This is a genomic window from Natrinema sp. 74, assembly GCF_046097095.1.
In the GTDB taxonomy this organism is placed as follows: domain Archaea; phylum Halobacteriota; class Halobacteria; order Halobacteriales; family Natrialbaceae; genus Natrinema.
Genome location: NZ_CP175699.1, coordinates 634,388 through 692,058, shown reverse-complemented (window position 1 = coordinate 692,058; position 57,671 = coordinate 634,388). Strand labels below are relative to the sequence as shown.

Genomic DNA, 57,671 nt, shown 5'->3' with positions numbered 1-57,671 from the left:
GGGTACAGATACACCTCCGTGATATGGCCCCCGATCGTACCTACCTCCGCCGTCTCGTCCGAATCGGCGCGCCCGCGTCGGTCGAAGGAATGGGACGAGCGCTGTCGATGAACCTCCTGTTGGTCATCGTCGCGCTGTTTCCGGACACGGTGGTCGCCGCCTACGGAATCGGAACGCGCGTGTTCTCGGTCGTCTTCCTCCCGGCGATCGCGATCGCCCGCGGCGTCGAGACGATGACCGGCCAGAACGTGGGTGCCGACAAGCCGGACCGCGCAGAGCGGGCGGCAAAGCTCTCAGCGACGGTGCTCTTTATCATACTCTCCGTCGTGGGAGTCCTCGTCTGGTTCACCGCAGCCCCGATCGCCGGACTGTTCACGACGGATCCTGCTGTCGTCGAAATCACGTCTCAGTTCCTCCGCTACGTCGCATTGACGTTCGGGTTCATCGGCATCATGCGGGCCTACACGGGGAGTTTCCGCGGAGCCGGGAAAACGCTCATCGCGGCGGCGCTTTCCGTCCTGATGTTCGGCCTCATCCGCTTCCCGATCGCGTGGTTCGCCGCTGATCCGCTCGGTGAAACCGGCATTTGGCTGTCGTTTGCGGTCTCGAACGTCGTCGGTGCGGTAATCACCTACGCGTGGTATCAACGTGGGACGTGGCGAGAGGGCGACCTCACCGAAGGCAAAGTCGACCTCGATCGAACCACCGTCGACGCCTCTTCGGGGGGTGACTGAGCACGATGCGAGACGACCGATCCCTTGCGACCCGCCGAACGCAAATCGACGCCCGACTCGAGGCGGTGTTGCCAGCCACGGGCGAAGACGGGTTGGCGGTCGCTCGAGAAGTGATCGAAGAACCGGACGATCGGTGGTATGGCCTGCTCGTAACGGAGACGTGCGACTCGATGGCCGACACCGGCGATGTCGAGGCACCGCTCTCTGCGGCGGTCGCGATCGAGCTCCTTCGGGGGTATTTCCGCCTCCGAAGCGAGTTGCTCGTACAGCTCGCTGACGAGCGAGCACACTCGCTCACTCGCGATCCGACGACAGCGCTGTTGGCCGGGGATTATCTGTACTCGGCGGCGTACCGAAGTCTCGGCTCGAGCGCTCACACCGACCTCGCGGAGTGCTTCGAGACGGTCACGAGCGTGCTCACGACGATCACCGAAGCGTTCACCACGCTGTCGGTCGAGCCAGCGGCGACGTCACCCCCGCGCTCATTTTTCGACGAGACTGCGGGAAGTATCGGTGAGGGTGCTGCCGCGCTCGGTGCCGTGCTGGCCGGCGCGGACGGTGCTCAACGCGATACCGTGGCGCAGTTGGGACGGGGGTTCAGCACGGCGCGAGAGATCGATCAGTTTCTCGATCCTGAGAACGGAACGACCGAGGTCGTTTCCCCTATCGTGAACGAGCAGCGATTTCGTGAGCACGCCCGACAGAAACGGGACGATGCGCGTCAAGCGCTTCAAACGCTTTCGGCTCGCGTGGACGCGGAACCGCTTCGAACGCTCGTCGGCCCCGATGACTCGAAGACTGACCGAAACGATCCATCTCGCGAGAACGGCCAGTCGTGACGCTGAACGCCGTTCGCGTCGAATCGATGACCGAAATAAGTACTACCGTACATATCCTCTCTATTTCGGTGTGAAATCAGGAAAGAGTACGAACAATGGCTATCGAAACCAGTGACCGCGTGACATCGTACACGGAGCTACGAACGCAGATAACGGAAATACAGGCGCACGTCGGTATCGACGATACGAGTCGGCAGTACGCGATACTACTCGCTACGGAAATAGACACGCAAACGATTCCAATCCAATCAGCGACTCGAACGGCCGCCGCGTGTCTGCTCATGGCCTGCCGGTTCCGAGAGAACCCGGTACGCGCCACCGTGCTATCCGAGCGTACGTCGATCCAGAAACCGAAAATCCTCGGCGAGATGCAACGCCTCTCGAACGAACTCGATATCGCGATCCCCCTCGAGGAGGCGACGACGATCATCGAAGCGACGTGTCGAACCCTCGAGCTTCCGGAGGCCGCCGAAGAGCGAGCGATCTGCCTCGCCAAGTTCGACGAGACAGCTACTATCACGAGTGGCGTCTCCCCGTATACCTTCGCTGCGGCGGCCATCTACGTCGCCTGTTCGATCTCCGATATCGATCTCTCGCAGGAAGAGATCGCCTCGGAACTCGACGTCTCGACCGCGACGCTTCGCGATCGACGAGATGACCTGCTCGAAGCGACGGGAGGCCGGCTGTTCGAATGCCAGTTCCCGGACGTGACCAGCGACGCGGTTGACCTCGTCGAGTCGCTGCTCCGAGACGTTCGAACGGCCGACTGGGCCGCCAACAAGCGATTTCTGGGGCTGGTCGCCGGTGCGTGGATGTACGCGGCAAGACGGTACGATCTCGGTCTCACCGTCGCCGAGTTCGCATCGCATACCGGCATCAGCGAGGCGACTATTCGAGCGCGGTATGACGGGTACGTCGAGCATTTCGGTGCCATCTAGTGATCTTAAAGCGAGGGTACTGCGATCGCGCGGTGAGTTCGTCGGCACATCGACGTGGATTTGGGCGGAGCTAGTCTGACAGTCGGTCACTATCGATTGGCCCACGGGAGAAGACGTGCTGAGCAGTTAGTTGGACCTTGATTCTGCCAATATCCCGTGATACGCCGTCGGACGCACGGGGAGATATAAACCCCTCATGAGTTCATGCGATAACACGATAGTAGAACAACCCGCTTATAGTCCTCGTTGTACCACATCAAGTGCTATCTTCACTTTATAATATTAGAGGGAAGAAAGGACGATTCACGAACTCCTTTCAACCTATTCGACGGCAACAGACTACGGTAGAATACCGTCGTTCTCGCTCTCTCTAATCGGAATAATCGATGATCCCGTACAGTCGGACGTGCTGACCCGTTCAACTATAATTTCATACCGATTTCATATAGTGGTGCAGATAATACGGTCATCTGTCCGTCTACCGAATTCGAAGGAATAAATTTAGAATGAGTTCATTTGGCTACGCAACCAGTTCGAGTTCGATAACCGCCGATTCGATAACGGGGTGGGTTGTCGGTCCACGAATAATCGGCTCATCGTCGAATCACGCGGTATTGGTTTCCACAATAGATACTGACTGTTCCGCTACTGGTGCTGTCGGACGACCGGATCGTTCATGTAAATTTACACTGGTACTATCGTAATATATTGGATGAGAATCGGCTTCCCGAATTACGGAACGCTGCGGTTCCCCGGACGGGTTCGGACGGCTGACAGTGGCCAGCGGGATTTTAGAACCCGCTCGCAGAAGACGAACGATTGGAGGGGGTTCTCGACTCGATTCGCGAAACGCGCGTCCACCGCCCTCGCGCGAGCCGTCTCCGCGATACGAACTGCGACGATGGGTCGCTACCCGTTCGCTGAGGGCTTGAGTCGGTTCTCTTGAGAGCCGTCGCTGGATGGCATTCCCGTCTCTCACTCGAGTGGAGGTGTTCCGTATATCAGAACGGCGGTGACCTGAGTCAGTGCGAGTCGGCTCGAGTGAGGCGAACTGACGGAGGCAGCTACGGACAGGACCGGCCAAGCGGCTCGGGACCGTCCGAGACGGCTTTGCCGTCTCATGACGACGAGAGATCAAAGGGCGCTGCATCACGTAATCCTGGAAGTTATCGACCGTGTACGCTCTCACTTCCGACCACGTACCTCTCCGCTCGCCCGACGGGGATCGCGAGTCGAGACGCGCTATGCGTGGCGGTTGTGTGCCCTACGAGAAGACGGCGTCGCGTTCACGGGTCATATCGGCGGCCCGGCGAGCGCGATGTCGTTCCAGTTACTAGCGCGGGCACCCTATACGACGTCCTTCGAGTGCAGGTCGTCGATTTCGTCGGCGCTGTAGCCGATCGCTGCGAGGACGTCGTCGGTATGTTCGCCGAGCTCCGGCATTCGATCGGCGGTCGTCTCGAGGTCGGCGAACGAGATCGGGTTGTCGACGTACGGGATGGGACCGTCTTCGGTTTCGAGTTCCTGTACGAGATCGAGGTGTTCCGTCTGGGGGTGGTCTAGCACCTCGTCGAGCTGGTTGACGTCGCCCCACGGGATGGCGCTTTCGGAGAGCAGGTCGGCCCAGTGATCGCGGGGTTCGCTTTCGATAATCGATTCGATGTCGGACTCGAGTGTGGCTCGATTGGCGATCCTGCTTTCGTTCGTCTCGAAACGCTCGTCCGTGAGGAGGGCAGGGCGGTCGATGATATCGACGCAGAACTCCTTCCAGTGGGTCTCGCTGAGGATGGCGAAATTGACGTACTGGTCGTCGGCCGTCGCGTACGGGCCGTACGGCGTGATCAGGTGATGTCGCATTCCGATCCGTTCGGGGAGTTCGTCGTTGTGCCAGTACTTGTGGGGGAAATAGCCCAGCCATGAGAGCATCCCACCGAACATCGTCACGTCGATCTCGTCACCGTTTCCGGTCCGCTCGCGGTGGAACAGCGAGAGCAGCGTGGCGATCGTCCCGTAGGTCGCAGCGTTGATGTCGCAGATGCTGATCGGGATCTTCGCCGGCTCGTCGGGTGAGCCGTTCATCAGGATCGAGCCGGTCTCGCCCTGCATGACGAGGTCGTACGCCTTTCTGTCGCTGTACGGCCCGGTCCGCCCGTATCCGGAAATATTCAGATAAATCACGTCCTCGTTGTACTCCGAGACGGTCTCGTAATCGACGCCCAGCCGTTCGACGACACCCGGGGCATAGTTCTGGACGACTACGTCCGCCTCGGTGGCGAGTTCGGAGAAAATTTCCGAGCCCTCATCGGACTTGAGATCGAGCTCGATACTCAGTTTGTTTCGATCGACCCAGACGTGGGCCGACGAGTCCCCGTAGACGGCCGAGTCCCAGTGCCGGTTGACGTCGCCGACGCCGGGACGTTCGACCTTGATCACTTCTGCACCGAAATCGCCCAGCATTCGGGTACAGAGGGGAGCGCTGACACCGCTCTCGAGGCTGACAACGGTGATATCGTCTAGCGCGAGCATCGGTAATCGAGTGCCGGCGGCCACTCGTCCGTCGGGACGGTCCGTGTGAGCGCGTTCCTGCGGTCGAACATAGCTCCGCTTTCTCACCGGCGTACATATTCTTATCGGACGATATCACGTCTCGGCCCCCGCGGCCGCTATCGCCATAGCCCGCCAGTCGATCCGATGTCGGGGCACGGGCTGACATCCTCGAGTCTCTCGAGCGTACCCGAGCCGGTGTGCTAGCGCCCCGTGAACTCGGGCTCTCGCTCGTTTTTGAAGGCAGAGACGCCCTCGAGATAGTCGTCGGTCCTCGCAGTGGCTGCCATCGCCTCGGTCTCGGCGGCCAGCTGAGCCGGTAACTGTCGGGCGTACGTTTCGTCGAACAGGCGCGCGATGCGACCGAGCGCCTTCGTCGGCCCGTCCGCGATTCGGTCGGCGATCTCGGCGAGCCGATCGTCGAACTCGTCAGCGTCTGCGACCTCCGTCACGAGGCCGAGTTCGTCCGCCTCTGCCGGTGGGAGTTGCTCGTTGAGGAGGGCGATGCGCTTTGCCTCTTGTAGCCCGACGATCCGCGGCAAATAAAACGTCGAGGAGCCGTCGCCGGGCAGTCCGATGCCGGGATATCCATACTGGAGGTACGCGTCCTCGTGCATGACAGAGATGTCCCCCAGCAGCGCGAGGCTGAAGCCGGCACCGACGGCAGGGCCGTTGATCCCTGTTACGAGCGGTGTCTCTCCCCGTTTCAATTGTACGATGACGTCGTGGAGGGCCGACGCGCCACGGCGAATGTCCGCCGCAGCGGCTTCGTTCTCTTCGTCGAAGTCGGTGACGTTACCGCCGGCTGAGAACACGCCGTCAGATCCCTGTAGGACGATACAGCGCACGTCGTCGTCCTCGGCACAGTCGGTTGCGAGGTGCGTAAGTTCCGTCACTAGCGTGTCGTTGAGCGAGTTCATCGAACTCTCGCTCTCGATCGCTATCCAGGCGGTTCCGTCGTCGTGCCGAACGTCGAGGTTAGTGTAGTCGTCCATCATCTCACGTCTCTCCACCAAGGAACTTATCAGTTACGTTCAATTTGGGCGGTCGAAAACCCGTACCGGCTTTGTCTGGGGATCCCGCTACCGACCTCGCGGTAGCCGCTCGGTCGGCGCGGGTTCCGTCACACGATTCCGTTCGAACGGTACACTTTTCAGCGACGTTTGAGACGGTGTCCCTATGGTCGTAGCTATCGACGACATCGAGACCGTCGCGGTGATCGGGAGCGGACAGATGGGGCGTGGCATCGCCGCCGTCGCCGCGTTAGCGGGCTACGAGACGGTCGTCAACGATATCGACGAATCGCAACTCGAGGCGGCAAAAGAGCGCATCGAATGGTCGTACGAGAAGTCCGTCGAAAACGGGGCCGCGACCGAATCGGAGGCCGACGATGCGCTCGAGCGCCTCTCCTTTACTACCGAGCTCGAGGAAGCGGTCGGTGACGCGGACTTCGTCACCGAGGCGGCGGTCGAACAGCAGGCGGTCAAGGAGGACATCTTCGAGGATCTCGACGCAGCGGCTCCCGAGGACGCACTCCTCGCGACGAACACGTCCGGGCTCAACATCACTCGACTCGCGGAGACGACGGATCGCCCCGAACGGGTCGTCGGCACGCACTGGTTCAACCCGCCGATGCTGATGGACCTGGTCGAGGTGATCATGACCGAACACACGCCCGACGCCGTGGCCGACACCGCCGAGGCACTGATCGAATCGTTCGACAAAACGCCGATTCGGTGCAAGATCGATATCCCCTCGTTCATCGTCAACCGGCTGATGCGACCCTACGGTGAGGGGCCGGCGTGGATGGTCTACCGGGGCGAACACACCATCGAAGAGATCGACTCCGCGATGACGTACGCGGAAGGCTTCCCGATGGGACCGTTCGAACTCGCCGACTTCACGGGCGGTATCCAACTTCGCGTCGAAGGCGAGCAGGACCACCTCGAGGACGACCGGCCCATGTCCTACGACACGACGGTCTGTCCGCTCGTCCACCAGCTCTACGACAAGGGGCGGTACGGCCGGAAGGCCGATGCTGGCTACTACGACTACGACGAACGTGACGAGCCACAGATCCCGGTCGACGCGGGGCAGGGCTTTGACCCCCTACTCGTCTGGGCACCGATCGTCAACGAGGCCGCCAAGATGGTCGAGAACGATGTTGCCAGCGCCGAGGACATCGACACCGGCGCGCGCCTCGGCGGCAATTGGCCGGTCGGCCCCCTTGAGAAAGCAGACGAGGTCGGCGCTGACGTCGTCCTCGAGAAGCTGACCGAGGTCGCCAGCCGCCACGAGGACACGAACAAGCTCGCCGAGACGCTTCCCTGCGATCTCCTTGTCGAGAAGGCGAAGAACGACGAGACGTTCTACTGAGCGCTCTCGCTCGGCAGCGGCGTTAATCGCCCGAGTCAGCGTCTCCGTCGGACGTTTCCGCCGGTTGCGTACCCATTCCCTCGGGCCACCCCGGCGGCTTCGCCGCGGAGGGTTCAGCGTACTCGCGTTTTACTACCATCGGCGTGCGCTCCAAGCTCAACACGAGGTCGTCGTGTTGGTTGTACGCCCGCAGTTCCGTCTCGACGATCCCGACGTGATCGCGGGACTCGAGTTCGCGCTTCGAGAGGACCTCGCTCTCGGCGAAGATGGTGTCGCCGTGGAAGACAGGGTTGTGGTGGCGAATATCGTCGTACCCGAGGTTCGCGGTGGCGTTGACCGAGACATCGACGACGCTCATTCCGACGGCCGTCGAAATGACGACGAGCCCGTTGACGAGGCGCTCGCCGAACTCCGTCTGCTCGGCGTAGGCCTCGTTGAAGTGCATCGGGTTGAGGTTCATCGTCACGTTGGTCAGCCAGACGTTGTCCGTCTCGGTGATCGTGCGGCCGAAGGGGTGCTTGTAGATGTCGCCGACTTCGAAGTCCTCGTAGTAGCGGCCGTGCCAGCCCGCTACCAGTCGTTTGTCCGCCGCTGCGTCCGATTCGGTGGTGTCGTCAGTGTCGTTCGTCATCGGTGTGAATCGTTGGGGGTCGTTTTAGGACGGTTGGGAATCGTTTTAGTACGAGCGGGGCAGCCCGAGTACGTTCTCGCTGATGTAATTGAGGACGAGCTGTTGTGTGATCGGGACGATCCGCGTGAGCCGGGCCTCGCGGAAGTACCGTTCGACGTCGTATTCGCGAGCGACGCCAAACCCGCCATGGGTCTGGACCGCGGCGTCCGCCGCGGCGAAGGCCGCCTCCGCCGCCCGGTACTTCGCGGCGTTCGCCATCGCGCCGGTCTCCTTCTGGCTGGCGGTCTCGATCGTCTCAGCAGCACCGTACAAGAGGTGTTTCGCCGCCAGCGTCTCGGTGTAGGCCTCCGCGAGTGGGTGCTGGATGCTCTGGTTCGACCCGATCGCACTGCCGAAGACTTCCCGCTCGTTTGCGTACTCGATGCCGCGCTCGAGCGCGGCCTCGGCGAGCCCGACACACTCCGCTGCGATGGCCAGTCGCTCCTCGTTGAGGCCGTCCAAGACCTGATAGAACCCGCGCCCTTCTTCGCCAATGAGCCGGTCTGCGGGCAGTCGGAGGTCCGAGAACCACATCTCGTAGGAGTGGACGAAACCGCTGGCCGTCTTCGGAATCTGCTGGATCTCGAGTGCGCCCTGATCGTACGCGTCGTCGATGTCGACGAGGAACATCGAGATACCCGCCGTTCGTTTGTCGACGTTCTCGCGCGGCGTCGTCCGGGCCATCAAGACGAGGTAATCCGTCGCGTCGACTCGCGAAATCCAGATCTTCTGTCCGTTGATGACGTACTCATCGCCGTCCCGTTCGGCGCTGGTCTCGATCGACGTCGAATCGGAGCCTGCGTTTGGCTCCGTGAGGCCGAACGACTGGATGGCGACCTCGCCATCGGCGACTTTGGGCAACAGCTCCGATTTGAGGTCTTCGTCGGCGTACGTGACGAGCGGCGTGCTGTTGTAGATCCCGCCGTGAACCGCCTGCGCAGCGCTGAATCCGCCACCGTTCGCGGCGATCTCTTCCATCATGACGGCAACTTCCGACGTGGTCATGCCGGCACCGCCGTACTCTTCTGGAATCAGGATTCCCAGCCAGCCGTGATCGCTGAGCGTCTCGACGAATTCATGCGGATAGTCCTCGGCGTCGTCTCGTTTCCGCCAGTACTCCGCATCGAACTCCTGACAGATCTCCCGGATGCTGTCCCGGACGAGCGTCTGTTCGTCGGATAGCGGTATGCTATCCCGCCACGAGTGAACCATACCAATTCACGACCGAGCGAGACCATAAATCATGTGAAAGCGCAGACGGCCGGGGCGGGCTCGCAGCGTTCGTAAGCAACCGTCACTCTCCTGAAAGCGGAGCGGATGCGTCGTTCGACCATTCGGAACGCACGGCTCGAGCCGGCTGCAAGCGAGTTTCCGAAGTTCGTAGCTACCTTCGCCGCCAACGGAGGATACCAGACGAGGGCGGTGGGGCCGCGACCCGTTCTGCTATCCGGAACGCTTAATGCGGTAACTGCGATAGCGGTTCGCATGACCGAGTCCCACGATCGCGAGCGGGTGAAAACGACCGAAACCGCCTTTCGCATCGTCGAGTTGCTCACGGAACGAGACGGCATGCGGTTGTCCGACCTCGCTCGAGAGCTCGATCTCGCCAAGAGCACCGCTCACCGGCATTTATCGACCCTGACGGCGCTCGAGTACGTGACGAAGGAGGACAACGTGTATCGGACGGGATTGCGATTTCTCGAGATCGGTGAACAGACGCGGACGCGATCCGACGCGTATCAGTTGGCGGAAGAGAACGTAGCGGACTTAGCCGCCGAGACCGAAGAGCGGTCACAGTTCATTGTAGAGGAGCACGGTGAGGGAGTCTACATCTTCAGAGCAACCGGGGACCGGGCCGTTCACACGGACTCGGAAATCGGGAAGCGGATCCCGATCCACGCGACCGCGGCGGGGAAAGCGATCCTCGCCAGCCTTTCGGACGAGCGCATCGAGGAGATCATCGACCGACGGGGATTACCGTCGTTGACCGAGCACACGATCACCGACGAGGAACACCTCTGGACGGAGCTAGAGGAGGTCCGCGATCGAGGCTACAGCATCAACGACCAAGAGAACACGAACGGACTGCGAGCGATCGGCGTCCCCGTTCGATACGAAACCGGCGAGCCGCTCGGCGCGTTGAGCGTCTCCGGACCGACGCATCGGTTCCGGGGAACTCTGTTCGACGAGACGCTCCCGAAGCTCCTCCTCGGCACCGCGAACGAACTCGAGCTCAACATTCAGTACTCGTAACTCGACCCGGCCTGTTCCGGCTGTAGACGATTCGTTCCGTCGTTCTTCGTCCGCGCGTTCGATCGATGGATCGTGTCCACCTCGATCGCCAGTGTGTGAACCTCTCACGCCCAGAGGGGAAGGTATATGTGGCCGTCTCGCTCCTATGTGACCATGGCGACGGAATCCGCTACTATGCAGTGTTCGGACGTTGCGGCGTTCGTTTCCGCCCTGTCCTTCGAGGATATTCCCGATGACGCCGTCCGTCTCGTCGAGCGGGCGGCTCTCGATACGGTCGGTGTTACGCTCGCCGGCACCGGTACCGATACCGCGGCGCGAGCCGCCTCAGCGGTCGGGTTCGACGACGGTGACACGACCGTGCTGGGCAGTGACGGATCACGACCGCTCTCTGACGCGGTATTCGTGAACGCGACGGCCGGCCACTGTCTAGATTTCGACGATGTCGCGCTAGCAGCGATGGACGGCCACCCGAGCGTTCCGATGGTCGCACCGCTGTTGGCCGTCGGAGAGCGACGCTCGGTGACCGGTCGAGATCTCATTACCGCGTACGTCGCCGGGTTCGAGACGCAACGATACGTTTCACGGCCGATTAGCCCCACACATTACGAAGACGGCTGGCACGCGACGTCGACCGTCGGGACCTTCGGGGCTGCCGCGGCCGTCGCACGGTTACTCGAGCTCTCCGACGCGGAAGTCGCTCACGCGTTGAACGTCGCCGCTTCGATGCCCGCAGGACTCAAACGCAACTTCGGCTCGATGACGAAGCCGATTCACGTCGGTCAGGCCGCGCGATCGGGGACGACCGCAGCGCTGCTCGCCGCGGAGGGTGTCACCGCCGATGACGCCGCCATCAGCGGCGACCGCGGGTTCCACGACCTCTATAGTAGTACCGAGCCGGCCGTCGACCGCCTTCCCGACCTCGGTTCCGACTGGGCGCTGGTCGAGGACGGCATCGACGTCAAGAAATACCCGTGCTGTTACTACACGCACGCCGCGATCTACGGTGCGGCCGAACTCGCGGCGGAGCGAGATGTCGACCCGACGGAGATCGAAACGGTACACGTGACGGCATCGCAAGGCGCGGCCGACGCACTCCACCACACGGACCCCTCGACAGGGCTCGAGGCCAAGTTCTCGATGGAATACGTCGTCGCCCGCGCGCTCGTCCACGGTCGGGTCGGCTTGGCTGCGTTCGACGACGACCGAATCGACGACCCCGACGTACAGCGCGTCCGAGAGCGCGTCTCCTTCGAGACGGATCCGACCGTCGACTACGATTCGAACGCCGCACAGATCACTCTCACCACGTCGTCAGGTACGGAATACGAACGCGTTCGAGATCGTCCCCCGGGAACACACGCCGACCCGCTCACCGTCGATGAACTCCACGAAAAGTACCGCATGTGCGCCGACCGCGTACTGGACTCTGATACGACCGAAGCGACCCTCGAGATGCTCTCCGACCTTCGCACCGTCGAGGACACGACCGAACTGCTCGCGCACTTCTGATCGGTGTTGCTTCCTCTCGTCGGGCTCGATCGTACGTCGGTCGGTGAGGGATCGCGCCCCAGGATCGTCTCGGCGACCTTTGACGGCGAATCACCGCTTCGAACGACGATGCGACTGTCTCTCGCTCAGTCGGGAGATACCGTGCTAGTTGCTACAAACGATACGTAAGCGGAGACTGGTCGCGACGCGAGACACAAACGCCACGATCGAGGGCTTTTATGCGGGTTTGATGGCGTATCGCACCGCTCCGAACGCTACGTCGCCCGAACAACGACCGTCTCTGTCATAACCGTTGTTCTTGTGTAGTTGTCCAAGTGTAACGAAATAGCATTCTGAGAATGTGTTTATACATCGACAGTGACGGAGATAGACGCCAGACAGTTCGAAGCCGTCGGCAAGTCCGCGTCGACCGTCCGCTTCCGTACAGGGTTGCCGTCGGAGATGCACCTGAACCGATTTCCGTTTCCCGCTTATGCTTCCGTTAGAGCGGACCGAACGAGGGCATGTAGTTGCTCCCCCTGTCCCGTCGTTGCCGCCTATATCTCCGTGATAACGGCGTGGTCCCCCTCGATAGCTTGCGCGTCCTCGTCGAGCAGCGCCACGACGAGATACGGCACGTACGAGTGGAAATACTCCACGACCGCCGCGATCCGCTCGGAGTCGATCGCCTCGAGCGAGTCGAGTACCATGAACGGGACCGTCTCGTAGACGTCGTGGACGAGATAGCCCGCGAGCGCGAACACGAGGCCCGTCACTTCACGTTCGCTTTCACTTAGGTGATCGATCGTGTCCTCGTAGGCCGCGCCGTCATCGGTGCTGCGCACGATCTTAAGGTCGAACGACGATTTCGATACTTTTCGGCGTCCCTCGCGGACCTCGCGTTCCGTCCGATCGATCCAGATCCGATCGAGATTGTCGTAGCCGAGCGTTTCGCGGAGGTTCTCCATGTGCTCGTTGAACGCTTCAACCGCGTCCGCTTCGATCTGATCGATTCGCGTGCGTAGATCCGTCAGTTGATCGGTGGCGTCTTCGCGACGAGCGTTGAGGTCTTCCCGCTCGGTGAGCCGACTCTCGATCGTGTCGATCTCTTCTTCGAGTTCCTCTCGCTTTTGCTCTTTGCGCTCGAGTTTGAACTCGAGCTGGTTGACCTCTTTATGCTGCTCGAGGACATCGCTGTAATCCTCGGTCTCGAGGCTCTCGACGTCGGCCTCGAGGTCGTCGATCTCGTCGGTGAGTTCCTCGCGGTCGTCGGTGAGCTCCTCGACGCGGTCACTCCGGCGCTCGATCTCGTCTTCGGTCGACGTGAGGCGTTGCTGCGTCTGGCGATACTCGGTTTGGTTCTCGTTGATCGTCGAGACCGTCTCTCGCCGGTCGCTCAACTCGCCGTTGAGCTCGGATCGCTCCTCGAGTTTCTCCTGTCGAGTGCTCCGGAGTTGCTCGATGGTCGTTTCGATCTGTTCGCGTGCGACCGACGAGCCACACGTCCAGCAGGTGACCGTCTCGGAGTCTTCCAAAAGCTGGTCCGTTATCGGCCCCTCCTCGTTTCGCTCTTCGGCCGGCAGCATCGACTCCTGTTCGTCGAGGAGTTGCTGGTTGAACTGGATCGTACTCTGGAGTTGCGAGATCTCCTCGGAAAGCTCCGCCTTCTCGTCTTGCAGCGTTTCGATCTCGTCTTCGATCCGAGCGACATCGGTTTCGTCGCCCGTCGAGAGCGACTCGAGGCGCTCCCGGATGTCGCTTCGCTCTTCCTTTAGCGCCTCGATGCTCTCGCGTTCGGTCTCGATGCGGTCGCGAACGCGCTCGAGTTCGGAGCGCGTCTCGCGGAGTTCCTCGAGTTTCGTTTCGAGTTCGGACTGTTCCTCTCGGCGCTCCTCGACGTCGACGTTCGTCTCCTCGAGATCTGCCTGCGCCGTCTGTAGTTCGTCTCGGAGCGTCTCGATCTCGTCGGTGACTCGTGTCCGCTTTGCTTCGAGATCGGGGAGCCGTTGTTCGAGCTCTTCCAGTTCGTCGAGTTGCTCGTCGATCTGTCGCTTCCGTTGTTCGTACTGCTCGATCTCGGCCTTGATCGCGCTGGTGTCGACCGGCTGCATGATCAGTTCGCGGAGGTCGTCGCCGCGAGCGACGGCCTGGCGCGCCTCGTTGGACTCGAGCAAGAAGGCGAACAGATCCGCGAGTTCCGGGTCCTCGAGGTAGGGTTCGCCGTCGGTGGCGATCGTCCCGTTTCGGCGCTCGAGCGTCCGGCGGTAGGTCTCGTCGCCGAACTCGAGCGTTGCACGCCCTTCGTTTGCGTCCGCCTTGAGGCTGACCTGATCGCTTCCGAGCGCGGCCATGATTGCCTGCAGCAGCGATGTCCGGTTGGTCGCGTTTCGTCCGGAGAGCACCGTCACCCCTTCGTGGAAGGTGACCTCAGCGTCATCGATGCCGCCGATATTGGTCGCAGAAAGCGTCGCTTCCCGCGGAACCTCTTGGCTACTTGACTCTAATCCGCTTTCCATGGATATCCGTAGTCGCTCCTCTTACATAGGCGTTCTCATCTCATTTAAAGACTGCATCCCGTTTCCGCACCTACTCGATTACTAGAACCGACAGTTACTCCCCACCAACGTTCTCTTTCTGGCAGTCACAGGACCGGTTCTCGAGGAGATCTCTGACGGTGTACTCCCGGAAACAGTCCTCACAGGTCACCGTGACGGAGACGTTCACGGTGAACTCCCCGATGTCGAGGATATCCTTGCGCTCGAGTCGGTCGACAGTGTCCGTCGTGACCGCTGCGGTTCGATTCTGGAGCGCACCGAGTTTCTCTTCGCTCCGCTCGAGTCGTTCCTCGTCGCTCGGCGTCTCGACGGACGCCTCGAGACAGCCGGTTAGATGGTTATAGACCGTCTGGTGGGAGACGAAGTCCGACTCGACTTGTTCGACTGGGACGCCATCGCGTTGAAGTTCGTTCCGCGTCTGTACTCGCGTCCCGCTACTAACGTCGTCGTCAGTGAGGAGTCGGTACGTGTTTTCGATCTCTCCCTCCTTCGGTGGAATGTCCGCGTTCGTCAGCGCTTCTTCCAGAATTCGCTGATTCACGTACGTAGCGAGTTCGCGCGTACTCCGCTGTTCGTCACCGTCGCCGGTCCAGTACGCAACGAGGTCGTCGTCGAGGTCTACCAGTCCGTATCCCTCAGTAACGCGCCCGATCTTACACCCACACGGTGTTTCGGTGTCCGCAGAAGCGGTACGATCAGCCATTACGCCCTCTAGCAAGGGGTGAGTTAAAGGTGTTTCCATCAGAGGGGTTCCAGACAGCTCTAGATCATATCCTATTCTATGTGGATGTATTGATTGATAGTAATATCCACACTTCGGCTCGTATATCCCTTTCAAACATGCTCTTCTCCAAATATACGTAATAAACTCTCAATATACATCGCACTGTTCTCAGCCAGCATACGATTGTCGAACTGTGGATATCACCGGTGGCTCGTCTTTGCATATCCACCACGGACGGACCTCCGTCGCTTATCAGTGTACTGTAGAACGATCACGAGAGAAATCGTTGAGAACTGCCGGACGCCGAGCGGTGTTTACAGATGTATGCGTGTAACAATTTCGCTGGTGGTGAGAGAGCGACGAGTCGAGCGAACGTATTCAGTTACCGAATCGTACGCCTCACTCGCGCTCCTCGCGGTATTCGCTGTCCGCGCTCGGGCTCGTTGGGTGTCTGCCTGCATGATACGGGCGATGCATTATCCATCGGTCAGGCCGGTTAAGAAACACCCACTGAGTTTAGTATCGATATCGCAACCTTCTCATCACTTTTTAATAGAGTTTATACCACGAACGGATTCGGATAGGCCACCGCCTTGCTTGGCCGACCGAACCGGACAACCGGTGGATTTAGAAGTAGCCATGAGATCCGACCGACTCGAGCCGTGGGGACAAGGAAACCGGATTTTAGAACGCAATATGCATCTTCGACGCCTCTGATCCCGTTTCAGCAGTGGCGTTCGTTCGTTACCTCTCGCATACGAACGCCAATGGCCTCGCCCGACAGTCTATCGCAAATAGCGATGGAAGTACGATGTATAGCACTGCAGCAGCGATCAATGCCGGCATTTCGGGGGTTGCTCCATCGACGTTGACCTAGCCTCGCTACGGACGATCTCGAGTGTGATACGGGATCTCGTCTATTTGGAAGTCAATGTGATGATGGAATAGTCTGTTAGTTCACTTTTTGAATGGCTCGTCCTAACAACTTCTATCACGTTTTCCTATATTGTCATGCAGTATCACACACTTCCGGACGAGTCACTGTTTGCGAATCAACCTCGTCGGTGGCAAGCGGGGTGCCGTATTGCTATCACGGCCGAAAGCAGAGTTCTCAGCTCGATTTCCCCGCGCGAGCGCTATCGAACGTTCGAACCACGCTCGCGGCCTGCCTTCGGTCGACCCAGGGACGATCGTGGTCCAGAGCGTCGGCGCTATTTCAGTAGCCTTATACGACCCTCGGTGGCAACTCCAATATGTACGATCTCACAGGCTTCCAACGTGACCTGTTGTACACCATCGCCGGACAAGACGACCCCCACGGGCTCGCGATCAAAGAGGAACTCGAGGACTACTACGAGAAAGAGATCCATCACGGTCGCCTCTATCCGAACCTCGACGAAGTCGTCGATAAGGGACTCGTCGAAAAAGGCGAACTCGACCGTCGGACGAATTACTACACGATCACGGCGCGGGGCCGGCGTGAACTCGAGGCTCGCCGAGAGTGGGAAGACCAATACATCGACGACTTGGTCTCGGACGCAGAGTGACGGCAGGACGTGCTCGGTTTCGGCTACTACCGTAGCGCGGGGTTCGGCGTTCCCTCGTCGAACGACCCTACTCGAGAACGACACTGCCCGCGACCGACGAAACCGACACTGTTTTTTGAGCAGTAGGGCTGGGAACCGATCGACTCTGTTCGCTCTCGGTATCGGCTCCAAACGGTGAGTTCGGTGACGATGACGAACTTGTCCGGCCCGGGCGTTCGGCCCGCAGACTCGCGACTCGAGGAACCGGCGACCACGCTGTTGCGGCCTGGACTCGCGTGGCGCGTCTTCCGGCCGTTCGGCGACGGCGCGTCTCTAGTTGATCGGCTGGTGGATACGGTGCCGTTCGCGGGTAGGTGAGTCCCCGTTAGACCAGTCGAAGACGCGGGGAGTTTCGGAACCAGACTGGCGGTGGTGATACTGGCATTCGGCTTCAGCACCGCGTCGGACACCACGAAGTCGGCTCCCTCGGCAAGCTCGTGGCCTCAACCGTCACTCTTCAACCATGACGAACTCGCCCATATCGTCGACCGTTCCGACGGGCGGTGCGCCGATCATCAGCCAGCGCTGTTCCTCGCCGGTCTCGTTGACGAATTTTCGAGGGGTCTCTGCCGGGAGTCGAACGATCCCACCCTCGGGAACGTCGACGAGGTCGCCGTCGACGGTTACGTGCCCGGGGCCGTCGAGCAGGACGTACACCTCCTCTTGGGACTCGTGTTTGTGATACGGTCCCTCGTCGCCGGGCGGGATCGTACAGGTGTTGAGGCGCATCTCCTCGCACCCGAGCGTCTCGGTCAGTTTCCCGAATTCCATCTCCGACGTCGGGTCCGGGTTCGAGTCGTGAGCGACCGTTTCGACATTCACGAAGCCGTAATCTTCGGACATCGTCATCGCGTTCATGTTGTTCGCCTGACTACAAATACCTATCTCCGGGCACAGCGTCTCGGTTACGGAAAACCAGACGACTCTCAATGTCTGCCACCTACTGGGATGTCCCGTTCGTTTTGTTCCGACCGCGAATAGCGCTCATCCGACAGCAGGGCTTAGGACGGCCACGCACCGCCGTGCGAGGGTCGACAGCGCATCTGCATGATCGACGGGGTCGTACGAGACCTAATCGTTGTGCGAGGCGTGGAGTTTCGTTCTATCACGGAATGCCGTCTCGATTAAGCTTCGAGACCGAGCCAGTTCACAGGGACACCCTAAGATGGACGCGCAACCGGCCGACGCATCGTGAATCCGAGTCGAAAGTCTGGCGGTGGTCCCGCTACCCTCTCACCGAAGACTGACGCTGACGTAATCGGTTTCGGTGTACCCGTGTGGTTATCCGCATAGAGCACGAACCGATTACATCGATGCTTGGCTATGCTTGTATGAATCTCACACTGAGAGAGCACGAGCCGCCGCTGCGATGCAATCGCGGGATGCAAAAGAAAACCTGGGAATCTCGAGGTCTAGACTACGCATCCGAACTCGCTGTGCAGAACTTCGCCGACCTGTACGACATTCTGCGCTGGAACGTCGACCACGACATCTACTTCTATCGCTGTACGTCGGAGTTGGTACCGTGGAACTCCCAGTTCGAACTGACCGAACTGCCGGACTACGACGAGATCGCTCGCATCGCCGCCGATTGTGGTCGGCTCATTCGAGACAACGACGTGCGATTCACATTTCATCCGAGTCACTGGTGCAAACTCGCCAGCGAATCCGCCGATACCGTGGCGAACTCGATTCGCGATCTCGAAATTCACGGCTCGTGGCTCGACTTGCTCGGGCTCCCTCGAACGCCGTACTACAGCATCAACGTTCACATCGGCGCTCACTACAACGACAAGGAGGCGACGGCCGCTCGCTTCCGAGAAGCTGTGGACCGTCTCTCGCCCGCCGCCCGCAAGCGCTTAACCGTCGAGAACGACGACAAGGAGGGGCTCTGGAGCGTCCCCGAATTAACCGAGGCGGTCGCAGAGCCGCTCGAGGTGCCCGTCGTCTTCGATTACCACCACCACCAGTTCACGAGCCGAGGACTCACGTACAGAGAGGGCTTCGAACTGGCCGCGCAAACGTGGAACGACGTGCGACCAATTGCACACTACTCCGAGCCCGCGCAACTGTATGGGCAAGACGCACGTCCACAGGCACATGCTGAGTACGTCTCGTCAGTTCCCGACTGGCTTCTCGACGGTGCGGACGTGATGCTCGAGGCCAAGTCGAAGGAGCGAGCGTTGCTTCAGTACCGAGACGGAACGGAGCCGGCCGTCGGCACGTCGTAGCCGAGACCGACTCTTTCGAGATCGGTTCGCGGTGAGACCGGAGGAAGCGATCGTATAGGAGACGCTGTTCCTTCTTTGGGCGCTCTCTTACTCGAGATGCCCACTACTGTAGCGCCATAAACGGCTCGTTCCCCGGTCCGTTCGCTATGCTTCCCCGTTCGTGGTTTTTTGCAGTTCCAGACATTGCTTGTAGTTTCGCGAGCGCTTTGTTCGGCTTCCATGAACGTCTGTTACGATCCTAATTAGTGGCGATTCGACTCTGGTGGCAACTCCGCCGAACGCGTTACTCGGAGACTTGTCCCGGCCGGCGCGGGACCGAGGGCTCTCGTTGCGACTGTCCCGCCGATTCCGTCGACCCTGTGTCGAACGACGGTTCGTCGGCCGTGTCCATTCCCACGAATCCGCCGAGAGATCGCTCTCGAGACCGCACGATCATCGCGTCGCTGTAGATTCCGATTCTCGGACCAGGTGGTTGTCATCCAGCCTGTGAATGCTGAATGTTCGCGAAGCCTGCTCCCTGTCCGTGAGTCCGGTTCTGAGGATAGTAAGACGTACGCTACACAGACTGAAACGCACCGATCAGCATATTAATTAACGCGGACTACCGCTACCGAAATGTTGCCCGAGTCGATCACCGTTCATTTGATCGGAGATTCCACGATGGCAAGGAAATCGGCGAATGAACGTCCCGAAACGGGCTGGGGAACGCCGTTCTCCCGACGCTTCGATGCCTCGGTAACCGTGACAAACCACGCCAGAAACGGACGCAGTACCCGCACCTTCTTGGAGGAAGGACGCTGGGAGCCCGTGGTCCGTCGCTTAGCCGAGACCCACTACGTGTTCATCCAGTTCGGCCACAACGACGAGGTGCCCTCGAAAGAACAGCACACGACCGAAGAGCGGTTCGTCGCCAACCTCGAGAAATTCGCCGAAGAGGCGCGCGGGAACGGGGCACAGACGGTGCTGCTCACGCCCATTGCGCGCCGTCACTTCGACGAGGAGGGAGCGCCAACAGACACCCATCGGGTCTACTCGGAGTTGGTACGAGATGTGTCACGGGCACGTGACGTCCCGCTCATCGACGCGGACGAGCGGAGTCGGTCACTCCTGCGTGAACTAGGGCCGACGGAATCGAAAGCTCTCTATAACCATCTGCCGCCGGGTGACCATCCCAACTATCCCGAGGGTGTCGCCGATGACACGCACTTCAGCGAGTACGGGGCTCGCCGCATGGCCGAACTTGTACTCGATGGGATCGAGGAACTTGACCTTGAGCTAGCCGCCTACATCAGACAAGACGACCGGTGACCATCCGTCCGTATTACGGGTGCTGGTCCGCGAAGTCGACCCTCGAAGGCGCGTCGTTCCGGCGTTCTCGCTGGAACACTGTCATGTATCGTGCTCGCGTTTCAACGAGAGCGCCGTCCGATCGAACTCGCAGACCAGCGGTTCCTCGGCACCGTCGGACGAGTCCGACGAGGTTCCGTTCGCGTCGCTCACGGGGCGGTCGTTCACCTTGAACACCTCGACGTGCATGGTGACGATACCGCGCTCGCCGTCGCTGGTCTCGCGCTTGTCCGTCACGGTCGACTGAACTCGGATCGTATCGCCGTGGAAGACCGGGTTCGGATGCTCGACGTTGTCGTAAGAGAGGTTCGCGACGATCGTCCCGTCGGTGGTGTCGGGGATCGTGAGCCCGACGGCCAGACTCATCGTATAGAGACCGTTGACCAACCGCTCGCCGAACGCAGTGTCGTCGGCGAATTCGGCGTCCAAGTGTAGCGGCTGCTGGTTCATCGTCATGTCGCAGAACTGCTGGTTGTCGCGCTCGCTGATCGTCCGTCGCTTGTCGTGTTCGATGGTCTCGCCGACCTCGAACTCCTCGTAGTAGCGTCCTGTCATGGCTGGTGATTAGAGGATGGTCCCATGTTTCTTATCGGGTAGGTCCTTCTCGACGGTTTCGTAGAAGGCAAAGCGCTTCTCGAGTTCCTCCCGCAGATTGCTCGGCGGAACGATCTCGTCGATGACGACTTCGCTGGCCATCCGGTGGACGTCGATATCCTCCCGATACTCTTCCCGGAGTTCCCGTTCCACGCGTTCGCGCTCCTCGGGATCGTCGATCTCGGCGAGCTTGCGCGCGTAGACCGCGTTAATCGCCGCCTCCGGACCCATGATCGCGATCTCGCCGGAGGGGAGGCCGATGACGCTTTCCGGGTCGTAGGCCGGCCCCGACATCGCGTAGATGCCTGCGCCGTAGGCCTTCCTGACGACGACCGACTGCTTGGGGACCGTCGCCGAGGAGGTGGCGTAGATCATCTTCTTGCCCTGTTCGAGAATGCCCTCCCGCTCGACCTGCGAACCGGCCATGAAGCCGGGCGTGTCACAGAGGTAGAGCAGGGGAACGTTGTAGGCGTCACAGGTCCAGATGAACTGGGCCGCCTTCTCGGCCGCGTCGGGGAAGATCGCGCCGGCGCGGTGGGCGGGCTGGTTGGCGACGATACCGACCGGTCGGCCGTCAATCCGGGCGAAGGCGGTGACGATCTCCGTGCCGAACTCCGGCCGCACCTCGAGCGTCGACCCGGCGTCGACGATCCGGTCGATGATGTCGAACATGTCGTAGCCCTTGTTGGGCTCTTGAGGAACGATTGCGTCGATCTCTGCCGGGGAGTCGGCGGGCGCTCGCCCGTCCGTTCGTGGCGGCTTCTCATCGCTGTTGTTTGGCAGGTAGCCGATGAGCTTCGCGACGAGTTCCCGGGCGTGTTCTTCGTCCTCGGCGATCAGGTCTGCGCTGCCGGAATACCGCGCGTGTACGTCCGGGCCGCCGAGTTCCTGAAGGTCGATCTGCTCGCCGGTGACCATCTCGACCATTCGCGGGGAAGCGATGGCCATCGCGCTCATGTCTCGGACCATGACGGTGAAGTCGGCGAAGATCGGCGTGTAGGCCGCGCCGGCGATACAGGGGCCGTAGAGCACGCATATCTGAGGGACCCGCCCGGAGAGCATCGAGTGGTTGTAGTAGTACTTCCCGATGCCCTCGCGGTTCGCGAAGAAGCCGGTCTGTTGGTCGATCCGGCCGCCCGAGGAGTCCATCAGGTACAGCACGGGCTTGCCCGTCTTTAGGGCGCGTTGTTGCATCCGGAGGAACTTCTCGACGCCCTTCGCGGCCATGCTCCCACGCTTGACCGTGTAGTCGTTGGCCATAACGTGGACGTCCCGGCCCTCGAACTCGGCGGCCCCCGTAATGAGGCCGTCGGCCGGCAGCCGATCGTCAGTGTCCTCGTCGGCGTTCGCGCCGCTAGGATGCCAGTCGTCGAACGCCGCGAACGTCCCGTCCTCGAAGAGGAAGTCGTCGCCGAACCAGAGGTCGATCCGGTCGCGGACGAATAGCTTCCCCTCCTCTGGTAACTGTTCTTTGTACTTCTCCGGGCCGCCCTCGAGGATCTCGTCGATCTCCTCGAGCAGCGCCGCCTCGCGGGCCGTCGGGCCGAGGTCCGCGTCCGGTTCGGTCCCGGCAGTCGTATCGGGCCCGCCACCGGCCGTCGCGTCGGATTCGCCGTCGTAGGACGCGCTGCCGAGTTCATCACCACCGTCGTTAACGACGGTCACGTCGTCCCGGTACCGCGAGGCCATCGCCTCGGCGATCGCCCGCGCCTGTGCTTCGGTCGCGTCGTCTGAAATTTTCACTCGCATTGTTGGTATTATACTGAAACAAGGATATCGCCCGTGGCGACGGAGCCGCCTTTAGCGATCGGAAGTGATTCGACCGGTTCACCGGCGGCGACCACGTCGGTCTCCATCGTCTCGGCGACCGTTCTGACGCCGAATTCCTCGTGCGCCGCCGTCACGCACACTGCAATTTCGCCGCGGTTTGCGACGAGGCCGTTCTCGAACATCTCAGTAGGATTTTGGAAAGCCGAGCCGCTGGCTGATGTGGTTGTACGCCATCTGCTGAGAGACCGGGGCCAGGCGCGTGAGGTTGATCTCGCGCCACCAGCGCTCGATGTCGTACTCCGTGGCGTAGCCCCAGCCGCCGAAGGCCTGCATCGACTGCTTGACCGCTTCGATGCCGGCGCTGACGGCCGTCGCCTTCGCGACGTTGGTCTCGTAGCCACAGTCCTCGCCGCGGTCGTAGAGCCAGGCTGCCTTCTCGCGCATCAGCGCGGCCGCCTCCATCCGCGCGTAGGCCTTCGTGATGGGGAACGAGACGGCCTGGTGGCTCCCGATCGGGGAACCGAATACCTCGCGGTCGCTGGCGTACTCGACGGCGGTATCGGCGGCCAGTTTCCCGATCCCCGTTCCGGCCGCGGCGAAGCCGATGCGCTCGGGGTTTAGCATGTCGACGAGCGCCCACCAGCCCTCGTCTTCCTCGCCCAGTAGGTTCTCTTCGGGCACTCGAACGTCCTCGAGGAAGACCTCGCAGGACTTCGAGTAGTTGATGCCGTGTTTGGGAATGGGCGAGACGTCGATGCCGGGGTTGTCCATGTCGACGATGAACAGGCTGATGCCGTCGGTGCCGTGATCGACCTCCGCTAAGGGGGTCGTGCGGGTGACGATGATCATGTCGTCCGCCCGGTCCGAGAACGTGATCCACGCCTTCTGGCCGTTGAGGACGTACTCGTCGCCGTCCCGCTCGGCGCGCGTCGCGACGTTTAGCGTGTTCGTCCCGGCCTCCGGTTCGGTGATCCCGATGGAGAGGTTCCGCTCGCCGTTCGCGATGTCGGGGAGGTAGGTCTCCTTCTGGGCCTCGGTGCCGTTCTCGCGGATACCAACGGCGGCCATGCCCGCGGTGAGCACCAGATACCAGGTGCCGGCCATGCCACAGCCCTCGGCGCAGAGCGTCTCCATCGCCAGTCCCATCTCCTGCATCCCCATACCGGCCCCGTCGTACGTCTCAGGGACCAGCAGGCCGTGGAAGCCGGCCTCCGCCAGCTCGTCCCAGAATCCCTGGGCGAACTCGCCGTTCTCCTCTTTCTCTCGCCAGTACTCCGGTCCGTATTCGGCCGCGACCGACGCCGCGGTCGATCGGATCATCGCACGTTCGTCCGTGGACTCGAAATTCATCGTGTGGTGTGTCGGATCGGTGTTTGGAGCCGGGTCGTCTCGAGCGCCGTCGCTTACGGCGACGCCTCGGTCTCTGCTTCCGCCTCATCCTGAAGCTCCGTCCGGCGGATCTTTCCGGTGACCGTCTTCGGCAGTTCGTCCCGAAACTCGAGCTCACGGGGGTACTCGTGGGCCGACAGCTCGTCCCTGACGTGGTTCTTGATGTCCTCCTCGAGGTCGGCGGAGGGCGTCGCGCCCTCGCTGGGGACGATGTAGGCCTTCACGATGTTCCCCCGCTCCGCGTGCGGTTTGGGCACGACGGCCGCCTCGGTGACGGCCTCGTGTTCGCCCAGCGAACTCTCGACCTCGAACGGGCCGATCCGGTAGCCCGAAGAGAGGATGACGTCGTCGGCCCGCCCCTCGAACCAGACGTAGCCGTCCTCGTCCTTGTGCGCGAGGTCGCCCGAGAGGTACCACTCGCCCGCTGGACCGTCGACGAAACACGACGCGGTCTTCTCGGGCTCGTTCCAGTACCCGGCGAAAAAGCAGGGGTAGTCCCCCCGTTGGGCGATTTCCCCGGTCTCGCCGGGCTCGAGCACCTCGCCCGTGTCGGGGTCGACGATGTCGGCCTCGATTCCGGGGAGGGGCTTGCCCATCGATCCGGGTCGGACCGCCATCGTCGGGTAGTTGTTGATAATCATGTTGCCGGTCTCCGTCTGGCCGTACGTGTCGAGGATGGTGACGCCGAGTTCGGCCTCGCCCCACTCGACGACGCCGGCGCTGAGCGGCTCGCCGATCGACAGCGCGTGGCGCAGGTCGAGGTCGACGCCCTCCAGCACGTCCGCCTTCTCTCGGAGCATCCGGTAGGCCGTCGGGACCGAGAACAGGACGGTGATCGGGTAGTCGTCGAGCAAGTTGGCCCACTCTGCCGGGTCGAACTCGCCCTCGTAGGTGAACAGCGAGGCACCCCAGAACCAGGCCCCGAGCGTGTTGATCGCCCCCGTCAGCCAGCCCAGATCGCCGGTGCTCCAGTAGAGGTCGCCGGGCTGGAGGTCGACGGCGTACTTCTGGGTCGCGGCGACACCGGCCACCCACCGGTGCTTGTGTAGGACGCCCTTCGCCGGTCCGGTCGTCCCCGACGTGTAGTACAGCAGCGCGTCGTCCTCACCGCCGGTTTCGGCAGCGTCGTATGCCGTGTTCGCACCGTCGAGCGCCATCGTGAACGCAATATCGTCGACGGGCGCACCGCCGCCGCGGTCGACGGTGATAACGTGTTCGACCGACGGCGCATCCTCGAGCGCGTCATCGACGGTGTCGCGGTTGTCGGTCGTGGTCACGACGACCTTCGCGCCGCAGTCGTCGAGCCGGTAGGAGATGCCATCCGGGCCGAAGCGCTCGTTGACGCTGCCCCAGACGGCACCTCGCTTGAGCGTTCCGACCAGCGCCACGTAGTGCTCTGGAATCCGCGGCATGTACGAGAACACTCGATCCCCCTGTTCGACGCCCAACTCCTCGAGGACGTTCGCGAACTGGCTCGAGCGATCGGCAAGTTCCCAGAAGGGCAGTTTCGTGAGTTCCCCGTCGGTGTCGACCTGGTAGAGCGCGACCGTCTCGCGCTCGGTGGCGTGTCGGTCGGCGACCTCGTGTGCGATGTTGAGCTCCGTCGGTGCGTCCCAATCGGCCTCCGCGTAGATGTCGTCCCACGAGAACCCCCTCCGTTCGGCCTCGTAGTCGGACAGATTGTGACTTGATACCATACATGAGGTTGGATTCCGTTGCCATATATAACGGTAGCGGTAAATTCTGCGACAGAAGCAGACAGATATTGGATAGAACTGTGAACGAAAGTAGTGTTGTAGCTGCTAATGCGTACAGAAACGCTTCCGGTTTTGGTAGATATTTTTCTAGATATATCTGCTTCGGTATCTGTGCTGCCGTTTCTGTCTTTTAGCTACCGTCCCGACCGCCGTCTTCGGCCGTCGCATCGTGACGTGCGGTCTATAGTTCTCTGGCGGCGTCGCGGCCGATAACTCGCGGGTCTGTGGTACGGCCTGCCGACGAACGACCTCGTTCGTCACTCCTCGAGGTATGCTTACGCATGCCACGAAAAGAGCTACCCTCGACGATCCGGTCGCTGTACTCGTGACCGTATCCGAAGGTTCCGGGCTCGAAGAGACGGTCGTCGAAGTCGAGTTCGAGGTAACCGATCCCCAATACCCGCTCGTCGCGCTCTCCGCGGAGACGGGCTGCGAGGCGACACTCGTTCAGCTCCTCCCGCGAAGCGACGGGGAATACACGGTGTTTCAGCGGATCATCGGGGCACCGCCCGAGCGCATCCTCGAGTTCGCGCGCGGCTACGACGACTTCGAGGCGCGCGTCGTGAGTGCGACCGACGAGAGCGCCATCGTCGAGTTTCGAATCGGCAGTGACGGCGAGTTTTTCACGACCAACTTAACCGATGCCGGTGCGATCCCGACGCAACTGGAAAGCGCTGACGGTGTCGCACACATCGTCGCCGAAATCCCGTCGACGTATTCGGCATCCGATGTCATTTCTCACTTTCAAGACGCATATCCCTCGATGACGGTTCTCGCTCGCCGGCAACGGGCGTATCCCGTCTCGCTCTTCCAGCGTCAAGACCTCCGTGACGCGATCACCCGCCTCCTCACACCGCGTCAACACGAAGCTCTCATGCTCGCGTTTGCAAACGGCTACTACGACTGGCCCAGGGACCACTCAGGCGAGGAACTCGCGGCCGAACTCGGCGTCTCGTACGCGACGTTCTCGGAACACCTTCGAAAGGCCGAGCACAAGCTTCTCTCGCTGATTTTTACCGGCGAGTGACGCGTACCCTCGTTGCCTCGCTACTCGACTTAGCGGAGGAGACGTTGACCCACCGGTGCAGGGTCGATCCTGCTACTCCCGTGTTTCGCTCTCCTCTTCGACGCGCGCTGCGTGGTCCTCGAGGTCGGCCGCGATCGTTCGTGCTTGCTCGGGCGTCAACTCGAGTTCCTCCATATGAGCGGGCAGATGTTCTTCCGTCATGTTGTCCAGTTCGAACTGTAACCGGACGCAGTCGGGATCCGTCTTCTCCGTCGTTGCGTTGACGACCGCAACTGATTCCGTCTCGAAGTCGTGGCCCTTCGCGACGGCGTCGACGAGATCGAGCGTCGTGTACGCGTTGACCGTCATCAAGCGATCAGCCATGTGTCTTCGGAGGAAGCGAACGCACTTAGGCTACCCGAGTTCCTGACCGTGTCGTTCCGCCGGTGACGGCGGGAAGCGGGTAGAGATAAACCGACTTCCAGTGGCCGGTCTCAGTCGTCGGACGTGATCGGAGTGCCGTCAGCCCGTGCGGGTGCGGGGCTCGCGTCGAGGTCGTCGTCCTCGGCGTAGGGGTACCAGGTGCGCTTCGTGTTGTGCATATACGGATCCTCGTAGTCCGTCTCTTCGGGTTCGACCAGCGCGGCGAGTTCGTCGTCATCGCGCTCGCGGACGAACTCCCGGAAGCTCTCCTCGCCGTCGCGCTCGGCGGCGAAGTTCTCGAGTAAGTTCGCGATCGCTCCGGGGACTTCGTCCGCCGGAACGCGTTCGGTGACCCAGGAGGCGAACTGCGGGTGCTCTCCGAGTCCGCCACCGAGCCCGATGTCGAGTGCCTCGACCGGTTCCCCGTTTTTGCGCGTCTTCATCCCGCGCAGAGAGACGTCGGCAATCTGGGGCTGGGCACAGGAGGCCGTACAGCCAGAGAGGTGGATGTGGAAGTCCTCGACGCCGTCGGGAAGGTCGACGTTGGCTTTGAGCCACCGGGCGAATCGGACCTGCCGGTTTTTCGTCTCGACGATCGAGAGCGAACAGAATTCGGTCCCGGTACAGGCGATCGAACCGCGCTGGAACGGATGCGGATCGGGGCTGTACTCCTCGAAGACCGGTTCCTCGAGCAGGTCGTCGAGGTTCGTTTCGGAAACGTCCGTGAGGATAATGTTCTGTCGCTGCGTCAACCGCACTTCGCCGGATGCGTGAGCCTCGGCCGCGTCGGCGATCTCGTAGGCGTCGTCGATCCCGATTCGGCCGACGAGGACGTTCAGACCGACGTAGTAGTTCCCGTCGACCTGCTCGTGGACGCCGACGTGGTCGTGTTTCCCGTCGGCGTCGCCGGCGTTGTACGAGTACGACTCTCGGAGGTCGTCGCCGGCCGTCTCGAGTTCGAAGTCGACGTAGTCCTCTTGGAGGGTCTCGCGGACCGTGTCGGGGCCCCACTCGTCGACGAGGAACTTGATTCGCGCGTTGTAGCGGTCGTCGCGGTCGCCGTGGTCCCGGAACAGCGCGGAGAGCCCGCCCGCGACGTCGACGGCCTGCGTCGGCGTGACGAAGACGTCGATATTTCGTGCGAACCGCGGTTCGTTCCGCGAGAGCCCGCCTCCGACGCGAACGTTGTAGCCGGTCACCGTCTCCCCGTCGATCTCCTTTTCAGCGGGTTCAAACGAGAGGTCGTTGATATCGCCCTGCCCACAGCCCTCGTCACAGCCGGTCACCGACACCTTCCACTTCCGCGGCAGGTTCGAGTGCGCCTCGTTCTGCTTGAACGTGTCGTGGAGCTCGGTCGCGAGCGCACCGGCGTCGATGTGCTCGTGTTTGTCCTTGCCGGCGACCGGGCAGCCGACGATGTTCCGCCACGAATCGCCACAGGCCTGAACCGTCGAGAGGCCGGCGTCTTCGAGGCGATCGAAGATTTCGGGCACGTCCTCGAGTCGAATCCAGTGGAGTTGGATCGCTTGGCGGGTGGTCACGTCGATCCAGCCGTTGCCGAACTCGGGGTTGGCGGCGGGTCCGCGAGAGAATTCGTCCGCGATCTCGACGATCCGCCGGAACTGTCCCGGTTCGAGAACGCCGCCTGACGGCCCGATCCGCATCATGAAATACGACTCCTGGCCGGCCCGCTGGTGATACAGCCCGAACCATTTAAACCGCTCGAACCAGGCGTCCCGTTCGTCTTCGGGAATTGACTCCCATCCCTCCTCGGCGAAGCGTTCGATCTCGGCGCGAATATCCGTTCCGTAGAGTTCGTCCTTCCACTGCTCGACGTCGCTAGGCATTGGATCCGTTTTATGGCGGGCGTATATAAGCCTCCCCGTATCTCGTCAGTTCTCCCCGGTACTCGTCGGCACCGGCCACTGTTGCCACTATCGATCAGGTGGTCTCGCCGTCGGGCTCACTGCGCCATTGGACGCCGGCCGGGTCATACGGGCGGAACTCACCGTTAACGATGCGGCCGACGGGGAGCCGATCGATCGATTCTCGCGTGCCACACTCGAGACACTGGCCGACGGCGGACGCGACGACTACCGAGCCGTCGACGTCGACGTCAATAAACGCTTCTAAGAGGACGTAGGCGGGTTCGCAGTCACAGAACACGCCATGGGAGAGAGTCCAGACGTCGCTGACGCTCACCTGGCGGCTATCGTTGACGCTGATCCACGCGCCGTCGTCGAGCGTTCGCAGGGCGATCGGCATACGGCCGGTTTGCCTGCGATGGTCCTTCATCCATCGTCCCATGCAAACCTTACCGATGCAGCCGACGGTCCCCGTCGTCGGTGGCCGCCGATAATGTTGGTTTCTGAACACTTGGTCGACGGTTACCTGTCTTTGTAAGAGTGATAACTCTCATCCATCGGGCGGGTATACAACTCGACAACGTGGTCGTCTGGGTCCTTAAAGTACAGTGACTGGTAGGGCGCTTCAGCCTCATAATCTCGTTTTGTCACGGCGATATCTGCCTGTTCAAGGAATTCGTATGCAGTGTCAAATTCGTTCTCCTCAACGTAGAGGGCGAAATGGACGTGGTCGCCACCTTCATCATACAACGCGGAATCGGGCCAGTCAGTAACCGGCCGCGCTTTGCGTTTCTCGTCTTCACCGGAAAACTCGCGAGGTAGCCATAGGCCGAGACGAGTATTCCCCCCGACATAGATCCACGTTGCCCGAACCTCGTCTCCAGAGACCGATCCTGTAAATTGCCCATCAGTGTCCCCCCACTGGTCAACAATGGGGAATCCGAGCGTCTCTGACCAAAATGAAACAGCCCGATCCATGTCCGCAACTTCAAGGACGAGTTCAGAAACGCCCTGCACTGGGAGCGTCATGCTATTCCTCTACTACGGGCGTCATCGAAAGTTATGCGGTGTGACCCTCTCTGAGCGATATCTCTTTCACTGTAAGCGCAATCCCCCTTTCAGTCCTCGATTTGAATGCTATCCAACCCTACTCGTGAACGGAAACGGAGAGAGTGTAGCCAATCTGAGGACTTCTCTGCAACTAGTTGACTGCTAGCGCAACCTGTCTACTAGATTTACAGATCGATGGACGTATTCGGACGCCCTGCTATCAATTCGCCGATCGGGGGCATACTGTCGACGTACGGGCGTCGATTGCAATGAGCGGCTACCGCCAGTACTCTCTGACACCACGGCCGATACCTCCGTCGCCCGACTCCCTCGATAAGGTGGGTTGCCCCCTGAAAGTCCAGCAGCTGAATCATCGGGTGATCGACATCTCACGCGACCACTCCGACGATAATTGCCGTGAGAAGGAGGTTCGCGAACGAGATGACGAGCAGCCCTTTCCAGCCGATCGCGATGACTTGATCGATACGTAAGCGAGGAATCGACACTCGAGCCCATTGGGTGAACAGGAAGTAGGCCCACACCTTTGCGAAGAACCAGACGATGCCGGGAACGAACTCGAGCGTCGAGATCGGAGCAGTCGGCCCTCCGAGGAAGATCGTGGCGATGATCGCTCCGCCGAGAAATATATGGAGGAACTCTCCGAGATAGAGCAGTACGAAGAGGACGCCGGAATACTCCGTCATATACCCTGCTACGATCTCGGTCGGCGCCTCAGCGGTGTCGAACGGGTTCCGTCCGACTTCTGATAAACTGGTGACTAGAAACAGCACGAATGCAAGCGGATTGACGAACCCGTACCACGACGGGACCGTCACGTTAGCGACCGTGAGGAGTGGGTGGGTCTGAGCGGCAACGATCTCGCTCATTCGGAGCGTCCCGGTAAAGAGCACTACAGACACCCCCGTAACTACGAGGGGGATCTCGTAGGCGATGTTCATGGCCACGGCCCGCAGTGCCCCCATCATGGAATACTTGTTGTTTGAGGCGTAGCCACCCATCACGAGCGCGATCGACGCGATTGACGCCACGGCAAAGACGAATACGAGCCCGGTCTCCGGATCGGCGAGTTGGAGGCCGTTCCCTATTGGGATCACGGCGAATCCGAGGATCGCGACCGCGGGGAGGAGGATCGGCGCGAGGTCGAAAGCCGGCCGGTCGGCTCCCTTCGGAATTATAATCTCCTTCGAGAGGAATCGGATCGCGTCTGCGACGATGATAAGCAGGCCGTAGGGGCCGATGCGGTTCGGGCCGATTTTGCCCCAGAAGACCGCCGTGATCTTTCGCTTTGCCCACGGTCCAGCGATGGCCACCTGTACGAGGAGGATGTTCGCGATTAGCAACCCGCCGATGAGCGCCACGAGGAACTGCTCGACCGGCCCCGATGTCGGACCAAAGCCTAGCATCTCCGTGACGCCATTAACAAGCCCCATTGGTCATTTCTCCGCACCCAGAGGCGATGAACGTGCTGCCGGTGATCCACGGATAGTTATAGTCAGCGACAGCAAGACGGCGTCTCATCGCTAGTACATGCGCTACGTCACCGTCGTAGCCTATCCCGACGAAGAGAATCACCGTCGGTTTTTCGTCATTACGAGACGGCTTTGCCGTTCGGACGACCCTGGAGTACTCAGTCCGTCCCGCCTATAGAGACAGACACCCCTCTATCGATGTGTTCTGCTTGCCAAGGGGGAGGGAGAGATCGGTACCGACAGCGAAGACCTGCGGCACACCCTCGAACCGTAGAAAGCAGTAGAGAAAAGCATTAGGCAAGCACAATAGGAACGCACCGCCGATAGATAAGCCCTAGAGTAGTCACTGAAACGATTCACATACCGATCGCAACGCCATCCTGCGGTCAGGTGTGCAGTGACGTTCAGTGGCTACTATAGCTTACGTTACTTCTTCTAACTTTCTAGACTAGACACCCACACCCCTCTATCGATGTGTTCGATGTGTTTCGATCGAATTACTCGGCTCGCTTGATCGTTTATGATTCAATATCTCCCTCATGCGCGTCGCCGGCGAGCTCGCAGAGCGCGAAGGTAACGAAAACGTCCGCGAGGAACACGTTCGCGAGGCGCAGGACAAAGTGGAGAAGAATCGGGTTCTCGAAGTCGTCCGCGGCATTAGCACACAGAAGAAGCTCTGTCTCTATGCGACGGCGTCCGTCGCCGCCGAGACGGACACCGAATCCGCTCGTAGCACGACGGGATACCGAGTCTATCAGTTCCTCACGGACGCGATCGACGCCGAGCAGTACCATCAGGAAACCTACGTCAACAAGATGAAAGAGATGACGACGTACTCGCTCGTCGATTTCGAGCGCCGGAGCCACGGACCGAGTTCCGGAATGTTCCTCGAGTTCCAGTTCGGTGAGCGACCCAACACGATCCTCGAGACCCTTCGCGAAGATTCGCGTCTCAGTATGTCTCTCCAGACGAAGTCGCGACCGTCGTCAGAGCGCAGGTTCGAAACGAGAATTGAGGGCTGACCGATCCTCGTCGGGTCTCTGTTCGGTCATCGACACACCTTTATCGATGTGTGATCTGCCGTCACAGCGCTTTCAGGCAATCATTTACGGTGTCTCCGACTCCTTTATTGAATTGATCTGGTTCATCATCCGTTCGTACGATGCCGTCTGTCCGATCGGAACCGATGATCTCTGACGGGCGGCCGACCACACACCTCTATCGAAGTGTTCGCCGATGCGCGTTCGGCTTGCGTGGGTGGGGTCCACCACCAGTCTTAGTCATGTGTATATCCTACACATAGCTATGATGTCTGAGGAGAAAACCCGGGTTAATTTCAACGCCCCCGCTTCGCTCGTAGACCAAGCGGATGTAGTTGCTGACCTTCTCGATGTCTCTCGGACGCAACTCCTCATCGAGGCGCTTCAGGACGAAATTGAAGAACTCGCCACCGATGACGGATTCCGGCGGATGATCAGTGACGCATACTATTCCAGCGAGATTGACTTCGAGACCGTCGAATCGATCCTCGGTACAGAAGAAGCGATGCGGATGAAACTCTTGCGAGCCTCACTGAACCGCGATCCACCCGAACCACAAATCGAGAGCGAACTTCCACCACCAGCGGAATTTTACGACGGTGACGTTTCCGAGTGGACTCCTAACGACGACACAGACGGGACGGAGTCACGCACATAGCGATGGGTGAACAGGCCGCCATCGTCGTCGATACGAATGTTCTCCTCAATCTTGCAACACCGGTAGTTGACGGACGATCTCAGGCTCCGACTGGTGAAGACCCACTCAAAGCGGTGCTAACAGGATACGACGTCCACGTCCCGTCGAGTGTCCTTGGCGAAGTAAGTGAGGCACAGGGAAGCGACGATCTCCTTTCGGCAGCTGCGGATCTAGTTTTCCAAGCGTCGCATCATCTCACCACTCATGATGTCGCTGCCGAAATTGACGATTCACTCGCCTTCGGTCTTGATCGGGGTGAATCACACGGAATTTGGCTCACAAACGAGCTTTCCGCTGCGATGTTCGTCACGGACGAATTCAACACAACGAACTATCTCTTCGTTTCCTTGGCATTAGATGACCGAAACGTCTTATTCACGACCCTACATATTCTGTGCGTACTGGCCGATCGCGGACTATTCTCTCCCCAGTATGTAGACGCTGCATTGACGTATTATGTCGAGACGAAACAGTGGGATCGGCAGTACGTAGATCAACTACGAAACACCTATCTCACCGGGTGAACCGCTCGGGGTCAAGCCCCGTGGCATTCGCCTCGACAGCCTGTAAACCGGTCTTAATGGCACTGTTTAGTTGGGGCAGTTTGAGAAGTGAACAGATCGTTTAGTGAATCGGACTATAACGGTCGTAGATCTGCTCAGCGAGAGCTATGCGGCGGATCTAGCGCTTTCCGTAGCCGTCGAATCGCTGTAGGACTCGATCGACGACAAGGACGGTGCCACCGATAACGAACCAGAGGGCCGGGACGACCGCGAGCAACACGACCCAGTGAGGCACCGGCGTCGGGTTCCCCGGTGGAGCGCCGTGTAGCGGTCCTGCCTGTAGTCTCCCCGCGGTCACCGCGAGTATCCATAGGCTCACTCCGATATGGTTCGCTCGAGGATACGAGGACGCTTTACGCATGGTCGTCCGTATTACCGCTTCTCGCTCGTATCCCGGTTCTATAGACGTAGTAGCCGGCAATGATGAACAGGAGACTGACCGCGATCCAGTGGGGGTTGTATTCTCCACCGAACGACAGGGGCCGACCGCCCGACCCGACGGGCTGGTGGAGCCCGAAGAGCGCGTGATCGACGACGGCGTCGTACACGTTGAAGACCCCGAGGCCGATGAGGGCAGTGCCGGCCAGCGGCCGGACGGCAAGCGGAACGGCGGTCCGGCGTTCGGACTGCCAGAGGAGACCGGCTCCGACGCCCATGATCAGTAACATCCCGACCGAGAACAGGCCGTCAGCGAGGATGTTCGTCCGGAGGCCGTCCAGCGTGTTCATCGGGTAGATCCCGGAGACGAGGTGATGCCACTGGAGGATATGGTGTAACACGAGTACGTCGATCAGCCCGCTAAACCCGAATCCGAACACTCCCGCCGCCAGCAGGGCGCGTCGAGTCACTCTCGGACGAGTACGCGCCGCCGCCTGATCCATCATATTAATGGGGTTCGCGCCCAATACGGAAAGTTCCGAGTAACGACGTTCGTGAACGTGTTCGCCGCTGACCGGTCTCCGGACTACCCGCCGTCTGTTCGAAAGAGAAGACGAGACAGTAACGATCGACATTCCAAATCGTGATTTGACGAGTCCCGACCGGTAGCGATACGGGCAGTTCGGACGAGGTTCGGATATCAGATTCACCTACGTGCTACACTGGCAGTCTACGATTTGTTTCGCGCGCGACCGAATACGCCGCGTGATCGAGCGAGTCTCGAGGGGGACAGCGACGGTCCGGTATCTCGATAACGTATACGTATATCTCAGTAGGATAGCCCTGTGATCCACTGCACCAATATTGTGAGAATGGCCCAAAACTGTTAATACCGTCTCCGGACTACGGTCTCTCGAAGAGGAAGCCATGATCAACCCACGATCGTACAAAACCAGCAGGGAGAATCGATGATCGGTAGCGGAACTATTGCCACTGTCGTCGATGCGGCCGGGCTCATCGGAACGGTGTTCATCGAGGCGATTGCGCTATACGTCGGTTACGGTGCACTCGAGCAGTCGATCGGACGACGAATGGTCGACAGAATCAGGAGTGAGTGAGATGGAGGTATTCGGACTCAGCCTCGTGCTGATCGCGCTGTTCGTCGGGTTCGGCCTTCTCATCGGAATTCTGTTCGGATTCTTCGGGATGGGGGGTTCGTTCCTCGTTACACCCGCACTGCTCGTCATGGGATATCCGTCGAGAATCGCCGTTGGAAGTGGACTGGCGTTTGTGTTCGGGACGAGCGTTATTGGTGCGCTCCGCCACCGCGAACACGGACAGGTGGATTACAAGCTCGCGGCTATCATGACGGCGGCCATGACCATCGGTATTGAGGGCGGGAAGCACGTCGTCTTCTTCCTCGATGCGACCGGTCGGGCCGATCTCATCATCAGCGTTGCGTACGTCGGCCTCCTCGGCGTCGTCGGCCTATTCACTCTGCGTGACGCATGGACGAGCGACGACACTGCCGACGCGAATAGCCAAGGCCTCGCAGAACGGGTCCAATCACTTCGTGTTCCCCCGATGGTCACGCTGCGCGGCGACGTCCGTGTGTCCGCGACCCTCATCTTCGCCATCGGACTCGTCGTCGGCGTTCTGTCCGGATTCCTCGGCGTCGGTGGCGGATTCCTCCTGATGCCGGCGATGATGTACGGACTCGGCGTTCCCGCCGCCATCGCTGTGGGTACGGACATCCTCCAGATCACGATCTCCGGTGCGTTCGGTGCGTTCGTCTACGCCCAGTCCGGCGCAGTCGCGCTACCCGTCGTCGGGTCGTTGCTCTTCGGGAGCGCGCTCGGCGCTCGGATCGGTGCCAGTGCGACGCAACTCGTCGACGAGGGCGAGATCAAGGGGTACTTCGCGATGATGCTTCTCGCAGGGAGCGTCGCGGTTGCGACGAAGGAACTCGGCACTGCATACGGGATCGACGTGCTCAGTACAGTGAGTATCGCACTCATCATCGGTGCGACGATACTCGTCAGCGGCGCGGTCGTTCTCGCTGCCGTCTGTCGACTCCGTCGCGACAGTGCTGGTCCTCTCTGCCGGTTGACTACGACGTGATCGCCGAACCCGATTGCGCTGCGAACCCCTTCTCTTCAGACTCTGAACCGAGTATCCGTCGTCAGAAACGGAAGCGGTCGGTCAAGATTGTGTGACATCTGCACAAATCTTTTAACTGCGTGGCCCCTACCTGACGTTGATTCCAATGCCAGATTCGATGTCTGAACAACTTCAGCAAGATATGCAGTGTGAAGGTCTCCTCGAGTGTTTCCACGGTCTCAAACAACTCGACAAGGAGTGCTTTCAGGCCCTCGTCGACGCCGAAGAGCCGATGACCGTCGACGAGATCGCTGAGACCGTCGACCGAGAGCGCTCGACCGCATATCGGTCCGTCCAGCGGCTCTTACAGACCGGCTTCATTCAGAAAGACCAGATCAACTACGACCAGGGTGGCTACTATCACGTGTACTACCCGACCGATCCGTCCCAGATCGCAAACGACATGCAGCGGATGTTGAACGATTGGTACGCGAAGATGGGACAGCTCATCCAGGAATTCGAAACCAAATACGAACAGGCCGAGACGGCGACGACGCCGGTCGAAAGCTAACGTCGCACAGTACAACGTGTCTTCATCTCTTGCCGTGCTCGATTCGTCACTTTGACTCGTCTTTCGAAACAGAGTCACGAATTCGTGACTGGGTAGTAGCTGTTTTGCGAGCCGCGACGAACAGTCGTACTCGGACTCGAGTTCGGTCTCGGACGTGACCGATTGTCTTCACCGTGGCGAATCACGCAGATCTGTACTCCAACAGGTGAGGGACAGTCAGCGAACGTGCCTCAATGGATACAATATGTGTAGTAGGTCAAATAGTAGAAATAGGTGTGATGGGCATAATAGGCACAATAGATACAATAGGTTGAATAGCTTGGTCAGGACGAGTAGCTGCAATAGATCCAGGAGTTTGCTGAGGTGCAACAGGTCCGGTAGGCGATGTCGACTATGTCCGGTCGGAAGTTACGGTAGTTAGCGTAGTTGTACTGGGTGCAGTATCTACAATAGGTACCTTTCTCGCTTCACCTACTTTGCCTGCCCTGGCTATTGTGGGTATAGTAGCTATCCCACCTGTTCCAGCTATTCTACCTATTGCACCTCCTCCACCTATTGGTCCTGCAAAAGGTAGAATTAAGGTCGAGCACCAAAATACATTCTCCAGCGGCTGAAATAGGATATATCGGAACAATAGGTCCCTATTTCAATTCACCACACAGAGAGCATTCATCTATGAACGACACAACGACCGAGCCACGCGCCGTCAGCGTGGTCATCCTGAAAGGTGGCGTCGGCAAATCAACGACTTCGATGAATCTCGCGCGCCAACTCGCCGAGCGCGGCCGAACTCTCTTCGCCGACCTCGATCCGAACGGACACGCGACGAACGGGCTCGGCTTTGAGGCCGCATATCACGGCGACGTCAACCTCGGCGATGTCATTCTCGAGGGCGACGCGACGCCACACGATTTGATTCGATCGACGGAACACGGGTTCGATCTCCTGCCGTCGTCGAACACGCTCGAGGATGTAGAAAAGGATCTCGCGGGCGCGATGCAAGGATCGGCACGGATCAAATCGAAAATCGTCGACCCGCTGTTGGGAAGCGAGTACGATTTCGTCGTGTTCGACTGCCCGGCGTACCCGGGGATGCTCAACAATAATGCGCTCGTCGCGACGGGGAACGTCGTCATCCCGATCGAACCCGGCTCGAGTGCGATCGGCGGCTACAAGCGAACGATGGAACGACTCATCGAACCGGCCCGGGAGTACATCGATGTTGACGTTCTTGCTGTCGTGCCGAACAAACTCTCCGATCGGATCGACCAACAGACCGAGGATCGAGAGCTCCTCGAAAATCTAAACACTGCGACCTACGAGGTCAATCCCGGACAACCATTGCAGGAGGCGGTGCCGGACTTCGCCCGGATCACGGCCGAGGAGTTCGAGGCGATCGACGCCGGCGAAACGGAGCCGCCGAAGCCGGGTATCCGCCACCGGTCGGCGCTGTCGCGATCGCTGCAGGAGAATCAGCCGCTACAGGAGTACGCTCCGGAGAACGACCAGATTGCCTATTACGAGGAACTCGCCGGGATCGTGGCCGCCGGAGGGATCGAGCGATGAGCAATCCGTTCGACGACCTCAAAGACGATGACGAGACGGACGACGCGGACGCGCAGGCCGAGACAACGACTTCGGCTGGGACCGAGACTACGACAGCCGAGACCGAGGCTACGGCCGATACCGGCCCCGCGACAGAGATCGACGCGGAGCCCCATCCGGAGACCGACGAGAACCCATCGACAGCGGTTACGTCCGTCTCGAGTCCAAGTGAGGAATTGAGCCCGAAGTCGTCGGTCGCTTCTGATACCGCTGATGAGTCCGTTAGCGACACTGGCGACGACGGTGAGACCACCGACGAGACGGTGTCGCCCGCGGAGACGGGACCGGCGTTCGAATACAGCGAGGTCAAACAGAAGCCGTTCTACGCTCGCACCGAGACGGTAAACGAGTTCGAGAACGCGATCCGGACCTCGATCGTTCCGACGCTCGCCGAGGCTGGGGTGCTCGACGAAGAAAGCCGTGAGATTCACGACGCGATTCTTCGTCTCGCGAACGAACGACCCGAACGCGTCGCCGAACTCGTCCTCGAGGAACGGCGAAAGCGAGGCGATCAGTAGCGTCCTTCGTGCGGACTTAACCCACTGTGCCCGTCTGAGAGGAGCAGCCGGTCCGTGAGTGACTTGCACTGCCCGTCTCGATGCGAGTGTGTCTTGGACGTGCCGAATCAGGACGTCGACCGTGTTCTCTGCCGAAAACGCGCGCCGGGAGACCTCGTACCAGTCAACCCAGCTCGGATTGCGTCTCCGTCCGACTGTTCGAGATTTGTGGCACAGGAGAAACGATATAGCTGTTTGTTTTGATCTAACCGATATTTATTCGTTTACTATCGAATTCAGACACTACTTCTAATACCGACACATTCAGCGACGACTAGTCCGATTGGCTGTGTCTATCCCTTCAGTAAAACCACATCCTACTCGAGCGAAGCATTCACGTACGGTTCGAACCGGTCAGAGTTCGGCTTAGAACCCTTCGCTGGTTGCTACTCACTAAAATCGATGGCATCGCTGCCGTATTTCTCGTCGATTGTGATATTGAACGAAACTGTATCTGAAAGCAATACAGTGTCGATCGCGACGACGAACGACGGGTACCCAGAGCTGTATCGAACATATATTTGGTTTGGTGGGTGAATATAACTCTCTAACTTCCAATCTTTCTATACCTCCTTGAGAGGAAACCGTTAACGAGTTGCTCGAAACATCCATCTCCGCACGGCAGCGGTGCTTCTGAATCCGATCTCCCGTTCGTGAACAGGTTCCCTGGTAGTCACCCGCACGTTTATCAGATCCACGGAAGAATATGCCATCGACGACCATGACTGCTCTCTTTCGCCACACGAGCGGCGAATCCGACACTCGAGCGACCGTCCACCTCGATCCGTCAAGGCGGGGCGACGAGGTGGCTCCCGAACTGTATGCAAAGTTCGGCGAACACCTCTATACGCCTCGAAACGTTGCGAACGTCCTCGAGGCACAGGTGCTGTTCAACCCCACGTTCGGCGCTTGGAAGTTCGGACGCCAGCAGTACGGCCCGGACGGCGGCAATAGCACCGTCAGCGACCCAGACGAAGTCGCCGACCGGATCGAGACGTACGCCGAGACTCACGGCGTTCCGGACGCCGACCGCCTTCGGGCGGCATACCGAGATGGAACGGCGCTATGGTGGGTTCTCTACGGAGAGACGGAAGCGGTACGGACGAGCCCGGACATCGGACTGGCCGACGACCGCGCACAGCGGTTCGAGACCGGTTCGACGGACGGCCACGACGGACTCGCTCAGTGGTGTCACCTGCCGATCCACCGAACGACCGCCTTCGAGGGGACGGTGACGCTGTGCGCCGTCGAAGAGACGCCGGTGCGACTCGCGGTCCACGATGTCGACCGCACAGATGGGACGTTTGGGGACGTACTCGCGGAGGCCGTCGTCACCGCCCGCGAAGAGCACCGGTCCGTCTCGTTCTCGCTTGAGATCCCCGAGGCGGAACTCGAGGCGTCGGAGCGGCTGTTCGGGTTCAGCGTGACCACGCAGGCCACAGACGCGAACGTCGTTATCGACGAAGTGTGCTTGTATCCCGACGATCACGTCTCTACGGCCGATCCCGAGATCGTCGACTTACTGGCCGCGTTGAACCTCTCCGCGCTCCGGTGGCCCGGCGGAAACTTCGTCTCGGGGTACCACTGGCGAGACGGCGTGGGCCCGATCGAGGAGCGCCCGACACGGCCGAACCCGGCATGGGACGGCCTCGAGACGAATCTGTTTGGCACCGATGAGTTCGTCGCGCTTTGTGAGGCGGTGGGCTGTGAACCGATGATCTGTGTCAACGCTGGGAACGGAACCCCCGAGGAGGCGGCCCGTTGGGTCGAGTACTGTAACGGCTCGACCGACACCGAAATGGGTGCCCTTCGAGCCACCCACGGACACCCCGAGCCGTACGACGTCACCTACTGGGAAGTCGGGAACGAACTGTACGGCTCGTGGCAGATCGGCTGGACGACGCCGGCGGGCAACGCCGACCGATACCGACGGTTCACGGATGCGATGGAGGCCGTCGACGACTCGATCGAGGTGATGGCCTGCGGAAACCGCCACACCGACTGGAACGAACCGCTGCTCGCGGACCTCGAGGACGGCGACTGGCTCACCGATCACGTCCTCGTCGAGTGTCACGCCGATTCGGAGACCGATCCGGTCGAACTGTTCAACGCGCATTCGGGCTTTGCGAGCCAACTGCGCGGGGAGTACGAGGCGGTCGCGGCCGACTGCCGGGACGCTGGGCTCGAGGATGTCCGGCAGGCGATCACGGAACTACAGCTGTTCACCCGGTTCGACGAGCGCGAGGGCGACGGAACGAACGAGAGCGTGGCAGCGGGCGAGGAGATCGAGGACCACCGGCTGGGTCGAGAGACGCTCCCGACGAACAAGAGCATCACCGAGGCCGTCTTCGACGCCACGATCATCCACGAGTGTATCCGGAGCGGGACCGTCGACATGGTGACCCACTCCGGCATCGGAAACCACGGTGGCGGCCTTCGAAAATCGCGGGGGCGAGTCTGGGCCGATCCCTGTTACTACGGCCAGCAACTCGGCTCGGGACTCGTCGGCGGGACCCCGATCGGCGTCGACGTGACGTGTCACACCTTCTCGACGGAGACGACGTGGGGGGCGGACACGAGCCGGTGGTTCGGCGAACTCGAGCCCGTGACCGACGAACCGGCGATCGATGCGATGGCGGTGACCGACGCCGACGAGTATGATTTTGCGGTCGTACTCGTCCACCGCGACGCTGGGGCCGAGGCCATCGACGTGACGCTCTCGGGCGAGCCGCTGGAATCGCTCGACACGGTGACGGTCGATCGGCTCTCTGCGGAGACGATGTACGACACGAACACGCTCGAGGAGCCCGAGCGGATCACGCCCGTGACAGACAGCACGGCAGTCGACGACGGCACCGTCACGGTGGCGCTCCCGCCGTACTCGGTCCTCCGGCTGACCGGGGACCGTGATCGAACTGACAGCGAAGCCGACACGCCGTCAAACTACATCTCGTCGAAAAACGCGAACGGCTCCCAGCCGAAGTAGAGTCCCGCCGTCGCGATGACGATCATGACGGCCTGGATGGACAGCGCTAGGATCGACACGACGCGACCCGCCGATCCGGGCTCCTGAAACGGAACAAACACCAAAAGGACGATCGCCAGCGTCACGGTGATCGAGAGGAGCGCGCGAAAGACGGCTTCGCTCGTATCCATTATCCCTTTGTTTCGGCGACGGTGTAATAGAAGTACTGGAGGAACCCGGTTACTGCATCGGTTTGGGCTCCGATTCGGTCGGCTCGTCTTTCAGGGTCGGGCTATTCCAGTACTCGTGGTTGTCGAGTTCCCGGAAACAGGCTACCGTGTGGTCCTCGTCGCCGTCGACCGACACTGCTTCGGGAGTAGTCCGCTTGCAGGCCTCACGCGCGTTGGGACAGCGCGTATGGAATCGACAGCCCGCTGGTGGGTTCCGCGGGTCCGGAACGTCGATCTTTCGGAGCGGCGTTTCGGTTTCGTCGTCGATATCTGGGTCGAGGTTCGGCGTCGCCCACACCAGCGCCTTCGTGTAGGGGTGTGTTGGGTTCGCCAGCACCTCGTCGATAGGACCGATCTCGACGAGTTCCCCGAGGTACATAATTCCGATTCGGCCGTTGGATTTCCCGGCGACGTAACTGGCGTTCGAGAGGTTGTGGCTGATAAACAGAAACGACGTGTCGAACTCGTCTTGTAGCTCGAGCATGAGGTCCATCATGTCGATCCGCAGGGAGACGTCGAGCGCGCTCACCGCCTCGTCGGCGAGGATGAGGTCGGGGTTCATCAACAGCGCACGAATCAGCGCCACGCGTTGCTTCTCGCCGCCTGAGAGTTGATGAGGGAAGCGCTTAGCGTAGTCCTCCGGCGGCGACATGCCGACCCGGGAGATCATTTCGTGAATTCGTTCCCGTCGCTCGAACGAGTCCATCTCCGGATGTCGAAGCTTGAGCGGCGCTGCAAGGGAGTGTTGAACCGTCTTGTTCGGATTGAGCGACGCGCCCGGATCCTGTGGGATGATCTGGAGGGACTGACGGATTTCGTCGTGTGGGATCTCGACGGTGCCTTCGTTGTCTTTGGCCTTCCAGACGTTTTGCCCTCTGTACGTCACCGAGCCGCTGGTTGGGCGCTGGACGCCGATGGCGGTCTTTCCGAGGGTCGACTTCCCACATCCGCTCTCGCCGACCAGCGCGACGACGTCGTTTTCGGGAATGTCGAGCGAGATGCCGTCGACGGCTTTGACGATTTCGCGTTCACCCCTGAGCTTAGAGAGGAGCGACTGCTCGGACTCGAAGTGTACTTCCACGTCCTGCAGCGAAACGACGTGCTCCTCACTCATTGACCTTCACCTCCTGAAGGGTCAGTGGAACCGTCTCTGGCACCCTATCGACGTAGTGACACGACGCGACGTGGCCGTCCTCCGGCGTTTCCGACTCGAGTGGCGGATCGTCGTGTTCGCAGGTCGCATCGGCCAGCGGACAGCGCGGGTGATACGAACACCCGTTCGGTACCGACACTGGATCCGGAGCAGCGCCCTCGATCGGTTGCATCTGTTCGCGGGGCGTCTCCAGGTTCGGTGTCGAGTTGAGCAGCGCCCGCGTATAGGGGTGTTTCGCGTTCGTCAACACCTCGTAGGCGGGACCGACCTCGACGAACTCGAAGGCATAGAGGACCGCGATCCGGTCTGCGAGGTTCGCGACCAGCGGCAAGTCGTGGGTGATGAAGACGATCGTCAGATCGCGCTTGTCCGCGATCTCCCTGATCAAGCGGATGATACTGCGCTGCATGAGCAGATCCAGCGCGGCGGTCGGTTCGTCCATCACCAGCACTTCGGGCTCGAGAACCAGACTCAACGCGATGAGCGCGCGCTGGCTCATGCCGCCCGACAGTTCGTGTGGATACGAGTCTAAGACCTGATCGGACTCGAGATAGAGATCCGAGAGGAGGTCTGTGGCGCGTTCCATTCCCTCCTCGACGTCGTAGTTGTGAACGGCAAGCGTTTCCCGAAAGTGGTCTCTGATCGACATCGTCGGGTTGAACGAACTCATCGCCCCCTGAAACACCATCGAGATCTCCTCCCAGCGAACCTGCTTGATCTCGTCTTGAGAGAGCTCGAGCAGGTCGACGGCCGTCCCTGACTCGGGGTAGAAGGTGATGTCGCCGGTGAGGACGCCGGGATCGACGACGGCGTTGAGTAACGCGGAGGCGAACATCGATTTGCCGCTGCCGCTTTCGCCGACGACGCCGAGGACTTCACCTCGTTCCACGTCGATGTCTACCTCGCTCAGTACTTTCGATTCCCCTCGTTCCATGTCGAACGAGACGGTCGTGTCCCGCACCTCGAAGATCGGATCGTCGACGGTTTTCGTGCGTTTTCGCTGCATTGTTATTCCTCGTAGGACGCAGTATCATCGACCGTGTCCGCGTGGCGCGCCCGGATACGCGGATTGAACAGTTTTTCCGTTCCCTGTGCGAAGAGTACCAGCCCGAACGAGAGACCGACGATCATTATCATCGGGAAGACTAGCCAGTACACTTTGTCTAACGAGTAGATCGCTGCGTCGGTATAGGCCTCGTTGAGCGTGATCCCCCAGTTGTTCGAGAAGCCGGTGAGGAGCCCGAGGTAGAACAGCGCGACTGCGCCGAAGATGACTCCGCGTGCGGAGTTGACGAAGTTGACCAACACGTAAGGCATGATGTTTGGCAGGACGTCGTCCGCGATGATTTTCGGTGTGGATGCACCCATGATCCGGGAAACCTCGACGTAGGAGTGGTCCCTGATCGAGAGCACCTGCGATCTAATCGACCGTGCGAGACCGGCCCACGAGTTGATTACGAGGAACATGCCGATCAAGTACGGGCTCTCCGGTTCGAAGACAGCGAGCAGGAGGATGATCAGGGGCAGGCCGGGAATGGTCATGGCGATATCCGTGAGGGTGGTGAGGACGCTATCGACGATTCCGCCTTTGTAGCCCGAGACGGTTCCGATGACCACCGCCATGATCGTCGAGAACACCGCGCCGGCCAGGATCATTTTCAGTACCGGCGGTGTCGAGTAAACGAGCTCTGAGAGAAGACTCGCCCCGATGTCGTTTGTTCCGAGCGGGTACGACATACTTTGGAAGGGACCCGCATACCGCGGCCCCTGTCCCTGTGTCGGGGCGGGGACGAGGTAGGGACCAACCGTTCCTATCAGGACGTAGAACAGGATGATGAGCGAGCCGGTCTTCGTCCGCCAGTCGTTCCAGACCACTCGTAGCGGGGCGAGGACGGCCACGTCGAGCCATTCCTTGTATAGTTCCGCACGGGTCGCCGTCGGTTCGGTACTCGCGCTCTCGTACTCGTCGGTCGCGTCGAACGTTGAATTGGTTTCAGCCATCGCATGTCACCTCTCAGTAGGCCTCCTTGCCTTCGCCTGCGCTGACTCGCGGATCGATCAGCCCGTAGGTGAGATCCGCGATCAGGATACAGAGCAACACGGCAGCGGTGATGACGAGGAAGATACCCATCATGAGCGGGTAATCGCGGGCGTTGAGCGCCTGCAGGAGGTAGTCTCCGAGGCCGGGGTAGGCGAAGATCTGTTCTAAGATGACCGAGCCACCGAACATGAACCCGACGGAGATCATCAGGTTCGTGTACATAGGCAGTAGTGCGTTCCGACCGACGTACCGAACCGCGATTCGGCGTCCGGGGACGCCTCGGAGGTGTGCCACCCGGATGTAGTCCTCTCCGATCTCCTGAATCGAGTTTCCTCGCATTGTGATCGCGACCCCGCCGAATCCGGTGAGGACGAGGGACGCGACCGGGAGCGTCGCGTGGTAGAATACGTCGGCGATAAAGAGCGGAGACAGTCCCGGCTCTAACCCGACGGTGTAGTTCCCCGACTGCGGAAAGACACTCAACTGAATGGAGAGGACGTACACCAAGAAGATCGCCGCGACGTAGTAGGGGACGGAGTTCAGGAACATCGAAAGGATCGTCGACCCGGTGTCGAACTGACTTCCCTCTCGGTACGCCATGACTGCGCCGAGTACGATCCCGATCGCGAACGTAAGGAGGATCGACACCGTGAGCAAGAAGATCGTCCATGGGGCGGTCTTGATGATGAGGGTGTTGACGCTCTTGCCACCGAACTCTATCGACTGCCCCATGTCCCCCTGCAGGATGCTCGTGAGGTACTCGAAGTACTGGACGTGCACCGGGGTTGAGGGATCGATGTTCGTATATGTCTCTGTAAGCTCGTTGATCCGGGACATGTCCACGCTGTTTGACCCTCGGCTCCGCATGACTCGCGCCCTGATGTGGTCCGCTGGTCCGCCCGGAATCGCCCGTGTCAGTCCAAACGTCACCGTGATTACCGCGATGAACGTGACGAACGCTTGTCCAAGTCGTTTTATTACGTACATTAGTTTGTATTTGGTGTCACTGTGGGACCATGCCGATTTCCATGCATCTTAGTGACCAATATGGTATGTGATGAGTTAGTTCTTGGACTGCAGTTCACCGGTCCGTGGGAACCACCAGAGGGGCCACTTCGACTGGTATTTCGGGGAACTCGGTTTTGGAACCTCCCAGTCGTCCGTGTAGAACCAGACCGGATCGTTGATCTCGTTGATCTGGAGCATGGGAACCGTCTGATTGGTGATCCACGCGAGGCGGTCAGTGAGGTCAGTCGCTTCTTCCTCGTCCTGTGCCACGAGCAACTCGTCCATTAGTCCGCGTGGGTCGACCGACTCGAGGTCGCCATCGGGTTCTCCCATTGGCGGAGCTTCGAGGGACCCAGGATCGAGATTCATGAACTCCGTGTCGATGTTGTAGTACATGTCGAAGACGTAGTACGGACTGGATCGCTGGAGCGTCCACCCCGTTGACGCCACCTTGTAGTTCCCTGCAGTGTAGTGGTCGGCCCAGTACGTCGACGCCTCGATCCGCTGTAGTTCGGCACCGATACCTTCGTTCCCGAGGTTATCGACGATCGTCTCGTAGACCGGATGCCAGTCGTTGTATCCCGCCGGAACCTTGATCGTCATCTCGAACCGGTCGCCGTTAGGACGGTACCACTTGCCACCGTCTTTCTGGTACCCTTCGTTGCGGAGCAATCGTCGACCGCGCTCCGGGTCGTCGTAGCGGTAGAGTTGCCCGACCATTTCGTCGGAGACCTTGTTCTCCCACCGATTCGTCTGTTCGTTCTGGCCGTCGATGTTCCCGACGAGTCCGCTCGGTGCCTCGACCGGCTGTCCGAGCCGACCGTAGTTGTCAGCACAGGCCTGTCTGTCGATGAACTCGCTGATAGCCTGTCGAACTCGCATGTTTCCGAAGTCTTTGTCCTCGTGGTTGAAGGGAAGTGAGTGTCCCCACAGCGCGGGGAGTTGCGCGTGCAGGAGATCGTCGGGCGCTTTATTGAAGACCGTTTCTGGTGCGGAGTAATTCCGGAGCCCGTCGACTTCGGCGCCGAGTAGCACGCTCGCAGTGTCGGACGAAACCTTGTGAATCTCCCAGCCCTCCCAGTTGATGTTGTCTGCGTCAGGATGGTGTTCGTACAGGCTCATCCTGAGGTGGCGGTTGTCTCGTTCCTCGAACTGGAAAGGGCCGTTCCCCTTTGGCTCGTCGAACGAGTCGTTCCGGAGGTCGCTCCGAATGTTGCTGATTTCGTCGTCCGTCGTCGCGTCTTCCCACCGCTCGACGTAGTCTTTGTACATTCGGAACGGCGTCTCGAGCCAGTAGTAGTTCAGTCCGTCCTGGAACAGCTGCTTGTTAACCGTGCCGTCGAGGGTGAGTTCGACGGACTTGTCACCGGCGCGTTGGATGTCCGTCCAGAGTGTCGAGAGGGTATCTCCGATGATCGCGTCGGTGACGAGTTTCGTGTAGAGGTCGTCGGCGTTGACCGGATCGCCCGGGTCGCCGTTGTGCCACGTGAGCCCGTCTCGAACCTTCAAAATCGCGGTATTACCTTCGAACGTATCGATAGAGACCGCGTACGGCTCGAACGTTTCGTCGTTGATGAAGTATCGTTGGAGCTGGTCGCTTTGCAATTCGTGCGAGAACGGGTTTTGCAAATTGAGATGGTTGAACTGCCAGTTCGTCGGATTGTCTGTCGTCGGCTGGACGAACGTGTTCGAGTTCGAGGCACCCCCTATACAGCCGGCCAGCAGCATCGCACTCCCCATCGCGCCGCCGCGAACGAGCTGTCTGCGTGAGATTGACCGGTGGTTCAACGTACCCGTATTGTCCCTGCCATGTGATGGCATACACACTCGTTATCAACAAGGGATAAAAAGCATTGTGAAAAGATAATGAGGTATCGATGACGGTACGTCGGACAGTATGTCCAACGAGCCGCCTCGGTTTCTCCGTGTGCGGCCTTCCTCCGATTTCGCTATCGCTGAGCATGATCGGAGGCCGATCATCGCTTTGAGCGCGTTCGTTCGATCGACGACCGCTACGGTCCTCCCCATCAACGTGCTGATTCCTCCGATCCATGCTAGGGTGTATCCACGGCTATATCTGATTCCTGTTCTGGATAACAAAACGAGAATAGGACTATGGGTAGCAATGTGTGAACATATCGCTGTCTCGAACGAGTTGTGCTGCCGATCGATGCAAACGGTCTGCTCGAATACCACCTCGAGTGGCGGTCTCCCTGTTCCGCGATTGGTTCGAGCGAAACGGCCGGTAGCGGTCTTGTCAACCGCCAGCAGACGGCTCCGGGACGAGTCGATTTCGGGCGGACGATGGGTACGCTCGGCCGAATCTATTACGCACATACAGATGTAATAATATTGGGACAAACCAGTATCGCTAGTCGGGCGGTTTCGCTGCTCTCAGCCTGGTAATGCGGAACTGTTCTGAGGTGCTGAACTACTATTCTGTTTCAGTGTTGATCAATGACTCTGCGGTCGAGATCTGTGTGATCGATATCGGAACCGTACTCGACTGCCTGACCCAGAAGCGATATCGGCGACCGGTCGAGCGGCCGCTTGGTCGGATACGTACCCGCTCCCGTTCGTCCGCTGCGTTCCGTCGTCGATCATTCTATTACGAGACAACAACACGCATTTAGATGCCTTTTAGAAGGGGGAACACACCGTGACTCGGCTACTGGGGTCTGTACCTCGCTTTCTCGGCAGAGATCGCGATCCCTGCCGCGATCAACTACTGGCGGTTTCGCACCGACAACTGGAAGTCGATCAGCGAAGCGTATCGTCCTATCGCCGCCGACGACTGAGACCGACACACAGCCTCATCGCGGCCACCGAGGAGGGTACTCCCGGCTCGACGCGATCGGTCGTGTGTCCCTTTCAGGTCTCTTTCGAAGGCGTCGGGCCGATTTCGCGCAGATGGACCCGGCAGCGGTCCGTCGGACTCGATGGGGACAGCGACACTGAACGGACGGACGGACGGTACACTTATCTAGGTGATCGTTCAACTTGATATCATGGAGCACGCACTCGTCGTCATTGACGATACCGACACACATCGGGCGCTGCTCGCGGAAGCGGGCCGACTCGCTCGCGATAGTGACGCCGAACTGACCGTCCTCTCCTGGATAACGCCGGGACAGGTCGAGCAGACAGCGGCGAATCTCGAGGCGATCGAACAGGTCGAGCAGACGTCCTACAGCGAGCCTGATCACGAGGCCACCGCGTCGCAGTTCGCCCGCCAGTTCGCGATGGACGTGTTCGAATCGGTCGACGATTCGATCGAGTTTACGGCGGAGGGGATCGTCGTCGAGGCCGACGAGCGAGCCGACGAGATCATCGCCGCCGCGGACCGACTCGGCTGCGACCACGTCTTCATCGTCGGCCGACGGCGCTCGCCGACGGGGAAGGCGCTGTTCGGCGATGTCGCCCAACGTATCCTGCTCAACTTCGACGGCACTGTGACGCTCAGAATGGACTGACCTGCGCGGAGCGGTCCGATCGCGTCGAAAACGAGATGCTCGTTTTGCGGTCTCGAGAAAGCAATGTCGACCGCGAGACGACGTCGGCCCGCGAGAGTTGCTATGGGAGTCGGAGTGTGTCGGGTTACTGGAGCGAGATCCCGGCCACGGTCGACGCCGGAAGGTCGGCGATCAGGGAGCCGCTGTCGACTGATACGTCGAGATCGTCGGCGGTGAACGTCTCGGCGTTGTCAGCGTCGACCTCGGCGTCGGGGTCGTGGTCCGCGAACAGGACCGAGGCGTCGACGGCGTCGGGGTCGAGTTCAGTGCCCTCGAGGGCCACCTCGACCGTGTGGGCCTCGCGGCAGTCGAGGTTCGTAACGGTGACGTACGGCTCGCCATCGTCGACCGATGCGGACGCACGAACCAAGGACAGATCGCGCTCGTCGTCGACCGCGCGCGTGGGCGTCTCGATCGACGTTCGGACGGCCTCGCTACCCTTGTGAGGCGCGTACAGGTCGAAGACGCGGTAGGTCGGGCGCGCCCAGGCGTCGTCGCCATCGGTCTCGATGAGACACTGAAGGACGTTGACTGTCTGAGCGATATTGGACATCGTCACGACGTCGCTGTTATGATTGAAGACGTCGAGGACGGCCGCCGCGGAGAGGGCGTCGAGGACGGTCCCCGGCTGCTCGAGGCCGTTGTCGGCGGTCGCCTCGGGGTGCCAGGTGCCCCACTCGTCGACGATGACGCCGATATCGCGGGTCGTCGCGACTGCGTTGATCGCCCCGGCCATCCGCTCGATGTGGCGTTCCATCTCGAGGGCGTCCGCGAGCAGGCGGTCGTACTGCTCTTCGTCGGCCTCGGAGACGTTCATCCCCCGGCCGTAGTAGTGGTGCAGCGTGAGGTGATCGAGCGGGAACTCCGCACCCCACGGAGACTCGTTGATCTCTTCTAAGAAGCGACGGTTCCACTCGTGGCCCTCGAAGCCACAGGCGATGAGCTCGAGGTCGTGGTCGAACATCAGGTTCGACTGGGTGCCGACGTAGGTGGCGAACCGGCGATACTCGCGGGCGTACTGTTCAGGCGACATCTGGCCGCCACAGCCCCAGTTCTCGTTGCCGAGTCCCCAGTATTCGACGCCGTAGGGCTCCTCGTGGCCGTTTTCGCGGCGTCGGTCCGCGAGTTCGGTGTCGCCGTCGTAGTTACAGTATTCGGCCCAGTTTGCGGCTTCCTGAGGATCGCCAGACCCGACGTTGGCCGCGAGATACGGCTCGGTCCCGATCCGTTCACATAGATCGAGGAACTCGTCGGTGCCGAAAGCGTTGGACTCCTCGGGCACGTCCTCTCGACCCTGTGCCCAAAAGAGGTTCCGTCGCCGCGGTCGCGCTTCCTGTGGGCCGACGCCGTCCTCCCAGTGGTAGTCGTCGGCGAAACAGCCGCCCGGCCACCGGAGCACGGGGACCTCGAGGTCGGCGAGCAGCGAGACGACGTCCTCGCGGAACCCGTCCTCATCGGCGCTATCGTCGTGCCAGAGGCCGTCGTAGATACATCGACCGAGGTGCTCGGAGAAGTGACCGTGTACTTCGGGCGCGATCCGATCGATACGTGCCGCAGTATGAACTGTGATACGTGCGTCAGCCATCCACACATTCATTTTCGGTAAGGGAGTATAAGTGCCCCGGTTTGTGTAATGTGGGTTACCGATAGACCGAGTACGAGACCGTCTCGTCCGACCTCCGCGCGGTCGGACTGTCGATCAGGGTCGACGGCGAAGGCGGTGGTCCCACGGCCCTCACGACGCGCGGTCCGTGATCTAGTACCAAACTATTTGAACTGCCGGGTCCGACCCTCGAGAACACAGTGTCCAGGAACGAACACCGATTGTCTGAGTATCGAGACGCAGTCGAATGGCCGTTACTCCGTCTCTTCGCACGGTTTAGCCAAGACCGGCGTCGCTGGTTTTCGATTGGGCTCCTCGCGGCATTGGTTGAGCGGGCGGCGTCGCTCGTTCCGCCGTTCGTCCTCGGCGTCGCTATCGACGCCGTGTTCACACGGACGGCGCCGTATCACCTTCCGTTCGTCTCTTCTGCTGTGATTCCGTCGACACCGGAGGCACAGTTGTGGTTCTCGTTCGGGATCATTCTCGGCTGTTACCTGCTTACGGGTCTGCTCGCAACGGTGCGAATGTTTACGGTCGACTACTTTTCACACCACCTGATGCACGTCGTTCGCACCGCGACGTACGACAAGATTCAGCGACTCGACGTTCGCTTCTTCGACGGCCACGAGAAGGGCGAGCTTATGAGCATCCTCAATAACGACATCTCCAACTTCGAGCAGTTCTTCGACGACGCGCTCACTCGAGCGGTCCGGATCACCACGGTGCTCGTCGGTATCACGACGATCCTCGTCTACTTGAACTGGCAGCTCGCTGTCGTAACGCTCGGTGCGGTGCCGCTGCTCACCGCGTTCACGCTGTGGTTCATGCACCGGGTCGAACCGGTCTACGATTCGATCAGGGCGAGCGTCGGCGGCATGAACACTCGACTCGAGAACAATCTCGGCGGCATCACCCTCATCAAGGCGATGACAACCGAGGAGTACGAGTCCGACCGGGTCGAGGAGGTCTCGAACCGCTACTTCGAAACCAACTGGCGACGGATCAGGCTCAACACGGTGTATCACCCGGGAAGCAACCTCATCACGAACGCGTCGTTCGCGGCGACGTTCATCATCGGGGGGTACTGGGTCGTCGTCGGGCCGCCGCCGCTGTTCAGCGGGACGCTCACCGTCGGCTCGCTCGTCACGTTCCTGTTTATGAGCCAGCGGTTCACCGGGCCGCTCAAGCAAATCGCCCGCATCATTGAACAGTACGAGAACGCCCGCGCGTCCGGCAAGCGCGTCGTCGGGCTCATGGACATGCCCGCCGCCATCGAAGACAAGGACGACGCGACCCGGCTTTCGGGCGTCGACGGCCGCGTCGAGTACAACGACGTGTGTTTCGCCTACGATCCCAACGAGGAGTACGTTCTCGAGAACGTCTCGTTCGCGGTCGAACCGGGCGAGACGGTCGCGTTCGTCGGGCCCACCGGCGCGGGCAAGTCGACGGTGGTCCGACTTCTCATGCGGATGTACGACACGGACGAGGGGGCAGTCAGGATCGACGACCGCGATGTCCGCGACGTGACGCTGTCGAGTCTCCGAGACGCGATCGGCTACGTCAGTCAGGAGCACTACCTCTTCGGCGGCACCGTCCGAGAGAACATCGCCTACGGGACCTTCGATGCGACCGACGACGAGATCGTCGCGGCCGCGAAATCCGCACAGGCCCACGCGTTCATCGAGGCGCTTCCGGACGGATACGATACCGAGGTCGGCGAGGAGGGGGTCAAACTCTCCGGTGGCCAGCGCCAGCGGATCTCTCTCGCCCGCGTTATCCTCTCGGAGCCGCGGATCCTCGTCTTGGACGAGGCCACCAGCGACGTCGACACTGAGACCGAGATGCTCATCCAGCGCTCGCTCATAGAGCTTACCGCCGATAGGACGACCTTCGTCATTGCCCACCGCCTGTCGACCGTCCGTGACGCCGACACCATCTTCGTCCTCGATGACGGGGAAATCGTCGAACGAGGGACTCACGAGACGCTGCTCGAGGCGGACGGCCTCTACGCGAATCTCTGGAAGGTACAGGCCGGCGAGATCAACGAGCTTCCGGAGGCGTTCGTCGATCGCATCACGCAGAACAACTGAGGCGGTCCGCCGGATCGGGACCGATTCCGTTCTCACCGCCAGGGTGATCGGACGCCGCTACGACCGGATCCAGACCCGCATCGCTCCCGGGGCGCGATTGTCCCACGCGTAGTACGGAACCGCGGTGACGTCGATCCGCTCTCGGGCCGTCTCGCTCACCGGTCGGTACAGGTCGTCGTCCCAGCCATCCCGATCCGGCACGCTCGCCGCTCCCTCGATGACCGTGACTCCCTCGAGCAGTTCCGGTCGGTGCTCCGTCGAAACCGGGGATGGGTCCTCGTACTGGTGGAGCGGCCGGTCGTTATCGACCGCCTCCAGACAGTAGACCAGCGGGCCGCGTTTGAGCGCGACGCGGCCGGCGTCGGCCTTGACGGCGGGATGGGCCTTGAGTTGCGTCACCGTCTGTTCGAAGGTCAGTTCGATCCGGTCGTCGGTCCACGCCCGCTCTAGCTCGAGGTATCCGTCCGTAGGAACGTCGACCGTTTCCCCGTTTACCGTCACCGTCGGCGATTCGGCCCACGCGGGAATTCGGAGCCGAAGCGGCACCGACGCTCCGTCAGCGTCGACGTCGATGGTTACCTCGCCGGACCACGGGAGGGCACTGTCCTGTGACAGATCGATGGTCGTACCGTCGACCGTCGTCGTGACGGTGCTGCCGACGTACTGGTTGACGTAGAGCGCGGACTCCCGCCGGCTGTAGACGTAGTCACCCAGCGATGCGAACAACCGAGCCGCGTTAGGCGGACAGCACGCGCAGTCGAACCACCCCTTGCGGTGGTGGTCGCCATCGCTCTCGAGGGGGTTCTCATAGAAGAACGCTGTCCCGTCGAGCGAGATGCCCGCGAGGAAGCCGTTGTACAGCGTTCGCTCGATGAGGTCGGCGTACTTCGCTTCGCCGGTGAGTTCGAACAGCCGCTGATTCCAGAAGATGCTCCCGATCGCGGCGCAGGTTTCGGCGTACGCGTCGTTTCGGAGGTCGTAGTCCGTCGTGAACCCCTCGTGTGCCGCCTCGGGGCCGAGTCCACCGGTGACGTACATTCGCTTCGTCGTCATGTTCGTCCAGAGGCGCTCTATGGCCTCGATCAACTCGTCTTCGCCCGTCTCGAGGGCGAGATCCGTCGCCGCCGCGTATAGGTACATCGCCCGGACGGAGTGGCCGTCGACGGTCTCCTGTTCTCGGAGCGGCTTGTGGGCCTGGGCGTACCGTCCGTCGTACGTTCCGTCTTCGCGGGTGAAGACGCTCCGCGCGTCCGGGATGATAGAGCCGTCCCCGTACTCGGCACCGCCGAGCGTCTCCGGATTGTCGATTTCCCACGCCAGTCGGTCATCCTTCCCGCGGAGATCGATGAAATACGCCGCGAGATCGAGGTACCGACGTGTGCCGGTGACTCGATAGAGCTTCACGAGCGCCAGTTCGATCTCCTCGTGGCCCGGCACTCCCTGGATCTCGTCGCCGAAGACGTCGTCGATAAGGTCCGCGAAATCGATCGCCACGTCGAGCAGCGTCTCCGTTCCCGTCGCCCGGTAGTGGGCGACCGCGGCTTCGATCAGATGCCCGGCGCAGTACAGTTCGTGCATCATATGGAGGTTCGTCCACCGGCTCTCGGGTTCGACCAGCGAGAAGTATGTGTTCAGATACCCGTCCTCTCCCTGGGCCTCGGCGATCAGCGAGACCACCTCGTCGACGCGCTCGGCCAGCACCGGATCGTCGCGTTGTGCAAGGACATACGAGGCCCCTTCGATCCACTTGTAGGCGTCCGAATCCTGAAACCACATCCCCTGAAAGCCGCCTGACTTCCCGGCCGCGACGCGTCGGAAGTTCTCGAGCGTGCCAGATTCCTCGAGTTGCTCGTACTGATAGTCGATCGTGACGTCCCTGTTTCGCTCCCGTCGCGGCGTCCAGAACTCGTCATCGATCTCGACGTCCGAGAGCCACATTCCGTCTGCTCGCCCACCTTGTTGATTCATGCGTGTGACAGCCCGTATCACTCACCTGGTCATAAAAGTTACCGAGAACGTGGCCCGCTGGACCGCAGATGGATCGTCGTGAGGTGCTCTCGAGGCCGCGAGCCGGTCTGGCCCAACGTTCTCGCATACAGAATCGAATTCTGTCATAGGCTGCGCTCATGTCGAACACGGAGAATCACGCCGATCAAGCACCGAACTGATTCCCGAGGATGTTCGCGGCTACCACCAGTTCCGCCCTATGAATGCCGTTGTCACGCACGTGATCGCCCTGAACTGCCCTCGGTGTCCAGAACCGGCCGTCCGTGCTAGAGCTAGCATCTTATTTACAGTTGTATGGGTGTAATAGTTGGGCGCTATATGCTTCGCCTTCCGTTCTCTATATCGAAACGATATCCAGTCCCACTCGAACATATTCTGTAACAGAGAACGCTATGTAGCCGACCTCCTCCGATCCGAGTACTGTTGCCGGCGTTTACTGATAGTGAAGCAGTGATCACTCCTGAAGAAGCAGCGGCGATTCATTCAGAACAAAGATTATGGTGTTTGATTGTGAAGAGATGGCATGGAAGAACCGAAACATCCGGTCCGAACGGTCGACAGGGCGATGGAGATCGTGGAGATCGTTCAAGAGCTCGACGGCGCAGGTGTTTCAGAAATCGCCGAACAGGTCGATATCGGCAAGAGCGCGGTCCACAATCACCTGAACACGCTCGTAAACAGGGAGTACCTCGTCAAGGAGGGCGACGAATACCAGATCGGGCTGTCCTTCCTCGGACTCGGCGCGTATGCCCGAGACCGGACCAGTATCTACGAGACGGCGCGATCCGAGATCGACAAACTCGCCAACGAAACTGGCGAACTGGCGAACCTCCTCGTTGAGAAAAACGGGATGGGGATCTACCTCTATCAGGCACAGGGGCAAAACGCCGTAGAACTGGACACCCACGAGGGCAAACAAGTCGGGCTTCACTGTACGGCCCTTGGCAAGTCGATCCTCGCCTTCCGCTCTCGCGAGGAGGTCGACGAAATCCTCGATACGCGTGGGATGCCGGAGCTGACCGACCAGACGATCACGGATCGAGACCAGCTATACAGCGAACTCGACCAGATTCGAAAGCAGAAGTACGCGGTCGACAACGAGGAGCGCCTCGCCGGGCTCTGCTGTGTCTCCGCTCCCATCACGGACGGCCGGGAACGGAGTATCGCCTCCATCAGCGTCGCCTGTCCAGTCCACCGTATCAGCGAGGAGCGGTTCTACGAGGAACTCCCCGACGCCGTCCTCGGCACGGCAAACGTCATCGAACTCGAGCACAACTACTCGTAACCCGCTCCGTTTGGCAGTCGACTGGAACTCAGCCGTCCGATCTCAAAACTCCGCATTCGGAGGGCCGAGAGCTGTCGGTCTCTCCGCGCCGATCGTCGAATCCCGTCATGGACGGGAGCTTTATTATCAATAAGGATATTAGCCTATTTATGCGGTATCATCGACTCCCCAGCGGAGACGGGTATAATTTGATCGCCGACGACGGGAACGCCGCCTCTAATCTCACGGCGGTCAAGCCCCGACTCGACACCTTCTCTGACCTCGCGGCGGCGGCGAACGTCGCGGACGTGCGGATCGATACGCTCGGAGAAGCGCTCATGGCCGACGCGCCGACCGTCGAGCGTGAGGCGCTTGCCGATAGCGCAGTGCCGGTGGTCCCCGACGAGGTCTGGGCGGCCGGTGTCACCTACGAGATCAGCGAGGAGGCTCGCGAAGCCGAGAGCGGCATGTCGGAGATGTACCTGCAGGTCTACGAAGCCGAACGGCCGGAGATCTTCTTTAAGGCGACGCCGAGTCGAACCGTCGGTCCCAACGAGCCGGTCGGCATTCGCGCGGACTCGGCGTGGGACGTGCCCGAACCCGAACTCGGCATCGTCCTCTACGACGGCGACATCGTCGGTTACACGATCGGCAACGA

General features: G+C 60.5%; 49 protein-coding genes and 1 pseudogene (2 of these 50 running past the window's edge). 23 read left to right on the top strand and 27 right to left on the bottom strand.

Annotated elements, in window-relative coordinates:
* The 3 genes from ACJ70B_RS20995 to ACJ70B_RS20985 all read left to right on the top strand — a co-directional run.
* Positions 1-734: the end of an MATE family efflux transporter gene (locus ACJ70B_RS20995; protein WP_408960377.1), read on the top strand. The gene continues 736 nt to the left of window position 1, outside the view; the window shows 734 of its 1,470 coding nt (coding positions 737-1,470); the start codon falls outside the window, past its left edge; the stop codon is at positions 732-734.
* Between the two features lie 5 nt (positions 735-739).
* Positions 740-1,573: a polyprenyl synthetase gene (locus ACJ70B_RS20990; RefSeq protein ID WP_408960376.1), complete on the top strand. Its 834-nt coding sequence runs from the start codon at positions 740-742 to the stop codon at positions 1,571-1,573.
* Positions 1,574-1,941: 368 nt separating this feature from the next.
* Entirely contained in the window at positions 1,942-2,511 is a 570-nt protein-coding gene (locus ACJ70B_RS20985) for a hypothetical protein (protein WP_408960375.1), read from the top strand.
* Positions 2,512-3,858: 1,347 nt separating this feature from the next.
* Here ACJ70B_RS20985 and ACJ70B_RS20980 read toward each other — a convergent pair.
* Positions 3,859-5,037, bottom strand: a complete 1,179-nt coding sequence (locus ACJ70B_RS20980; RefSeq protein ID WP_408960374.1) for a CaiB/BaiF CoA transferase family protein — start codon at positions 5,035-5,037, stop codon at positions 3,859-3,861.
* 221 nt (positions 5,038-5,258) lie between these two features.
* Positions 5,259-6,050 carry an enoyl-CoA hydratase/isomerase family protein gene (locus tag ACJ70B_RS20975; RefSeq protein WP_408960373.1) on the bottom strand — a complete coding sequence of 264 codons (792 nt, stop codon included), beginning with the start codon at positions 6,048-6,050 and terminating at the stop codon, positions 5,259-5,261.
* 184 nt (positions 6,051-6,234) lie between these two features.
* Here ACJ70B_RS20975 and ACJ70B_RS20970 point away from each other — a divergent pair, with 184 nt between their 5' ends.
* The gene (locus ACJ70B_RS20970; protein ID WP_408960372.1) at positions 6,235-7,431 is read left to right on the top strand and encodes a 3-hydroxyacyl-CoA dehydrogenase NAD-binding domain-containing protein; all 1,197 of its coding nucleotides are present in this window, start codon (positions 6,235-6,237) and stop codon (positions 7,429-7,431) included.
* Between the two features lie 22 nt (positions 7,432-7,453).
* Here ACJ70B_RS20970 and ACJ70B_RS20965 read toward each other — a convergent pair whose 3' ends face one another.
* Entirely contained in the window at positions 7,454-8,062 is a 609-nt protein-coding gene (locus tag ACJ70B_RS20965) for a MaoC family dehydratase (protein ID WP_408960371.1), read from the bottom strand.
* A 45-nt stretch (positions 8,063-8,107) separates the two neighbouring features.
* Positions 8,108-9,313 carry an acyl-CoA dehydrogenase family protein gene (locus ACJ70B_RS20960; protein WP_408960370.1) on the bottom strand — a complete coding sequence of 402 codons (1,206 nt, stop codon included), beginning with the start codon at positions 9,311-9,313 and terminating at the stop codon, positions 8,108-8,110.
* A gap of 273 nt (positions 9,314-9,586) precedes the next feature.
* Here ACJ70B_RS20960 and ACJ70B_RS20955 point away from each other — a divergent pair, with 273 nt between their 5' ends.
* On the top strand, positions 9,587-10,354 hold the full coding sequence (locus ACJ70B_RS20955) for an IclR family transcriptional regulator (protein WP_408960369.1): 768 nt from the start codon (positions 9,587-9,589) through the stop codon (positions 10,352-10,354).
* 153 nt (positions 10,355-10,507) lie between these two features.
* A complete protein-coding gene (locus ACJ70B_RS20950; protein ID WP_408960368.1) occupies positions 10,508-11,863 on the top strand; it encodes an MmgE/PrpD family protein in 1,356 nt (451 codons plus the stop codon).
* Positions 11,864-12,399: 536 nt separating this feature from the next.
* Here ACJ70B_RS20950 and ACJ70B_RS20945 read toward each other — a convergent pair.
* Both ACJ70B_RS20945 and rdfA read right to left on the bottom strand, forming a co-directional pair.
* Entirely contained in the window at positions 12,400-14,358 is a 1,959-nt protein-coding gene (locus ACJ70B_RS20945; protein WP_408960367.1) for an archaea-specific SMC-related protein, read from the bottom strand.
* Between the two features lie 94 nt (positions 14,359-14,452).
* Complete coding sequence (rdfA, locus tag ACJ70B_RS20940; protein WP_408960366.1) at positions 14,453-15,100, bottom strand: rod-determining factor RdfA; 648 nt, start codon at positions 15,098-15,100, stop codon at positions 14,453-14,455.
* A 1,274-nt stretch (positions 15,101-16,374) separates the two neighbouring features.
* On the opposite strand from rdfA, the gene ACJ70B_RS20935 reads away from it, so the two are divergent.
* A complete protein-coding gene (locus ACJ70B_RS20935; protein WP_408960365.1) occupies positions 16,375-16,668 on the top strand; it encodes a PadR family transcriptional regulator in 294 nt (97 codons plus the stop codon).
* A gap of 489 nt (positions 16,669-17,157) precedes the next feature.
* Here ACJ70B_RS20935 and ACJ70B_RS20930 read toward each other — a convergent pair whose 3' ends face one another.
* On the bottom strand, positions 17,158-17,556 hold the full coding sequence (locus ACJ70B_RS20930) for a cupin domain-containing protein (protein ID WP_408960364.1): 399 nt from the start codon (positions 17,554-17,556) through the stop codon (positions 17,158-17,160).
* A 464-nt stretch (positions 17,557-18,020) separates the two neighbouring features.
* Here ACJ70B_RS20930 and uvsE point away from each other — a divergent pair, with 464 nt between their 5' ends.
* Together uvsE and ACJ70B_RS20920 are read left to right on the top strand one after the other, a co-directional pair.
* Positions 18,021-18,938 (top strand): UV DNA damage repair endonuclease UvsE, encoded by a 918-nt coding sequence (gene uvsE, locus ACJ70B_RS20925; RefSeq protein ID WP_408960363.1) that lies wholly within the window; start codon positions 18,021-18,023, stop codon positions 18,936-18,938.
* Between the two features lie 615 nt (positions 18,939-19,553).
* The gene (locus ACJ70B_RS20920; protein WP_408960362.1) at positions 19,554-20,246 is read left to right on the top strand and encodes a rhamnogalacturonan acetylesterase; all 693 of its coding nucleotides are present in this window, start codon (positions 19,554-19,556) and stop codon (positions 20,244-20,246) included.
* Between the two features lie 81 nt (positions 20,247-20,327).
* On the opposite strand, the gene ACJ70B_RS20915 is transcribed toward ACJ70B_RS20920, so the two are convergent.
* From ACJ70B_RS20915 to ACJ70B_RS20895, 5 genes are read right to left on the bottom strand one after another with little or no spacing between them, the layout of a single operon-like run.
* A complete protein-coding gene (locus ACJ70B_RS20915; RefSeq protein ID WP_408960361.1) occupies positions 20,328-20,840 on the bottom strand; it encodes a MaoC family dehydratase in 513 nt (170 codons plus the stop codon).
* Positions 20,841-20,849: 9 nt separating this feature from the next.
* Positions 20,850-22,628: an acyl-CoA carboxylase subunit beta gene (locus ACJ70B_RS20910; protein ID WP_408960360.1), complete on the bottom strand. Its 1,779-nt coding sequence runs from the start codon at positions 22,626-22,628 to the stop codon at positions 20,850-20,852.
* Positions 22,629-22,636: 8 nt separating this feature from the next.
* Complete coding sequence (locus ACJ70B_RS20905) at positions 22,637-22,831, bottom strand: hypothetical protein (protein WP_408960715.1); 195 nt, start codon at positions 22,829-22,831, stop codon at positions 22,637-22,639.
* A gap of 1 nt (position 22,832) precedes the next feature.
* The gene (locus tag ACJ70B_RS20900; RefSeq protein ID WP_408960359.1) at positions 22,833-23,999 is read right to left on the bottom strand and encodes an acyl-CoA dehydrogenase family protein; all 1,167 of its coding nucleotides are present in this window, start codon (positions 23,997-23,999) and stop codon (positions 22,833-22,835) included.
* A 53-nt stretch (positions 24,000-24,052) separates the two neighbouring features.
* The gene (locus ACJ70B_RS20895; RefSeq protein ID WP_408960358.1) at positions 24,053-25,735 is read right to left on the bottom strand and encodes an acyl-CoA synthetase; all 1,683 of its coding nucleotides are present in this window, start codon (positions 25,733-25,735) and stop codon (positions 24,053-24,055) included.
* Between the two features lie 385 nt (positions 25,736-26,120).
* Here ACJ70B_RS20895 and ACJ70B_RS20890 point away from each other — a divergent pair, with 385 nt between their 5' ends.
* Positions 26,121-26,822, top strand: coding sequence for a bacterio-opsin activator domain-containing protein (locus tag ACJ70B_RS20890; protein ID WP_408960357.1), 702 nt, complete (start codon positions 26,121-26,123; stop codon positions 26,820-26,822).
* Positions 26,823-26,894: 72 nt separating this feature from the next.
* On the opposite strand, the gene ACJ70B_RS20885 is transcribed toward ACJ70B_RS20890, so the two are convergent.
* From ACJ70B_RS20885 to ACJ70B_RS20865, 5 genes are all read right to left on the bottom strand, one after another.
* A complete protein-coding gene (locus tag ACJ70B_RS20885; protein WP_408960356.1) occupies positions 26,895-27,185 on the bottom strand; it encodes a DUF6360 family protein in 291 nt (96 codons plus the stop codon).
* A gap of 110 nt (positions 27,186-27,295) precedes the next feature.
* Positions 27,296-29,071 carry a nitrite/sulfite reductase gene (locus tag ACJ70B_RS20880; RefSeq protein ID WP_408960355.1) on the bottom strand — a complete coding sequence of 592 codons (1,776 nt, stop codon included), beginning with the start codon at positions 29,069-29,071 and terminating at the stop codon, positions 27,296-27,298.
* 94 nt (positions 29,072-29,165) lie between these two features.
* The gene (locus tag ACJ70B_RS20875; protein WP_408960354.1) at positions 29,166-29,489 is read right to left on the bottom strand and encodes a hypothetical protein; all 324 of its coding nucleotides are present in this window, start codon (positions 29,487-29,489) and stop codon (positions 29,166-29,168) included.
* Between the two features lie 122 nt (positions 29,490-29,611).
* Entirely contained in the window at positions 29,612-30,118 is a 507-nt protein-coding gene (locus ACJ70B_RS20870) for a VOC family protein (protein WP_408960353.1), read from the bottom strand.
* Positions 30,119-30,528: 410 nt separating this feature from the next.
* Positions 30,529-31,563: a complex I subunit 1/NuoH family protein gene (locus tag ACJ70B_RS20865; protein ID WP_408960711.1), complete on the bottom strand. Its 1,035-nt coding sequence runs from the start codon at positions 31,561-31,563 to the stop codon at positions 30,529-30,531.
* Between the two features lie 596 nt (positions 31,564-32,159).
* Here ACJ70B_RS20865 and ACJ70B_RS20860 point away from each other — a divergent pair.
* The 3 genes and pseudogenes from ACJ70B_RS20860 to ACJ70B_RS20850 form a co-directional block, all read left to right on the top strand.
* Positions 32,160-32,644: pseudogene (locus tag ACJ70B_RS20860) on the top strand (cell division control protein Cdc6); the annotation flags it as partial.
* 221 nt (positions 32,645-32,865) lie between these two features.
* A complete protein-coding gene (locus tag ACJ70B_RS20855) occupies positions 32,866-33,327 on the top strand; it encodes a hypothetical protein (protein ID WP_408960352.1) in 462 nt (153 codons plus the stop codon).
* 2 nt (positions 33,328-33,329) lie between these two features.
* Entirely contained in the window at positions 33,330-33,890 is a 561-nt protein-coding gene (locus tag ACJ70B_RS20850; protein WP_408960351.1) for a hypothetical protein, read from the top strand.
* A 157-nt stretch (positions 33,891-34,047) separates the two neighbouring features.
* Here ACJ70B_RS20850 and ACJ70B_RS20845 read toward each other — a convergent pair whose 3' ends face one another.
* Positions 34,048-34,227 (bottom strand): hypothetical protein, encoded by a 180-nt coding sequence (locus ACJ70B_RS20845; RefSeq protein ID WP_408960350.1) that lies wholly within the window; start codon positions 34,225-34,227, stop codon positions 34,048-34,050.
* A 55-nt stretch (positions 34,228-34,282) separates the two neighbouring features.
* Positions 34,283-34,747 carry a DUF2243 domain-containing protein gene (locus ACJ70B_RS20840; RefSeq protein WP_408960710.1) on the bottom strand — a complete coding sequence of 155 codons (465 nt, stop codon included), beginning with the start codon at positions 34,745-34,747 and terminating at the stop codon, positions 34,283-34,285.
* Between the two features lie 528 nt (positions 34,748-35,275).
* Between ACJ70B_RS20840 and ACJ70B_RS20835 the strand changes: the two genes are divergently transcribed.
* From ACJ70B_RS20835 to ACJ70B_RS20810, 6 genes are all read left to right on the top strand, one after another.
* Positions 35,276-35,425, top strand: a complete 150-nt coding sequence (locus ACJ70B_RS20835) for a hypothetical protein (protein ID WP_408960349.1) — start codon at positions 35,276-35,278, stop codon at positions 35,423-35,425.
* 1 nt (position 35,426) lies between these two features.
* Complete coding sequence (locus tag ACJ70B_RS20830) at positions 35,427-36,428, top strand: sulfite exporter TauE/SafE family protein (protein ID WP_408960348.1); 1,002 nt, start codon at positions 35,427-35,429, stop codon at positions 36,426-36,428.
* Positions 36,429-36,573: 145 nt separating this feature from the next.
* Positions 36,574-36,978: a helix-turn-helix domain-containing protein gene (locus ACJ70B_RS20825; protein WP_408960347.1), complete on the top strand. Its 405-nt coding sequence runs from the start codon at positions 36,574-36,576 to the stop codon at positions 36,976-36,978.
* 675 nt (positions 36,979-37,653) lie between these two features.
* Positions 37,654-38,544: a ParA family protein gene (locus ACJ70B_RS20820; RefSeq protein WP_408960346.1), complete on the top strand. Its 891-nt coding sequence runs from the start codon at positions 37,654-37,656 to the stop codon at positions 38,542-38,544.
* Positions 38,541-39,101, top strand: coding sequence for a hypothetical protein (locus tag ACJ70B_RS20815; protein WP_408960345.1), 561 nt, complete (start codon positions 38,541-38,543; stop codon positions 39,099-39,101). The genes ACJ70B_RS20820 and ACJ70B_RS20815 overlap by 4 nt, the downstream gene beginning before the upstream one ends.
* A gap of 745 nt (positions 39,102-39,846) precedes the next feature.
* Positions 39,847-42,126: an alpha-L-arabinofuranosidase C-terminal domain-containing protein gene (locus ACJ70B_RS20810; RefSeq protein ID WP_408960344.1), complete on the top strand. Its 2,280-nt coding sequence runs from the start codon at positions 39,847-39,849 to the stop codon at positions 42,124-42,126.
* On the opposite strand, the gene ACJ70B_RS20805 is transcribed toward ACJ70B_RS20810, so the two are convergent.
* The 6 genes from ACJ70B_RS20805 to ACJ70B_RS20780 form a co-directional block, all read right to left on the bottom strand.
* Entirely contained in the window at positions 42,084-42,296 is a 213-nt protein-coding gene (locus tag ACJ70B_RS20805) for a hypothetical protein (RefSeq protein ID WP_408960343.1), read from the bottom strand. The two genes, ACJ70B_RS20810 and ACJ70B_RS20805, sit on opposite strands and share 43 nt — an antisense overlap.
* A gap of 49 nt (positions 42,297-42,345) precedes the next feature.
* Positions 42,346-43,449 (bottom strand): ABC transporter ATP-binding protein, encoded by a 1,104-nt coding sequence (locus tag ACJ70B_RS20800; protein WP_408960342.1) that lies wholly within the window; start codon positions 43,447-43,449, stop codon positions 42,346-42,348.
* On the bottom strand, positions 43,442-44,494 hold the full coding sequence (locus ACJ70B_RS20795) for an ABC transporter ATP-binding protein (RefSeq protein WP_408960341.1): 1,053 nt from the start codon (positions 44,492-44,494) through the stop codon (positions 43,442-43,444). The genes ACJ70B_RS20800 and ACJ70B_RS20795 overlap by 8 nt, the downstream gene beginning before the upstream one ends.
* 2 nt (positions 44,495-44,496) lie before the next feature.
* A complete protein-coding gene (locus ACJ70B_RS20790; RefSeq protein ID WP_408960340.1) occupies positions 44,497-45,489 on the bottom strand; it encodes an ABC transporter permease in 993 nt (330 codons plus the stop codon).
* Positions 45,490-45,502: 13 nt separating this feature from the next.
* Entirely contained in the window at positions 45,503-46,516 is a 1,014-nt protein-coding gene (locus tag ACJ70B_RS20785) for an ABC transporter permease (protein ID WP_408960339.1), read from the bottom strand.
* Positions 46,517-46,591: 75 nt separating this feature from the next.
* On the bottom strand, positions 46,592-48,358 hold the full coding sequence (locus ACJ70B_RS20780) for an ABC transporter substrate-binding protein (protein WP_408960338.1): 1,767 nt from the start codon (positions 48,356-48,358) through the stop codon (positions 46,592-46,594).
* A 1,187-nt stretch (positions 48,359-49,545) separates the two neighbouring features.
* Here ACJ70B_RS20780 and ACJ70B_RS20775 point away from each other — a divergent pair.
* The gene (locus ACJ70B_RS20775) at positions 49,546-50,010 is read left to right on the top strand and encodes a universal stress protein (RefSeq protein WP_408960337.1); all 465 of its coding nucleotides are present in this window, start codon (positions 49,546-49,548) and stop codon (positions 50,008-50,010) included.
* A 124-nt stretch (positions 50,011-50,134) separates the two neighbouring features.
* Here ACJ70B_RS20775 and ACJ70B_RS20770 read toward each other — a convergent pair whose 3' ends face one another.
* Positions 50,135-51,634: an alpha-N-arabinofuranosidase gene (locus ACJ70B_RS20770; RefSeq protein ID WP_408960336.1), complete on the bottom strand. Its 1,500-nt coding sequence runs from the start codon at positions 51,632-51,634 to the stop codon at positions 50,135-50,137.
* 218 nt (positions 51,635-51,852) lie between these two features.
* On the opposite strand from ACJ70B_RS20770, the gene ACJ70B_RS20765 reads away from it, so the two are divergent.
* Positions 51,853-53,742, top strand: coding sequence for an ABC transporter ATP-binding protein (locus tag ACJ70B_RS20765; RefSeq protein ID WP_408960335.1), 1,890 nt, complete (start codon positions 51,853-51,855; stop codon positions 53,740-53,742).
* Positions 53,743-53,799: 57 nt separating this feature from the next.
* Here the strand turns inward: ACJ70B_RS20765 and ACJ70B_RS20760 are convergent, their stop codons facing one another.
* Positions 53,800-55,710, bottom strand: a complete 1,911-nt coding sequence (locus tag ACJ70B_RS20760; RefSeq protein ID WP_408960334.1) for a glycoside hydrolase family 127 protein — start codon at positions 55,708-55,710, stop codon at positions 53,800-53,802.
* A gap of 562 nt (positions 55,711-56,272) precedes the next feature.
* Here ACJ70B_RS20760 and ACJ70B_RS20755 point away from each other — a divergent pair.
* Both ACJ70B_RS20755 and ACJ70B_RS20750 read left to right on the top strand, forming a co-directional pair.
* On the top strand, positions 56,273-57,034 hold the full coding sequence (locus ACJ70B_RS20755) for an IclR family transcriptional regulator (RefSeq protein ID WP_408960333.1): 762 nt from the start codon (positions 56,273-56,275) through the stop codon (positions 57,032-57,034).
* A gap of 149 nt (positions 57,035-57,183) precedes the next feature.
* A protein-coding gene (locus ACJ70B_RS20750) for a fumarylacetoacetate hydrolase family protein (protein WP_408960332.1) crosses the window boundary here: on the top strand, positions 57,184-57,671 show its 5' portion. It continues 379 nt past the right edge of the window; the window shows 488 of its 867 coding nt (coding positions 1-488); it begins with the start codon at positions 57,184-57,186; the stop codon falls past the right edge of the window.

What these genes read in the sequence shown, in the direction of transcription:
- ACJ70B_RS20990 (WP_408960376.1), top strand. Translation starts at nt 740, where the DNA reads ATGCGAGACGACCGATCCCTTGCGACCCGCCGAACGCAAATCGACGCC.
- ACJ70B_RS20985 (WP_408960375.1), top strand. Translation starts at nt 1,942, where the DNA reads ATGCAACGCCTCTCGAACGAACTCGATATCGCGATCCCCCTCGAGGAG.
- ACJ70B_RS20980 (WP_408960374.1), bottom strand. Translation starts at nt 5,037, where the DNA reads ATGCTCGCGCTAGACGATATCACCGTTGTCAGCCTCGAGAGCGGTGTC.
- ACJ70B_RS20975 (WP_408960373.1), bottom strand. Translation starts at nt 6,050, where the DNA reads ATGGACGACTACACTAACCTCGACGTTCGGCACGACGACGGAACCGCC.
- ACJ70B_RS20970 (WP_408960372.1), top strand. Translation starts at nt 6,235, where the DNA reads ATGGTCGTAGCTATCGACGACATCGAGACCGTCGCGGTGATCGGGAGC.
- ACJ70B_RS20965 (WP_408960371.1), bottom strand. Translation starts at nt 8,062, where the DNA reads ATGACGAACGACACTGACGACACCACCGAATCGGACGCAGCGGCGGAC.
- ACJ70B_RS20960 (WP_408960370.1), bottom strand. Translation starts at nt 9,313, where the DNA reads ATGGTTCACTCGTGGCGGGATAGCATACCGCTATCCGACGAACAGACG.
- ACJ70B_RS20955 (WP_408960369.1), top strand. Translation starts at nt 9,587, where the DNA reads ATGACCGAGTCCCACGATCGCGAGCGGGTGAAAACGACCGAAACCGCC.
- ACJ70B_RS20950 (WP_408960368.1), top strand. Translation starts at nt 10,508, where the DNA reads ATGGCGACGGAATCCGCTACTATGCAGTGTTCGGACGTTGCGGCGTTC.
- ACJ70B_RS20945 (WP_408960367.1), bottom strand. Translation starts at nt 14,358, where the DNA reads ATGGAAAGCGGATTAGAGTCAAGTAGCCAAGAGGTTCCGCGGGAAGCG.
- rdfA (WP_408960366.1), bottom strand. Translation starts at nt 15,100, where the DNA reads ATGGCTGATCGTACCGCTTCTGCGGACACCGAAACACCGTGTGGGTGT.
- ACJ70B_RS20935 (WP_408960365.1), top strand. Translation starts at nt 16,375, where the DNA reads ATGTACGATCTCACAGGCTTCCAACGTGACCTGTTGTACACCATCGCC.
- ACJ70B_RS20930 (WP_408960364.1), bottom strand. Translation starts at nt 17,556, where the DNA reads ATGACGATGTCCGAAGATTACGGCTTCGTGAATGTCGAAACGGTCGCT.
- uvsE (WP_408960363.1), top strand. Translation starts at nt 18,021, where the DNA reads ATGCTTGGCTATGCTTGTATGAATCTCACACTGAGAGAGCACGAGCCG.
- ACJ70B_RS20920 (WP_408960362.1), top strand. Translation starts at nt 19,554, where the DNA reads ATGTTGCCCGAGTCGATCACCGTTCATTTGATCGGAGATTCCACGATG.
- ACJ70B_RS20915 (WP_408960361.1), bottom strand. Translation starts at nt 20,840, where the DNA reads ATGACAGGACGCTACTACGAGGAGTTCGAGGTCGGCGAGACCATCGAA.
- ACJ70B_RS20910 (WP_408960360.1), bottom strand. Translation starts at nt 22,628, where the DNA reads ATGCGAGTGAAAATTTCAGACGACGCGACCGAAGCACAGGCGCGGGCG.
- ACJ70B_RS20905 (WP_408960715.1), bottom strand. Translation starts at nt 22,831, where the DNA reads ATGTTCGAGAACGGCCTCGTCGCAAACCGCGGCGAAATTGCAGTGTGC.
- ACJ70B_RS20900 (WP_408960359.1), bottom strand. Translation starts at nt 23,999, where the DNA reads ATGAATTTCGAGTCCACGGACGAACGTGCGATGATCCGATCGACCGCG.
- ACJ70B_RS20895 (WP_408960358.1), bottom strand. Translation starts at nt 25,735, where the DNA reads ATGGTATCAAGTCACAATCTGTCCGACTACGAGGCCGAACGGAGGGGG.
- ACJ70B_RS20885 (WP_408960356.1), bottom strand. Translation starts at nt 27,185, where the DNA reads ATGGCTGATCGCTTGATGACGGTCAACGCGTACACGACGCTCGATCTC.
- ACJ70B_RS20880 (WP_408960355.1), bottom strand. Translation starts at nt 29,071, where the DNA reads ATGCCTAGCGACGTCGAGCAGTGGAAGGACGAACTCTACGGAACGGAT.
- ACJ70B_RS20875 (WP_408960354.1), bottom strand. Translation starts at nt 29,489, where the DNA reads ATGCCGATCGCCCTGCGAACGCTCGACGACGGCGCGTGGATCAGCGTC.
- ACJ70B_RS20870 (WP_408960353.1), bottom strand. Translation starts at nt 30,118, where the DNA reads ATGACGCTCCCAGTGCAGGGCGTTTCTGAACTCGTCCTTGAAGTTGCG.
- ACJ70B_RS20865 (WP_408960711.1), bottom strand. Translation starts at nt 31,563, where the DNA reads ATGCTAGGCTTTGGTCCGACATCGGGGCCGGTCGAGCAGTTCCTCGTG.
- ACJ70B_RS20855 (WP_408960352.1), top strand. Translation starts at nt 32,866, where the DNA reads ATGCGCGTTCGGCTTGCGTGGGTGGGGTCCACCACCAGTCTTAGTCAT.
- ACJ70B_RS20850 (WP_408960351.1), top strand. Translation starts at nt 33,330, where the DNA reads ATGGGTGAACAGGCCGCCATCGTCGTCGATACGAATGTTCTCCTCAAT.
- ACJ70B_RS20835 (WP_408960349.1), top strand. Translation starts at nt 35,276, where the DNA reads ATGATCGGTAGCGGAACTATTGCCACTGTCGTCGATGCGGCCGGGCTC.
- ACJ70B_RS20830 (WP_408960348.1), top strand. Translation starts at nt 35,427, where the DNA reads ATGGAGGTATTCGGACTCAGCCTCGTGCTGATCGCGCTGTTCGTCGGG.
- ACJ70B_RS20825 (WP_408960347.1), top strand. Translation starts at nt 36,574, where the DNA reads ATGCCAGATTCGATGTCTGAACAACTTCAGCAAGATATGCAGTGTGAA.
- ACJ70B_RS20820 (WP_408960346.1), top strand. Translation starts at nt 37,654, where the DNA reads ATGAACGACACAACGACCGAGCCACGCGCCGTCAGCGTGGTCATCCTG.
- ACJ70B_RS20815 (WP_408960345.1), top strand. Translation starts at nt 38,541, where the DNA reads ATGAGCAATCCGTTCGACGACCTCAAAGACGATGACGAGACGGACGAC.
- ACJ70B_RS20810 (WP_408960344.1), top strand. Translation starts at nt 39,847, where the DNA reads ATGCCATCGACGACCATGACTGCTCTCTTTCGCCACACGAGCGGCGAA.
- ACJ70B_RS20805 (WP_408960343.1), bottom strand. Translation starts at nt 42,296, where the DNA reads ATGGATACGAGCGAAGCCGTCTTTCGCGCGCTCCTCTCGATCACCGTG.
- ACJ70B_RS20800 (WP_408960342.1), bottom strand. Translation starts at nt 43,449, where the DNA reads ATGAGTGAGGAGCACGTCGTTTCGCTGCAGGACGTGGAAGTACACTTC.
- ACJ70B_RS20795 (WP_408960341.1), bottom strand. Translation starts at nt 44,494, where the DNA reads ATGCAGCGAAAACGCACGAAAACCGTCGACGATCCGATCTTCGAGGTG.
- ACJ70B_RS20790 (WP_408960340.1), bottom strand. Translation starts at nt 45,489, where the DNA reads ATGGCTGAAACCAATTCAACGTTCGACGCGACCGACGAGTACGAGAGC.
- ACJ70B_RS20785 (WP_408960339.1), bottom strand. Translation starts at nt 46,516, where the DNA reads ATGTACGTAATAAAACGACTTGGACAAGCGTTCGTCACGTTCATCGCG.
- ACJ70B_RS20780 (WP_408960338.1), bottom strand. Translation starts at nt 48,358, where the DNA reads ATGCCATCACATGGCAGGGACAATACGGGTACGTTGAACCACCGGTCA.
- ACJ70B_RS20775 (WP_408960337.1), top strand. Translation starts at nt 49,546, where the DNA reads ATGGAGCACGCACTCGTCGTCATTGACGATACCGACACACATCGGGCG.
- ACJ70B_RS20770 (WP_408960336.1), bottom strand. Translation starts at nt 51,634, where the DNA reads ATGGCTGACGCACGTATCACAGTTCATACTGCGGCACGTATCGATCGG.
- ACJ70B_RS20760 (WP_408960334.1), bottom strand. Translation starts at nt 55,710, where the DNA reads ATGAATCAACAAGGTGGGCGAGCAGACGGAATGTGGCTCTCGGACGTC.
- ACJ70B_RS20755 (WP_408960333.1), top strand. Translation starts at nt 56,273, where the DNA reads ATGGAAGAACCGAAACATCCGGTCCGAACGGTCGACAGGGCGATGGAG.